At 57.5% G+C, this 57,671-nt stretch carries 49 protein-coding genes and 7 pseudogenes (2 of these 56 cut by a window edge); 32 read left to right on the top strand and 24 right to left on the bottom strand.

Features of this window, described 5'->3' with window-relative positions; genetic code table 11:
- The 4 genes from ACA052_RS18240 to ACA052_RS18225 all read left to right on the top strand — a co-directional run.
- Window positions 1-1,327 carry the 3' portion of an NAD(P)/FAD-dependent oxidoreductase gene (locus tag ACA052_RS18240; RefSeq protein ID WP_497646133.1) on the top strand. 17 nt of this gene lie to the left of the window's left edge, so only the last 1,327 of its 1,344 coding nucleotides appear in the window; its start codon lies beyond the left edge, outside the window; its stop codon occupies window positions 1,325-1,327.
- 36 nt (window positions 1,328-1,363) lie between these two features.
- Window positions 1,364-3,019: an FAD-dependent oxidoreductase gene (locus ACA052_RS18235; RefSeq protein ID WP_497646132.1), complete on the top strand. Its 1,656-nt coding sequence runs from the start codon at window positions 1,364-1,366 to the stop codon at window positions 3,017-3,019.
- Between the two features lie 4 nt (window positions 3,020-3,023).
- Window positions 3,024-4,193, top strand: a complete 1,170-nt coding sequence (locus ACA052_RS18230; RefSeq protein WP_497646131.1) for an NAD(P)/FAD-dependent oxidoreductase — start codon at window positions 3,024-3,026, stop codon at window positions 4,191-4,193.
- Between the two features lie 73 nt (window positions 4,194-4,266).
- Window positions 4,267-5,064 (top strand): transporter substrate-binding domain-containing protein, encoded by a 798-nt coding sequence (locus ACA052_RS18225; protein WP_497646130.1) that lies wholly within the window; start codon window positions 4,267-4,269, stop codon window positions 5,062-5,064.
- Between the two features lie 30 nt (window positions 5,065-5,094).
- Here ACA052_RS18225 and ACA052_RS18220 read toward each other — a convergent pair whose 3' ends face one another.
- Entirely contained in the window at window positions 5,095-5,547 is a 453-nt protein-coding gene (locus ACA052_RS18220) for a hypothetical protein (RefSeq protein ID WP_497646129.1), read from the bottom strand.
- A gap of 234 nt (window positions 5,548-5,781) precedes the next feature.
- Here ACA052_RS18220 and ACA052_RS18215 point away from each other — a divergent pair, with 234 nt between their 5' ends.
- Window positions 5,782-7,641, top strand: a complete 1,860-nt coding sequence (locus tag ACA052_RS18215) for an ABC transporter ATP-binding protein (protein WP_497646128.1) — start codon at window positions 5,782-5,784, stop codon at window positions 7,639-7,641.
- A gap of 337 nt (window positions 7,642-7,978) precedes the next feature.
- Here ACA052_RS18215 and ACA052_RS18210 read toward each other — a convergent pair whose 3' ends face one another.
- Window positions 7,979-8,911: a GGDEF domain-containing protein gene (locus ACA052_RS18210; RefSeq protein ID WP_497646127.1), complete on the bottom strand. Its 933-nt coding sequence runs from the start codon at window positions 8,909-8,911 to the stop codon at window positions 7,979-7,981.
- Window positions 8,912-9,195: 284 nt separating this feature from the next.
- Window positions 9,196-10,098 (bottom strand): LysR family transcriptional regulator, encoded by a 903-nt coding sequence (locus ACA052_RS18205; protein ID WP_497646126.1) that lies wholly within the window; start codon window positions 10,096-10,098, stop codon window positions 9,196-9,198.
- Between the two features lie 122 nt (window positions 10,099-10,220).
- Between ACA052_RS18205 and ACA052_RS18200 the strand changes: the two genes are divergently transcribed.
- On the top strand, window positions 10,221-11,651 hold the full coding sequence (locus tag ACA052_RS18200) for an aldehyde dehydrogenase family protein (protein WP_497646125.1): 1,431 nt from the start codon (window positions 10,221-10,223) through the stop codon (window positions 11,649-11,651).
- A gap of 148 nt (window positions 11,652-11,799) precedes the next feature.
- Here the strand turns inward: ACA052_RS18200 and ACA052_RS18195 are convergent, their stop codons facing one another.
- The 4 genes from ACA052_RS18195 to ACA052_RS18180 form a co-directional block, all read right to left on the bottom strand.
- Window positions 11,800-12,084, bottom strand: coding sequence for an autotransporter outer membrane beta-barrel domain-containing protein (locus tag ACA052_RS18195; protein ID WP_497650355.1), 285 nt, complete (start codon window positions 12,082-12,084; stop codon window positions 11,800-11,802).
- A 215-nt stretch (window positions 12,085-12,299) separates the two neighbouring features.
- Complete coding sequence (locus ACA052_RS18190; protein WP_497646124.1) at window positions 12,300-13,595, bottom strand: OprD family porin; 1,296 nt, start codon at window positions 13,593-13,595, stop codon at window positions 12,300-12,302.
- A gap of 130 nt (window positions 13,596-13,725) precedes the next feature.
- Window positions 13,726-14,181, bottom strand: a complete 456-nt coding sequence (locus tag ACA052_RS18185; RefSeq protein WP_497646123.1) for a type II 3-dehydroquinate dehydratase — start codon at window positions 14,179-14,181, stop codon at window positions 13,726-13,728.
- Between the two features lie 15 nt (window positions 14,182-14,196).
- Window positions 14,197-15,552 carry an MFS transporter gene (locus tag ACA052_RS18180; RefSeq protein ID WP_497646122.1) on the bottom strand — a complete coding sequence of 452 codons (1,356 nt, stop codon included), beginning with the start codon at window positions 15,550-15,552 and terminating at the stop codon, window positions 14,197-14,199.
- A gap of 163 nt (window positions 15,553-15,715) precedes the next feature.
- Between ACA052_RS18180 and ACA052_RS18175 the strand changes: the two genes are divergently transcribed.
- Window positions 15,716-16,600 carry a LysR family transcriptional regulator gene (locus tag ACA052_RS18175; RefSeq protein WP_497646121.1) on the top strand — a complete coding sequence of 295 codons (885 nt, stop codon included), beginning with the start codon at window positions 15,716-15,718 and terminating at the stop codon, window positions 16,598-16,600.
- A 76-nt stretch (window positions 16,601-16,676) separates the two neighbouring features.
- On the opposite strand, the pseudogene ACA052_RS18170 reads toward ACA052_RS18175, so the two are convergent.
- A pseudogene (locus ACA052_RS18170) lies at window positions 16,677-16,904 on the bottom strand (cupin domain-containing protein); the annotation flags it as partial.
- Window positions 16,905-17,015: 111 nt separating this feature from the next.
- Here ACA052_RS18170 and ACA052_RS18165 point away from each other — a divergent pair.
- Window positions 17,016-17,142, top strand: a pseudogene (locus ACA052_RS18165) (helix-turn-helix domain-containing protein); the annotation flags it as partial.
- Window positions 17,143-17,250: 108 nt separating this feature from the next.
- On the opposite strand, the gene ACA052_RS18160 reads toward ACA052_RS18165, so the two are convergent.
- Window positions 17,251-18,081: a type 1 glutamine amidotransferase domain-containing protein gene (locus tag ACA052_RS18160; RefSeq protein WP_497646120.1), complete on the bottom strand. Its 831-nt coding sequence runs from the start codon at window positions 18,079-18,081 to the stop codon at window positions 17,251-17,253.
- A gap of 323 nt (window positions 18,082-18,404) precedes the next feature.
- Complete coding sequence (locus ACA052_RS18155; protein ID WP_497646119.1) at window positions 18,405-19,298, bottom strand: LysR family transcriptional regulator; 894 nt, start codon at window positions 19,296-19,298, stop codon at window positions 18,405-18,407.
- 96 nt (window positions 19,299-19,394) lie between these two features.
- Between ACA052_RS18155 and ACA052_RS18150 the strand changes: the two genes are divergently transcribed.
- Window positions 19,395-20,540, top strand: a complete 1,146-nt coding sequence (locus ACA052_RS18150) for an alpha/beta hydrolase (protein ID WP_497646118.1) — start codon at window positions 19,395-19,397, stop codon at window positions 20,538-20,540.
- Between the two features lie 45 nt (window positions 20,541-20,585).
- A complete protein-coding gene (locus tag ACA052_RS18145; protein ID WP_497646117.1) occupies window positions 20,586-21,797 on the top strand; it encodes an MFS transporter in 1,212 nt (403 codons plus the stop codon).
- Between the two features lie 250 nt (window positions 21,798-22,047).
- Here ACA052_RS18145 and ACA052_RS18140 read toward each other — a convergent pair whose 3' ends face one another.
- From ACA052_RS18140 to ACA052_RS18120, 5 genes are all read right to left on the bottom strand, one after another.
- Window positions 22,048-25,143, bottom strand: coding sequence for an efflux RND transporter permease subunit (locus ACA052_RS18140; RefSeq protein WP_497646116.1), 3,096 nt, complete (start codon window positions 25,141-25,143; stop codon window positions 22,048-22,050).
- The gene (locus tag ACA052_RS18135; RefSeq protein ID WP_497646115.1) at window positions 25,140-26,252 is read right to left on the bottom strand and encodes an efflux RND transporter periplasmic adaptor subunit; all 1,113 of its coding nucleotides are present in this window, start codon (window positions 26,250-26,252) and stop codon (window positions 25,140-25,142) included. Before ACA052_RS18135 ends, ACA052_RS18140 begins: the two co-directional genes overlap by 4 nt.
- A 30-nt stretch (window positions 26,253-26,282) precedes the next feature.
- Window positions 26,283-27,746 carry an efflux transporter outer membrane subunit gene (locus ACA052_RS18130; RefSeq protein ID WP_497646114.1) on the bottom strand — a complete coding sequence of 488 codons (1,464 nt, stop codon included), beginning with the start codon at window positions 27,744-27,746 and terminating at the stop codon, window positions 26,283-26,285.
- A 173-nt stretch (window positions 27,747-27,919) separates the two neighbouring features.
- Complete coding sequence (locus tag ACA052_RS18125) at window positions 27,920-28,135, bottom strand: hypothetical protein (RefSeq protein WP_497646113.1); 216 nt, start codon at window positions 28,133-28,135, stop codon at window positions 27,920-27,922.
- 160 nt (window positions 28,136-28,295) lie between these two features.
- Window positions 28,296-31,193, bottom strand: a complete 2,898-nt coding sequence (locus ACA052_RS18120; protein WP_497646112.1) for a winged helix-turn-helix domain-containing protein — start codon at window positions 31,191-31,193, stop codon at window positions 28,296-28,298.
- 450 nt (window positions 31,194-31,643) lie between these two features.
- Between ACA052_RS18120 and mhpA the strand changes: the two genes are divergently transcribed.
- Both mhpA and ACA052_RS18110 read left to right on the top strand, forming a co-directional pair.
- On the top strand, window positions 31,644-33,302 hold the full coding sequence (gene mhpA, locus ACA052_RS18115) for a bifunctional 3-(3-hydroxy-phenyl)propionate/3-hydroxycinnamic acid hydroxylase MhpA (protein ID WP_497646111.1): 1,659 nt from the start codon (window positions 31,644-31,646) through the stop codon (window positions 33,300-33,302).
- A gap of 2 nt (window positions 33,303-33,304) precedes the next feature.
- Window positions 33,305-33,952, top strand: a complete 648-nt coding sequence (locus ACA052_RS18110) for a TetR/AcrR family transcriptional regulator (RefSeq protein WP_497646110.1) — start codon at window positions 33,305-33,307, stop codon at window positions 33,950-33,952.
- A 152-nt stretch (window positions 33,953-34,104) separates the two neighbouring features.
- Here the strand turns inward: ACA052_RS18110 and ACA052_RS18105 are convergent.
- Window positions 34,105-34,206 (bottom strand): annotated as a pseudogene (locus ACA052_RS18105) (hypothetical protein); the annotation flags it as partial.
- A gap of 261 nt (window positions 34,207-34,467) precedes the next feature.
- On the opposite strand from ACA052_RS18105, the gene ACA052_RS18100 reads away from it, so the two are divergent.
- The 6 genes from ACA052_RS18100 to ACA052_RS18075 all read left to right on the top strand — a co-directional run bounded on the left by ACA052_RS18100 (window position 34,468) and on the right by ACA052_RS18075 (window position 41,936).
- Window positions 34,468-35,082 (top strand): TetR/AcrR family transcriptional regulator, encoded by a 615-nt coding sequence (locus tag ACA052_RS18100; RefSeq protein WP_497646109.1) that lies wholly within the window; start codon window positions 34,468-34,470, stop codon window positions 35,080-35,082.
- 84 nt (window positions 35,083-35,166) lie between these two features.
- The gene (locus ACA052_RS18095; protein WP_497646108.1) at window positions 35,167-36,258 is read left to right on the top strand and encodes a VOC family protein; all 1,092 of its coding nucleotides are present in this window, start codon (window positions 35,167-35,169) and stop codon (window positions 36,256-36,258) included.
- Between the two features lie 175 nt (window positions 36,259-36,433).
- Window positions 36,434-37,390 carry a fumarylacetoacetate hydrolase family protein gene (locus ACA052_RS18090; protein ID WP_497650354.1) on the top strand — a complete coding sequence of 319 codons (957 nt, stop codon included), beginning with the start codon at window positions 36,434-36,436 and terminating at the stop codon, window positions 37,388-37,390.
- A gap of 2 nt (window positions 37,391-37,392) precedes the next feature.
- On the top strand, window positions 37,393-39,294 hold the full coding sequence (locus ACA052_RS18085; protein WP_497646107.1) for an acyl-CoA synthetase: 1,902 nt from the start codon (window positions 37,393-37,395) through the stop codon (window positions 39,292-39,294).
- Between the two features lie 152 nt (window positions 39,295-39,446).
- Window positions 39,447-40,766, top strand: a complete 1,320-nt coding sequence (locus ACA052_RS18080) for an outer membrane protein transport protein (protein WP_497646106.1) — start codon at window positions 39,447-39,449, stop codon at window positions 40,764-40,766.
- Window positions 40,767-41,063: 297 nt separating this feature from the next.
- A complete protein-coding gene (locus ACA052_RS18075) occupies window positions 41,064-41,936 on the top strand; it encodes a DNA/RNA non-specific endonuclease (RefSeq protein WP_497646105.1) in 873 nt (290 codons plus the stop codon).
- A gap of 109 nt (window positions 41,937-42,045) precedes the next feature.
- Here the strand turns inward: ACA052_RS18075 and tspO are convergent, their stop codons facing one another.
- Window positions 42,046-42,486, bottom strand: coding sequence for a tryptophan-rich sensory protein TspO (tspO, locus tag ACA052_RS18070; protein ID WP_497646104.1), 441 nt, complete (start codon window positions 42,484-42,486; stop codon window positions 42,046-42,048).
- A 195-nt stretch (window positions 42,487-42,681) separates the two neighbouring features.
- Complete coding sequence (locus ACA052_RS18065; protein ID WP_497650353.1) at window positions 42,682-43,176, bottom strand: NAD(P)/FAD-dependent oxidoreductase; 495 nt, start codon at window positions 43,174-43,176, stop codon at window positions 42,682-42,684.
- 39 nt (window positions 43,177-43,215) lie between these two features.
- Here ACA052_RS18065 and ACA052_RS18060 point away from each other — a divergent pair.
- From ACA052_RS18060 to ACA052_RS18045, 4 genes and pseudogenes are all read left to right on the top strand, one after another.
- A pseudogene (locus tag ACA052_RS18060) lies at window positions 43,216-43,530 on the top strand (PepSY domain-containing protein); the annotation flags it as partial.
- A pseudogene (locus ACA052_RS18055) lies at window positions 43,527-43,717 on the top strand (hypothetical protein). The pseudogenes ACA052_RS18060 and ACA052_RS18055, both read left to right, overlap by 4 nt.
- 147 nt (window positions 43,718-43,864) lie before the next feature.
- Window positions 43,865-44,776: a LysR family transcriptional regulator gene (locus ACA052_RS18050; protein ID WP_497646103.1), complete on the top strand. Its 912-nt coding sequence runs from the start codon at window positions 43,865-43,867 to the stop codon at window positions 44,774-44,776.
- A 105-nt stretch (window positions 44,777-44,881) separates the two neighbouring features.
- The gene (locus tag ACA052_RS18045) at window positions 44,882-45,904 is read left to right on the top strand and encodes an LLM class oxidoreductase (protein WP_497646102.1); all 1,023 of its coding nucleotides are present in this window, start codon (window positions 44,882-44,884) and stop codon (window positions 45,902-45,904) included.
- An 84-nt stretch (window positions 45,905-45,988) separates the two neighbouring features.
- On the opposite strand, the gene ACA052_RS18040 is transcribed toward ACA052_RS18045, so the two are convergent.
- From ACA052_RS18040 to yghU, 3 genes are all read right to left on the bottom strand, one after another.
- Window positions 45,989-46,483, bottom strand: a complete 495-nt coding sequence (locus tag ACA052_RS18040; RefSeq protein WP_497646101.1) for a cupin domain-containing protein — start codon at window positions 46,481-46,483, stop codon at window positions 45,989-45,991.
- Between the two features lie 413 nt (window positions 46,484-46,896).
- Complete coding sequence (locus ACA052_RS18035; protein ID WP_497646100.1) at window positions 46,897-47,823, bottom strand: enoyl-CoA hydratase/isomerase family protein; 927 nt, start codon at window positions 47,821-47,823, stop codon at window positions 46,897-46,899.
- Between the two features lie 582 nt (window positions 47,824-48,405).
- On the bottom strand, window positions 48,406-49,245 hold the full coding sequence (gene yghU / locus ACA052_RS18030) for a glutathione-dependent disulfide-bond oxidoreductase (RefSeq protein WP_497646099.1): 840 nt from the start codon (window positions 49,243-49,245) through the stop codon (window positions 48,406-48,408).
- A gap of 215 nt (window positions 49,246-49,460) precedes the next feature.
- Between yghU and ACA052_RS18025 the strand changes: the two genes are divergently transcribed.
- Together ACA052_RS18025 and ACA052_RS18020 are read left to right on the top strand one after the other, a co-directional pair.
- Entirely contained in the window at window positions 49,461-50,156 is a 696-nt protein-coding gene (locus ACA052_RS18025; RefSeq protein ID WP_497650352.1) for a tRNA (adenine(22)-N(1))-methyltransferase, read from the top strand.
- A 91-nt stretch (window positions 50,157-50,247) separates the two neighbouring features.
- The gene (locus ACA052_RS18020) at window positions 50,248-50,409 is read left to right on the top strand and encodes a DUF2986 domain-containing protein (RefSeq protein ID WP_497646098.1); all 162 of its coding nucleotides are present in this window, start codon (window positions 50,248-50,250) and stop codon (window positions 50,407-50,409) included.
- A 68-nt stretch (window positions 50,410-50,477) separates the two neighbouring features.
- Here ACA052_RS18020 and ACA052_RS18015 read toward each other — a convergent pair.
- Window positions 50,478-50,992, bottom strand: a pseudogene (locus ACA052_RS18015) (NADPH-dependent FMN reductase family protein).
- Window positions 50,890-51,807, bottom strand: coding sequence for a LysR substrate-binding domain-containing protein (locus ACA052_RS18010; protein ID WP_497646097.1), 918 nt, complete (start codon window positions 51,805-51,807; stop codon window positions 50,890-50,892). Before ACA052_RS18010 ends, ACA052_RS18015 begins: the two are co-directional and overlap by 103 nt.
- Before the next feature lie 387 nt (window positions 51,808-52,194).
- Between ACA052_RS18010 and ACA052_RS18005 the strand changes: the two genes are divergently transcribed.
- The 5 genes from ACA052_RS18005 (at window position 52,195) to ACA052_RS17985 (ending at window position 56,174) form a co-directional block, all read left to right on the top strand.
- Entirely contained in the window at window positions 52,195-52,647 is a 453-nt protein-coding gene (locus ACA052_RS18005) for an Ohr family peroxiredoxin (protein WP_497646096.1), read from the top strand.
- Between the two features lie 309 nt (window positions 52,648-52,956).
- Window positions 52,957-54,162, top strand: coding sequence for an epoxide hydrolase family protein (locus ACA052_RS18000; protein ID WP_497646095.1), 1,206 nt, complete (start codon window positions 52,957-52,959; stop codon window positions 54,160-54,162).
- Between the two features lie 425 nt (window positions 54,163-54,587).
- A complete protein-coding gene (locus tag ACA052_RS17995; protein WP_497646094.1) occupies window positions 54,588-55,025 on the top strand; it encodes an Ohr family peroxiredoxin in 438 nt (145 codons plus the stop codon).
- Between the two features lie 73 nt (window positions 55,026-55,098).
- Window positions 55,099-55,551, top strand: a complete 453-nt coding sequence (locus ACA052_RS17990) for an Ohr family peroxiredoxin (protein WP_497646093.1) — start codon at window positions 55,099-55,101, stop codon at window positions 55,549-55,551.
- Between the two features lie 164 nt (window positions 55,552-55,715).
- Window positions 55,716-56,174, top strand: a complete 459-nt coding sequence (locus ACA052_RS17985; RefSeq protein ID WP_497646092.1) for a MarR family winged helix-turn-helix transcriptional regulator — start codon at window positions 55,716-55,718, stop codon at window positions 56,172-56,174.
- Between the two features lie 99 nt (window positions 56,175-56,273).
- Here the strand turns inward: ACA052_RS17985 and ACA052_RS17980 are convergent.
- Window positions 56,274-56,435: pseudogene (locus tag ACA052_RS17980) on the bottom strand (alkene reductase); the annotation flags it as partial.
- Between the two features lie 79 nt (window positions 56,436-56,514).
- Here ACA052_RS17980 and ACA052_RS17975 point away from each other — a divergent pair.
- The 3 genes from ACA052_RS17975 to ACA052_RS17965 all read left to right on the top strand — a co-directional run.
- Entirely contained in the window at window positions 56,515-56,667 is a 153-nt protein-coding gene (locus ACA052_RS17975) for a winged helix-turn-helix transcriptional regulator (protein ID WP_497646091.1), read from the top strand.
- Between the two features lie 102 nt (window positions 56,668-56,769).
- On the top strand, window positions 56,770-57,117 hold the full coding sequence (locus ACA052_RS17970) for a metalloregulator ArsR/SmtB family transcription factor (RefSeq protein ID WP_497646090.1): 348 nt from the start codon (window positions 56,770-56,772) through the stop codon (window positions 57,115-57,117).
- 22 nt (window positions 57,118-57,139) lie between these two features.
- Window positions 57,140-57,671, top strand: the start of a protein-coding gene (locus ACA052_RS17965; RefSeq protein ID WP_497646089.1) for an arsenic transporter. Its footprint extends 752 nt past the window's final position; 532 of the gene's 1,284 nt are visible here — the first part of the coding sequence; it begins with the start codon at window positions 57,140-57,142; its stop codon lies off the right edge, out of view.

The raw sequence follows: 57,671 nt of genomic DNA, 5'->3' as shown, positions 1-57,671 counted from the left end.
GGCATTTGCCACGGCGTCGACGCCCCGGGACCTCCTGCCTCGTGAAGTTGACGTGGTGATCATCGGCGGTGGCCTGATGGGGTGTGCGTGCGCTTACTACCTTAGCAAAGCGGGGGCCAAGGTTCTTGTCCTCGAAAAAAGCGTCATTGCCGGGCAGCAATCGTCGCGGGCGTGGGGCTTTGTTCGCCAGCAATCCCGTGACGAGGCGGAAGTGCCGCTGATGCAGGCCAGCATCGAGATCTGGCGCTCGCTGGAACACGAACTCCAGACCGACCTGGGATGGCGCAACGACGGCTGTCTGTTCGTCGCGGGCAATGAGGCCGAACGTGACGGCTATGAATCGTGGCTGAGTGTCGCGCGCAGCTTTTCGGTGGATACCGTGATGCTTTCGCCGCGCGAGGTGGAAAAGAAACTGCCGGGTTACGCCGTCCCGCAACTCGGTGGCTTGTTTACCGCCAGCGACGGTCAAGCCGAGCCCACGCTGGTGGCGCGTGCCTTCGCGATGCGCGCCCGTGAATTGGGCGCACAGATCGTCGAACAGTGTGGTGCCAAGGGCATCGACGTCGCCGCCGGCCAGGTCGTGGGCGTTGAAACCGAGCGGGGCTACGTGAAGGCGAAAACCGTGGTGTGTGCCGCTGGCGTCACGACGTTCCGCTTGCTGAAGTCGCTCGGCATTGCCTTGCCGCAGCAGCTGGTCAGGGGCACGGTGGCGCGGACCACATCGGGGCCAACGCTGAGTGGCATTTCCACGATTGCCAACGGCGTAGGCTTCCGGCAACGGCGGGACGGCAGCTTCAACATCGCCGACGACGCGCATGTCGACGTCGATATGACGCTCGGCCATCTGCGCGCCCTCCATTGGTACGCGCCGTCGTTGTGGGCGCACCGTAAATCGTTTCGCTTCAACCTGAACGGCGCGTGCCTGACGGACCTGCGCCAGCGCATGCCGTGGTCGCAAGCGTCACGGCTAGGCGCGGGGATTCACGAGCGCAATCCGCTGACTCCACCGAATGACCACGGGCTGGTAACGGCGATGCGCGCACTCAAGGCCGCGTTCCCCGGGCAGGTGAGTACACAGATCGTCGACCGATGGGCGGGCGGTATCGATGTCTTGCCGGACGGCATTCCTGTCATCGACGCGCATACCTCGCCGCGTGGTTTGGCCGTCGCCACCGGGTTTTGCGGCCACGGCTTTGCCATGGGCCCCATCGTCGGCAAAACCCTGGCGAACTGGATCGACTCAGGCGATCCGGGACTGGACATGCACCAACTGCGTCTGTCGCGATTCGCCGAGGGCGACGTCAAGCCGCCGTCTTCGCTGTTCTAGTCGATATCCACACGTCTATCTCCCGAGGGAAACACGGTGACAAGACCTCTCGAACCAAACATCTACTACGATCCCGCGTCAGTGGCCGGTAAAGCACCGCCCATCAGCGACGAGACCGACATTCTCATCGTCGGCGCCGGCCCCGCAGGCCTCGCTGCCGCGTTGACCGCCGCTGGCCATGGCCTTCGCGTCACGCTGGTGGACGAAAATCCCGTCCCCCTCGACACCATGGGCGAGGAGGTGCCGCTGCATTTCGGTGGCCGCATGGGCGCTGCGGTCGCTAACCGCAACAGTGTGCTGCAAACCCTTCTCGACGCTCGCCCGGAGATCGCCGAGGCGCTAGAAGCGGGGGTCGATGTGCGGCTCGGCACGGCGGTCTGGGGCCTGTTTCCTCAACAACGCACCACGGCGTGGATCGAGGGTGCCGTCGCCGGCCTCGCCGATGACGAAAACGCCTGGCTGCTGCGCTTCAAGCAGGTGATCGTCGCCGCTGGAAGACGTGACATGGGCCTAGCCTTTGACGGTTGGCATCGCCCGGGCGTCATGGGTGTCAGCGCCGCGCATCGGCTGGCGACGGTGTACGAGGCGCTGGACTGCAAGCGTGCTGTGCTGGTCGGTAGCGACACGCAAGCACTCGCCACGGCCCATGCGCTGGTCAACCAGGGCGTGCACATTGCGGCAGTCATTGAGCAGGCCGCACAGGTCGGCGGCGATCCCGCGCTGCTCGCACGGCTGGTCGAGCAGGGCGCTCAGGTGTTGACCGGGCATGTGGTTCGCGAGGCGGCCGGGGATGCCTTCGGCGTCAAGCGCGTGATCTGCGCCGCTGTCGACACGGCGGGTCGCCCCGCTAGCCAGGCGTTGATCGAGATTGAATGCGACACCGTGCTGCTGGGCGTGGCGGCCATTCCCGCGATCGAACTGGTCGAGGCCGCAGGCTGCCGCACGTCATTCCAGGCCGACCGCGGCGGCCACGTCGCCGACGCGGACCTTGCGCAGCGCACGTCGTTGCCGTTCGTTCTGGTGGCGGGCGATTGCGCTGGCATCTGGGCCTCGAAAAGCCTCGATGACAGCATTTCCCGGCGCGAAGGGCGGATCGCCGCACACACCGCGCTTGCCGCGTTGGGTGTCGATATTGCTCAGGACGACACCGCGCCGATGCCCGACGCGCCTGTCTGCGATGTGGCCGCCAACCGTACGGCATGGGTGCGAGCGTCCACTGTCCACGCACAGAACGCACCCTTCGTTTGCCTGTGTGAAGAGGTGACGGCCAACGAAATCATGGCCCAACAGCCACCGCGTTATCTGGACTGGACACCCGCCAATGCCGCGCTGGAAAACGCGATGATTTCGTCGCAGCCCAACCCGGATGTCACGAAGCGCCTGACCCGGGCGTGCATGGGCCCGTGCCAGGGACGTCGTTGCCGCGAGCAGGTGGCTACTTTGCTGGGCATTAGCGCTGACGTGAGTGTCGACGCCATCGCGCTGGCCTCGTTTCGTCCGCCGGTCCGCCCGCTGTCACTGCGACAGATTGGACAGATCGAGGAAACGCCGCACATGCAAAACCGGTGGGATGCGTGGTTTGACATGCCGTCGCAATGGACGCCGTTCTGGCTGTGCACCGGGCAGCAAACCGTCGCCCAGCGCCCCAAAGACATCGCCGGTTGCACCAACCCGCCGCATAACGAGGGCTGACACCATGCAGGCAGTTACGAAATCGTCCAACCGTGCGTCCGTCGTCATCGTCGGTGGCGGCGTGACCGGATTGAGCGCCGCCTGGTGGCTGGCACGCGATGGCGTCGATGTGCTGGTCCTCGAAGCCAGCCTGATTGGTTGGGGCGCCTCGGGCCGTAACGGCGGCGGGTGCTCGCACCACCACAGTCCACTGTTTGTCGAAGAACAGCGGCTCTGGCCGATGATGGATGAATTACTCGGTTATCCGACCGAGTACCGCCCGGACCGCATCAGTATCGATCTCACCGAACACCAGGTTTCGCTCGACCAAAAAGTCGTGGACGAAGCCGCGCATTACGGATTGCGTGTCGACCTGCTCGACCCTCAGCAGGTTCGCGAAATCGTGCCCTTTGCAGGCGATAATGTGCTGGCGGGCTTCTACTACCATTTCGGCGGCCACGCCAATCCGCATCGCACCCTGCAGGCTTATGCGTGGGCGCTGCAAAATCTCGGCGGCCGCGTGCGCGAGCACACGCCCGTCGTCGGAATCGAACGCCAGGGCGGTCGCGTGACGGGCGTGCGCACGGCGCAAGGCCTGATCGCCTGCGACCACCTGGTGCTTGCCGCAGGCCCGCATACCGGTGAATTGGCGGCCCAGCTCGGCGTCGACATCCCGCTCGTTACCGCGCGCGCCGAGATGATCGTCACTGAACCGCTGCCGTTGATGGAAGTTGGCGGTGTGGATGGCAATGGGTTGTATGGCCGGCAAACCCTGCGCGGCAACCTGGCGTATGGCGGCGGCCCGCACGAATGGGTCGACCTCGCCGATCTGCACGACACCCGTGCGCAGTCGACACCGTTGCAATGCAATATCGCCAAACGGCTCGGCGAACTGTTCCCCAAAATCGCTCACAAACGGGTGATTCGCAGTTGGGCCGGGTTCATCGAAAACACCCCGGACGGTCGTCCCGTCATCGACCGTCCGGCCGAGCTGGATAACGTCACCGTCGCGACGATGTCCGGTGTCGGCTTCGGACTTTCGCCGGCGAGTGGTCATGCCATTCGCGATCTCGTCGTCGACGGCACGTGCAGTTTCGCCGACCTCTCGACCTTCTCGCTGTCCCGTTTTTCGGCACTCGAGACGGACTGGCAAGCGATCCAGGGATGGCTGCCATTGCCCGTCACCGGGGTGTAAAAAGACGATATTGAATCGATGCACGTAACAACTGTTCTGTTCGCAACCATCCTCCTGAAAAAAGGGATCGACCATGAAACGAATGCTCCGCAATTTGACTTTGCTGGCCTCTCTCGGCATGACGTTGTGTTCCTTCACGGCTCCGGCCAGCGCAGCGGCGGAAACGCTGCGCTTTGGTGTGGCCGCGGAGCCCTATCCGCCGTTTCTGGTCAAGACCCCCACCGGGCAATTCACCGGCTTCGAGCCTGACCTGATCCGGGCGCTCTGCGAGCAGCTGAAAGCCGAGTGCGAGATCAAGGAAGTGGCTTGGGACGGTATTATCCCAGCGCTGCTTTCCAACAAGTTCGACGTGCTCTTCAACTCAATGGGGATCAGCCCGGAACGGCAGAAAGTGATTGCCTTCTCGCGTCCCTACTATGAAACGACGGGGATTTTCGTTGCCGCGAAGGACGAGAAGCTGACACTGACCCCCGAGGGCCTGGCCGGTAAATCCATCGGTGTGCAGGGCTCGACCACCAATGCCGAGTTCATCCAGAGCGCTTACGGCAAGTCGTCGACCATTCGTATCTACACCACGCAGGACGACTGCAATGCCGATTTGCTGGCTGGCCGGATCGACGTCATGTTCCTCGACAAGCTCGGCGACATCGATTTCTTGAAGTCCCAGGACGGGTTGGCGTACGAGGAGAAAGGGATCGGCAGCGTTAAAATGGACCCCTTGCAATATGGTCTGGGCATAGGCGCGGGCCTGCGCAAGAGTGACACCGCACTCAAGGCGCGAATCGACCAGGCGCTCACGCAACTGCATGATTCGGGCAAGTACACGCAAATCTCGGAAAAGTACTTCCCGGTCGATCTCTGGCCACAATGAAACCTGGACCGCAGTGAACAGCACGGGAGGCTATTTCACCGAGCCTCCCTGCTTGATATCGCCGCAAAAAATATCGGCGTTGCCACTGTCCGGCGCACTGCGCACGACGATGGAGTACTCGCCGGCAAGCAGTTCCGGCAATGCCACAGGAGCGCTTCTTGAGAACGACCAGCCGCGTACGGCCTGGCGTTCGGTGGTGACGTGATCATTCATCGCAAAGGCAACTGGCCCGGGTTTCTCGCAACTGCCTTTGTTGATGAAGGAGTAGAGGCGCAAGGGCAGGGATGACCCGGCTGGAGCGCCACTGATGAAGAAGCTGAGCCCGGTTTGTTTGCCCCAGTCGGACAGCGCGACGTTGCCGATCTGGCCGGTGTTTTGTCGGGTGGCAACCAAAGTAACGTTCACGCCATGGTCTGATGAAGTGGTGCAGCCGAAGAGGCTTGCGCTGACCATTAGCGCGGTCATTGAATTTTTGAGGTTCATTGCCAAACTCCTGCGTTAAAGAACTGCAATGGGAGATTAGCGGGTATAGCTCATTAATCGCCGCTCTGGCGGTGCGTGTGCGAAATTCCATTGGTGCACGCAAAATTTTCAATATTGGCACTGTGTTCCTGCCCGAGCGACCTGCCAACAGCGCCATACCTCTAACTTCGCAAAACCCTCAAAGCAACCGTTCAATGGCAGAATCTCCTTCACTTGATCGTTTTGGAGACCACCATGCTTCGTGCATTTGAACGAAGGCTCGACCCCTTTCCTCCTGACGAGGTACCACCGCCACCCGATGGCTTGGCCCGGTTCCTGTGGGCCTGCACGCGCGGCGCCCGGGGTTACATCCTTTTGTTTGCGCTGCTCAGTGCCGGTGTGTCGATTTACGAAGCCTGGCTGTTTTCCTTCCTCGGGCAGGTCGTGGACCTGCTCTCGACGTGGCAGGCAGGCGGTGAGGCGGCTGTGCAGGAAAGTCGCGTGTTGTGGGGCATGGGCATTGTTATGGTGACCAGCGTCGGGCTGGTGGCTTTGCGCACCATGGTGCAGCACCAGATATTGGCGATCAATCTGCCATTGCGGCTGCGCTGGGACTTTCATCGCCTGATGCTGCGGCAAAGCCTTTCGTTTTTTTCCGATGAGTTTTCCGGTCGGGTCACTACCAAGGTGATGCAGACTGCGCTAGCCGTGCGCGACGTGCTATTCACCCTGATCGAGATCGCACCCGGGATCGGGGTGTACTTCATCGCGATCATCGCGCTGGCCGGCGGCTTCGCACTGAAACTGATGCTGCCTTTTGTTGGCTGGGTCGTGTTGTTCGGGCTGGCCATGCTGTACTTCGTGCCCCGCTTGGGGAAAGTCGGGCAGGAGCAGGCCAATGCGCGGTCGATGATGACCGGGCGTATCTCAGACGCCTACACCAACATCACGACGGTGAAGCTGTTCTCCCACTCCAATCGTGAAGCGCATTTCGCGCGTGCAGCGATGGAGGATTTCAAGCAAACCGGCTTTCGCCAGATGCGCCTGGTCAGCCAATTCGAGATCGTCAACCAGGCATTGGTGGTGGCGTTGATCATGGCCGCAGGTGGTTATGCCCTGTGGCTATGGCACCAGGGTGAGGTCGGCGCAGGTGCCGTGGCGGCAATCACCGCCATGGCGTTGCGTATCAATGGCATGTCGCACTGGATCATGTGGCAAATGACCTCGCTGTTCGAGAGCATCGGCACCGTACAGGATGGCATGGCGACGCTGACCCTGGGCGCCAAGGTGCAGGATGCGCCGGGTGCTGGCGCGCTGGTGACTTCCGGCGGCGCGGTAACCTTCGATAAGGTGAGCTTCAACTACAATGGCGAACGCCAGGTACTCGATGGCCTGAGCCTGAGCATCCGCCCGGGCGAAAAAATCGGCCTGGTTGGCCGCTCTGGCGCCGGAAAATCCACGCTGATCAACCTCCTGCTGCGCTTCTATGACGTCGACAGCGGGGTGATTTCTATCGACGGCCAAAACATCGCCCATGTGACGCAAGAAAGCTTGCGCGGCTCCATCGGCATGGTCACCCAGGATACCTCGCTGCTGCACCGTTCGATTCGCGATAACATCGCCTATGGCCGCCCCGATGCGACCGAAGCGCAAATCCGCAGCGCCGCGGCCAATGCCCAGGCCGATGAGTTCATCAGCCAACTGAGCGACCGGCAAGGGCATACTGGCTACGACACCCTTGTGGGTGAGCGTGGCATCAAGCTGTCGGGCGGCCAACGCCAACGCGTCGCGATTGCCCGGGTGATGCTCAAGAACGCCCCGATCCTGCTGCTTGACGAGGCCACCAGCGCTCTGGACTCGGAAGTCGAAGTGGCCATCCAGGAAAGCCTCGATGAAATGATGCAGGGAAAGACAGTGATTGCCATCGCCCATCGGCTGTCCACGATTGCGGCCATGGACCGGCTCATCGTCATGGATGACGGACGCATCATCGAACAGGGCACCCACACCGAATTGCTCGCCAGGAACGGCATCTATGCGCGGCTGTGGCAGCATCAAAGCGGCGGGTTCCTGGGTGAGGATAAGGGAGTGCTCGAGGCTTTGGATGAGGTGTGAGGGTGAAGGGTTCGCAGCAGGGGGGCTTTGAGCGGTGCAGTGGGGCGAGAGGGAAAAGTCACGATCGTAGTCAGTCGTCAAGGCTGCTCTGACCCCACGACACCGGAGCCGGGCACACGAAAATATCTGCGTAGATCAAAGGCATGTTTTTGGGTGGAGCGTACTCCGGGACTTTAGTAGTGCGAATGTATCTGTATAGTTTTTTTGGCGGTGCCGACTGGGCGCTTCTGGCCGATTGCTGCCTGTCGCAAACGGACCTAGGCGACCCACAAACAGACCTTTAGGGCGCTAGATGATGTTGAACAAAAGCTATTTTCTCCAGAATGTCGTACAGAACCTAAAGATTAAAAAACTGGTTTCTACCCCGTTCTTTAGCTATGTAGAGAGCTTTATCGGCTCGCGCCAGTAGTACGTTGTACGGGTGCAGTGGACCAAATGTATGTACTGAAAAACCAACGCTGATAGATAAGTAGCCTGTGCTGGAAGCGGAGTGCGGTATTCTCAAGTCTCGCACTAGTTGGCATAGAGTTCCGACGTGCCGAGCTGATTGGTCTTTCGTCATGCCGTTGGAAAGAACTACAAATTCTTCACCGCCATACCTGGCTGCAAAATCAGAACCTCGCTGAAAAGACTTATTCAAACTATCTGCGACACGTATTAATGCTTCGTCGCCAGCTTGATGTCCATAAATATCATTGAACGACTTGAAATTATCAACATCAATCATGGCAAGCGTCAATGAGTCGCTATTGCGGCATGCAATTTTACATTGAATTTCGAACTGTGTATCAAAAAAACGACGATTGAAAATGCCTGTCAGTCCATCTTTTATGGATAATTGTTCGAAGTGTGCTTTCATTTCCTCGAGGGACTGATGCTCGTCGCGAAGTTGCTGCTGTATTAACATGCGAGATGTTACATCTTTTTGTATGCCTAAAAAATTGGTTACGACACCATCTCCATCATGTATTGGGGATATGCTTAGCTCATTCCAAAACATCGTTCCATCCTTGCGGTAGTTGCGCAAGGTTACGAGGCAGTACTCACCTTTTTTAACGGCTTTGTGAATAATTTCAAGTTCAGGCTGTTCTTGATCGTTTTTTTGTAGGTATCGGCAGTTGATGTTAGTGATTTCTTCAAACGAGTAACCGGTCATGCGCTCAAAAGCAGGATTTACAAAAATCAGCGGATTGTCGTCAATACAATTATCGGAGATGGTGATGCCATCTCGCGAATCCATAACTGCCTGTTTAAGAATTTCAATCTTCATGCAAATTCCGTTAGGAGGGTTGAATGGAGGAGCGCTGTTTTAAAGCGTGTAACATCTAAATAGCACAGTTAATTAATATTGCTTGATGTATGAGTGTAGTCGTTGGAAAAATACAATGTTTGTATTTTATGCTTTAGATAGCCGTTGCGATTGATTTCGGTCAAAAGCGCCGCAGAAATGGTCCTGGCTGGCTAATTGCGTCAGAAATGTCGAAAGCGCCCTGTGCATGACCGCCGTAAAACCGAGACGAATGAACGCCGCAACGGTGTGCTGTCGCCCTTTTTTCAAAGCAGATTGGGCCGCAACTCGTGCACCAGATCAATCAGTGCGCGCAATCGTGCCGGCACGAAGCGATGGCCCGAGTAATAGAGCCTCAACCCGCCAAACGACGGGCACCACGGCCTCAACACCGGCACCAGGGCGCCGCTTGCCAATTCTTCCTGGATGAACCACTCGGAAATGAAACCGATGCCAAGGCCCAACAATACGGCCTGTTTGATGGCCAGCAATTCGTTGGAGGCGAAGCGCACCGGCAGATCCATCTGCACCTTCTGGCCATCGCGCTCCAATTCCCACTGGTAGAGGCCACCATGGGCCATGCGCATGCCGATGCTCCGGTGGGTGAGTAGATCTCGCGGATGCTCGGGCACGCCGTGGCGTTCGAGGTACTCGGGCGTTGCCACCACGAGCATCCGGATGTCACCTGACAGTGCCACGGCAATCATGTCTTGCGGCACAGACTCTGCCAGGCGAATCCCGGCGTCGAAGCCACCGGCGATGATGTCGACCATGCTTGATTCGCTGACGATGTCGATGCGCACTTCGGGATAGCGCTGAGCGTACTGCTTCAATAGTGGCTCCAGCAGCAGGTAGGCCGCGCCATGCGGTGCATTGATGCGCAATGTGCCGCTGGGTTCGTCGGGGCCGACGCTGGCCTCTTCGCCGGCACTTTGGATCTGTGCCAACGCAGGTGCGATGCGTGCCACATAGCGTTGCCCGATGTCGGTGAGGGCAACGCTGCGCGTGGAGCGATTGAACAGGCGCACTTTCAGGCGCGCTTCCAGGCCGGCCACCGCGCTGCTCACGGCGGTAGTGGACATGCCCAATTCCTGTGCCGCGCCGCGAAAACTGCTGCGGCGCGCAACGGCCAGAACCACTTCCAGCTCGGTCATTCCTGTTCGGTGCATGGTTTGTCCTGAATATAAGGATGCTTCATAAGCCAAAGGATGGCTTATCGGATTAATGAATCATTCTTAGACTTCATCACAGAGGCTCGATTCAGGCGAGTCATTTTGAACGAGGAATCGTCATGCAGCGCATTGAACACATCTACATCAACGGCGAGTTCGTCATTCCGCACGGTCAGGAATGGTTCGACCTCCATAACCCGAGCACCGAGGAAGTCATCGGTCAGGTTCGGCTAGGCGATGCACTGGACGCACAGCGTGCCATCGCCGCCGCCAAGGCTGCGTTCCCGGCCTGGGCTCGTACCAGTCGGGAGGAGCGCATTGCGGCACTGCAACGCATGCACAAGGCCATGGCGGCAAGGGAGGAAGAACTGCTCGAAGCCATCCTCGTGGAATATGGCGCGCCTGCGGTTCGCGGGCGCTGGATGGCGACTTTTCCGGTTGATGTGATTGCGCAAGCGATCGATGCACTGGAGGCGTTCGATTTCGAGGAACAGGTCGGCATGGCCAGGGTCATTCTGACACCCGTAGGCGTTACCGGTCTGATCACGCCCTGGAACAGCAATGCGGGCTTCATCTGCAACAAACTGGCCACCGCGCTGGCGGCAGGCTGCACCGCCGTCATCAAGCCCAGCGAGATGAGCGCGCTGCAGACGCAGGTCGTGGTCAGGGCGTTGCACGAAGCGGGGCTGCCACCGGGGGTATTCAATATCGTCAACGGAAGGGGCGATGTGGTTGGCGAGGAAATCGCCCGTCATCCCGATGTTGCCAAGATCTCGTTCACGGGGTCGTCCGCTGTCGGTCAGCATCTGGTAAGAACCGGCGCCGACACCATGAAGCGCGTGACGCTCGAACTGGGCGGCAAGTCGCCCACCGTGGTGCTTGACGATGCGGATTTCCAGGCAGTCATGCCGCTGGTGCTGCAAGCCGGATTTCTCAACAGCGGCCAGGCTTGCATCGCGGGCACTCGCATCCTCGTGCCGCGCAGCCGGCTGGCAGAGTTCGAGCGGATTGCGAAGGAGGGTGTCTCAAAGATCCAATCGGGCGATCCACGCAACGCCGACACCGACATCGGTCCGATGGTGAGCCAGAAACAATGGGAACGGGTGCAGCGCTACATCCGTATCGGCCAGGAAGAAGGTGCGAGGTTGTTGGCCGGTGGCGAAGGTCGCCCGGAAGGTTTACATGCCGGATGGTTCGTGAAGCCCACGATCTTTACTGATGCCAACAACCGGATGCGCATCGCGCGTGAGGAAATCTTCGGCCCCGTGCTGACGATCATCCCCTACGAGGATGACGCTGATGCGATCAGTATTGCCAACGATACGGACTATGGGCTGAGCGCCCTGGTGTTGGGAAAGAGCCACGAACGCTGTGTGAATATCGCTCTTCAGATCGATTCGGGACGTGTGGTCATCAACACCCTGGCCCACGAACCGCGTGCCCCCTTCGGTGGATTCAAGCATTCAGGCCTTGGGCGCGAAATGGGCAGGTGGGGGATGAGCGCGTATCTGGAGCCAAAGACATTGGTCACGTATGACCCGTTGAAATGACCAGGTCGGGTTCAGCAATCGACCGAGCTTTCAACCGGTCGATGCAACAGATTGGCTAAATCGTTCAGCGGGCCTTTGTCATTTTCAGATTCCATTCAGGGACGAGTTGCTACTCAGTCACTGAGAGGTCCGAAAAAGAGCATGGAGATTACCAACTCATCCTGATGCCTAGGTTACCGCTGAGTCCGTCCAGTTCGTTACTGTCCAGATTGGTGTTGTAGTCAGTTGCGAAATAGACACTGACGGTTGGGGATAATTTTGCGACCACGCCAACACCAAGATCCGCGGTGGAGGACTTGTGTTGGCTTTTGATCCTGTCGACACCGTTGTAGGTGACGGTGTCATAGCCGCCGAACGTATGCCAGGTGTTGGCCCGCAGAATATCGCTGCTTGTCGGGCGGAAAGATAACCAAGTCCTACTATAAGAAGGCAAAAGAAACCAAAGCAGAATGCGGAACGAGGGGCAAGGCTCAATTTGCGAAGCAACATGATTTGTCCAGTCATTATTTTTATGGGGAAACACCCGCATTCGGGCAGTCGTGACGCCGAGTCAACTGTAGGAGCGTTCGCGTGCAAAATAACAAAAGGGTACGCCACGACCCACCTACATTGCGGCAGATGAGTCGCAGCTTGTTCAAATAAGCAACCTTACAACAGCGATATCGGGTAGCTGATGAAGAGCCGGTTTTCGTCAAACTCGTTGGTGCTGAAGTTCTTCCGGATACTGGCGTTTCTCCATTTGACGCTCAGGTTTTTCAGGGCGCCAGACTGAACTACATAGGCCAGCTCCGATTCGCGACCCCATTCCTTGCCATCGGTGATAGCACCGGTGTGCACATTATCGCCACTGATGTAGCGGTTCATCATGGTCAGCCCCGGCACACCCAGTGCGACGAAGTTATAGTCATGGCGAACCTGCCAGGAATGTTCCTGCGCATTGTCGTAGCTGGAGTTGTAGCTGTCGTTCGCCAAGGTGCCGCCACTGGCACCGTTGACGCGCATCCACGCGGTATCGCCGGTGAGCTTTTGCAGGCCCACATAGAACGTGTTTCCCCCCAGTTTGGCGGAGAACAGGCCGAAGGCGGTCTTGTTGTCCAGGTCGCCGGCCAGGCTGGCGCCGTTTTCCTTACCGGTGAAAAAGCCCATGTTGGCGCCAAGTGTCCAGTCGCCCACGGGTTGGCTGTGGCTCAAGCTGAAGTATTGTTGCTGATAGATGTCCTTGAGCTCGTCGTACCAGGCACCCACCGTCGTGTGCTTGTCGTTGAAGGTGTATTCACCGCCACCAAAGTTGAATCGATCGGACGTGAACGCCGCTTTGCCGTTCATGGACATGTCTTCCATGCTGGCGTCATTGCGCGGGCTGTTCTGCCGGATTTGACCGCCGTACAACGTCAGCCCGCCGATTTCCTGGGAGGTGATCTGCGCACCTTGAAATGTCTGCGGCAGCGAGCGACCGTCATCCGAACGCAGAATCGGCAGGGTACTGACCCATTCGCCGACTTTCACCACCGTTTTCGAAACCTTGGCCTTGGCGGCAACCCCTAGTCGTCCAAAGTTGTCAGCAGGACGGCCATCATCGTGGATAGGTAGCAACTGCGTACCGCCAGTGCCTTTGCCGCCGTCGAGCTTTTGCGAGTAAAGCCCTAGGACATCAACGCCGAAACCTATCGGCCCTTGGGTGTAACCGGAGCGGGTATCAAGGATGAAATTTTGCGTCCATTCCTCGGCTTTGTTCTGTGGTGCGGCAGCATTAGGGTAGGCGGGATTGACGAAATTTCGATTGATGTAGGCGTTGCGCAGATTGAGTGTGGAGGTCGCACCCTCGATAAAACCGCTATTTTCATCGGCATTAGCGACGCTTGCCCAGGCGGCACTGAGCGCCAGGGTCAGGCCGATTAATTTGTAATGTGTGGGAACGTTACGGCGAAAATAGGTGTGGCGCATGGTGCTTTTCTCTCGGTGAATTATTGTTTTTTTCGGGAGTTTTCGAAGCCGGCACTGAATTTGAGGTGCAGGCGGCCCGGGCAACTATCTGCCGGCAGACCGCCGTGTCAGCGTCTGGTGAAAAGGGGTGTCAGGTGTTGGATGCCTCGCGACGCAACAGGTCGTCAATGGCCCTGATGGCCAGCGGATAACCGTCGGCGCCCATGCCGCAGATCACCGCATTGACCACGCTCGACATGATCGAGTGGCGATGCAGTTCGTCCCGTGCATGGATGTTCGACAGGTGCAGTTCAATCAGCGGTGCGTCGATCAGCTTCAGCGCATCCAGGACCGGAATCGAGTGAAACGAAAGGCCGGCCGGGTTGATGATCACTGCTGCGCCTTGCTCGAAGGCCTCTTGAATCCAGTCGACCATCACGCCTTCGTGGTTGGTCTGGCGAAAATCGCAGACCAGGTCAAGTTCCTCTGCCAGCCTTTCAGTGCGTTGCCGGATTTGTTCGAGCGTGGTGTGGCCGTAAATGTGCGGCTCACGACGACCCAGCAGGTTCAGGTTAGGGCCGTTGAGGATGAAGACGGTGCGGTTCATGGTCGTCCTGCTGCGTTATTTGGAAAGAAGGGCTGAAGCGCGAGTGTCGACTGCGTCGTCTTTGGCGACAGTATTGAGGTCGATACCACGGGTTTCCGGGCCGATGACGATCATTGCCAGCGAGATCAGGTTGATCACCGCGCACAGCGTCACCAGAGGCCACGGGGAGTTGTTCGACTGGCTCATCATCCACACGGCGATCATCGGCATAGGGCCGCCGATCACCAGGTTGGCACCGGTGTAGGCCAGTGCCGAGCCGGAGTAACGAACCTGGGTCGGGAATGATTCGGCGAAGGCTACCGGCTGAATGCCGCTCTGGAACTGGGTGAAGCCCAGGAACAGCCCCATGATTGCCATGATGGCGGGGACGTTCAGCGTGTTGAGGATCGGGAAGTAGACGAACAGGATCAGCAACGTCATGCATGAGCCCAGAGCCAGCGCCTTCTTGCGGCCCCAGCGATCCGACAGATAACCACCGGCCAGCGCACCGAAAATGGCGCAGACGTTAGCCACCATCAGCGACATGAAGCCGGTCGACTGGCTAAAGCCCAAGTGCTTGGTCAGGTAGCTGAGGGAGAAAATCACGATCAGGTAGAACAGCGCAGCGGGCGAGCAGAAAAACAGCATCAGGCGCAGGATGGTCTTGTAGTGGCTGCCGACAGCGGATTTGAGCGGGCTCTTTTCCTGCTTGACCGGGTTCTTTTTCAAGGCGACGAAGGCTGGGGTTTCATCGACTTTGAGGCGGATGAAGATCGCGACCACCACCAGTACGAAGCTCATGAGGAAAGGAATTCGCCAGCCAAAGCTTTCGAATTGCTCACTTGAAAGCGTCGCTGCCAAGCCCATCAGCACGCCGTTGGCCAATATCTGACTGAGCGGTGAGCACAAGCCGAGCATGCCGGAATACCGTCCGCGGCGATCGGGAGACGCGTGTTCCAGCGCCATCAGTTGTGCCCCGGTGGACTCACCGCCCAGCGCGAAGCCTTGAATGATCCGCAGCAACACCAGAAGGATCGGCGCCCAGATCCCCACCTGGCCGTAGGTGGGCAACAAACCCATCAATACCGAAGCCAGGCCCATCATGGTCACGGTGGCCAACATCAGGTTGCGCCGTCCAAGCTTGTCACCGAGGTAGCCACAGGTAATGGCGCCCAATGGACGCGCGGCCAGGCCAACGCCGAAAGTCGCCAGCGAAGCGAGCAGGCCGGCAGTGGGTTCCATCGCCGGGAAAAACAGCTTGGGCAAAATAGTCGCCGATACCGCGCCGTAGAGCGTGAAGTCGAACCATTCCAGGGCGGTGCCTATGGTTGCGGCGGTCACTGCTTTGCGAGGCATGCGCAAATCATGAGTCTCTTGACTGGTTGTGCTCATAGAGGTGCTCGTCTTTTTTTATGGTTATGGGGTACCCCTACGATCCAGCCCGGGCGATGGCGCCAGCAAAAACGTCGAAGTGAGTAGACGTTAACGCATCCTGCTTGCAGAATAATTATCGAAATCCAGATAAATAGATAAGCCAGCCTTATGAGTAGCCGTTATGGAACTGCGTCACCTGAAAGCCTTTGTAGTCGCCGCCGACCTGCAACACTTCAGCCGGGCCGCCGAGCAATTGGGCATTGCGCAACCGGCACTGAGCCAATTGATGCGAACCCTTGAGTCCGAATTGGGGTTGGCGCTGTTCCGGCGGGAAAACCGTGGGGTGGCGTTGACCGCTGCTGGCGAGGCATTTCTGCCCCATGCGCGGCAATCCATCGAGTCCAGCGAACTGGCGACTGCCGCTGCGCGGCGTGCCCGGCGTGGTGAAGTTGGCGAGATCAACATCGGCTATCACTCGGCGTTGTTCGAAGCCAATCTGCCGCAATTGCTGCGCCATTACTTCAGCACGTTTCCCGAGGTGAAAGTGTCGCTGGTGGATGCGGGTATCCGTACTCAGTTCGACATGTTGCTCGACCATAAGCTCGACCTGGCGTTTGCCCGGGTGTTCAAGGATCACTTGCCCGACCGCTTGCGCACCCATCATTTCAGCCAGTCCAAACTCGTCCTGCTGATTCCGGACAATCATGAGCTGGCGCAGAATTTCACCGGCGAGTTGGCAATGCTTCGGCACGAGAAGTTCGTTTTTTTACAGGACCCGACGGGTATAGGTTTGACATCGCATACGCTCCAGGCGTGTCGACAAAATCAGTTGCACCCACAGAACATCATGTACGTACCGTCGCTGATGAGCATTCCCGGATTGGTTGCAGCAGGAATCGGACTGAGCATCGTGCCTGAAACGATGACCCGGCTAACCATGCCAGGGATACGGATTGTACCGCTGGCTCAGCCGGAAATGGTCAGTGAGCTGTCGCTGATCTCAAGGATTGATGAGCGTTCAAGCGCGGTGTTGCACTTTATCGAAGAGGCTCAGGGTTGGGGATGATCTGAAGCGACGAAATGCAGTAGCAGATACTTAGTTGTGGTTCTGCACGTCGATTGGCGCCGGCGTGCCGAAATTGAGGTTCGCCTTCACACTGCGTCCAGCCACAGCCTGCGGTGACAATCAGCGTCTGGCCCAGCGGATGGGTATGCCAGGCGCTACGAGCACCGGGTTCAAAGGTGACGCTGACGATGGACGCTCGGGCGGGTTCAGGAGGGGTGTTGAGTGGGTCCATACGGACGGTGCCCGTGAAGTACGCTTCAGGGGCTTTTATCGATGGCTGCGAGCCTATGCGCTTGAGGATCATGATCCAGTCCTATTGATAAATGAACAGGAAAACGTGGGGCTTAATGCTCCGCATACACTCGATGCATGTCCTGGAGTAAAGCTACCCAGGGAAGCCAACCGATTTGGTGACATCGCTGCATTTGTCTGCGCCGTGAAGGCTGGAAGCTTCACCACAGCAGCGAGCTCTCTCGGTCTGACCCGATCGGCAGTGGGGAAGTATAGTTCGCCTGGAAAGCCGGATGGGCGCGCGGCTTCTTCGCATTCGTGGAAGGTCTTCCGACACACAAGCTTGCAGCGTGTCGGGATAGACGGTGGTGCTGGAGCCAAAGCAGATCGACTCGCAGCACCTAAACGACCGCCCAGGATTACTTCATTTTCGCCAGCATGGCCACGGCGACTGCCTTGGCCGACTGTGGGTTCTGGCCGGAAATGACTTCGCGGTCCTCGATCACGTTCTCGCTCCATGGCTTGGCTTCGGAGAAGTTAGCACCGGCTGCCGTCAGGCCATCCTGCGGGAACAGCTTCATCTGGCCGCCGCCGAGGAAACCTTTGGCCTGCTCCTCTTCCGCGTCGGTGAAGGCGGTGACTTTGTAGCCTTTGTAAATCCAATTGGCTGGCGCTGCCGGCTGTTTGCCCGATTCCAGCGCGGAGACAAAACCGTGCGCGTCGGGGATCGCCGACAACATGGCTATGGTGCCATGGCAGGTGAAGCCGGTGATCTTGCCTTTTTCATGGAAGTTGGTCAGTAGTTGGCCCAGTTGCTTGTCCTTCAGCAGATCCTGCATCGGGATATGGCCGCCAGGCACGAATACGGCATCGAACTTGTCGTAGCCGATTTTCTGAACCTGCGCGAAGCTGATTGCCGGCGAGCCGCTCTTCGAGGTCAGCTTCAGCGTGGCCAGCAGCGCGAGACTTTCCTGACGGGCCTTTTCATCGCCGCCCCAGAAGCTCACATCATTGGATTTCTGGTCCGCGGTTGGCGCCTTGCCGCTAGGGGTGGCAAATATGACGGTTTGACCCGCCGCGATGAAGGTCTGCACCGGTTGCATTAATTCGTTCAGGAAGAAACCTGTTTGCATGACCTTGCCGTCTTTCAGGTCCAGTTGAGCCTGATCCGACAGTACAACCAATACCGTGCCGGCGTTGGCATAGTTAGCGGCAGCGGCTAGCAGGGCGGCAATAATGGTTTTTTTCACGCGATTCTCCAGTAGGAATGGTTTGATGGAGCCATCTTATTACTAGAGCGGACGGCGATAGAGCCCCAGAATTGATTTTCACTTATTACATTGAGTAATCAAAAGTCGGGGATTGTATTGAGCGAAAGACCCAGCGCAACGTCGAGCCAATGGAGCGTTCTGAGCCGTAAAGTGAACCGTCCCCGATTTCCCGAACACAACTGAATGACGAGTTTGGCCAGTCGCTGCCTTTCGCGAAGGGCTGCAATCGAAAGCAGCTGTTGCGTTCACCGGTTGAATCCACAACCCATAGCAGACGTTGCCGCGCGTCGAATGCAGAAGGCTCAGCTTCTATATTTCAGCGCCTCCACCAATGCAGAAAAGGCGGGAGACGCCTGGCGTCTGTTGGGGTAATACAAATGGTAACCCTGAAACTCAGGGCACCAGTCGCCCAAGACTTCTTTGAGTCGGCCGTCGGCCAGATAGGGTGCTACCAATTCCTCTGGTACGTAGGCCAAGCCAACGCCATCAACGGCGGCATTGAGTACATGCATGATGCTGTTGAAAACAAGTTGTCCCTCTGCCTTGACGGTAAAAGCCTGGCCATTCCTTTCAAATTCCCATGCGTAGATCGCTCCTGATGGTCTGTGCCGGATATTCACGCAGTCATGCCCGGTCAACTCATGGGGGGTTGTTGGTGCCGGGTTGCGTTCGAAATATTCTGGAGAGCCCACCACCGCCAACCGCCAATCCGGCCCTATGCGAACGGCGATCATGTCTTTGCTGATCGATTCGCCCATGCGAATGCCAGCATCAAATCGCTCCTCGACCACATTGGTGAATCCATAGTCGACGTAGAACTCCAGTGTGATATCCGGGTAGCTCTTCAGGAAGCTTGCAAGCATCGGCCTAATGCACAACTCAATCTGATCATCAGTACAGGAAATACGAATCGTGCCACTGGGCTTGTCCCGCAGCTCGCCCAGCGCTTCAAGCTCGGCGGTGATCTGATCAAAAAGCGGGGCGATCGAGCGCATCAATCTCTCTCCGGCCTCTGTCGGCGACACATTACGTGTCGTGCGGGCCAGCAGTCGTATCCCCAGTCTTTGCTCAAGTGCCCGGATCGTATGACTCAGCGCAGAAGGAGTAATGCCCAGTTTGGCGGCGGCTTTCGTAAAGCTTTGATCGCGCGCCACCGCCAGAAAAGCTTGGAGATCGTTGACTTTGGTATGGGCCATTGCTGAGTTTTTCTCAAAACCACATGAAGATTACGCCTACTAATCAAGATATCTCTAATCCGTCAAGCTCTGTCACCTATCTGGAACGGAGTACTGATGATGAGCGAGACACCTGTAACTCTTCTTGAAGCTACAGAAGCCTTGGACTCTCCAGGGATTGATCGGCGCGCATTCGTAAAGGCCACCGGCGTCAGCATTGCGGCTTGGGGCGTCCTTTCAGTCGCAGGCGGTTCTGCCTTGGCAGCTGACTCGAAAAGCGCTGTCAGCCCACCGGAGGGCGCCGACAATTTTTACAAAAGCGACAAGGTCACCGTGCAAAAGGTGACCTTCAAGAACACATGCAATCTTCAAATTGTGGGCAATCTTGTAACGCCCAAAAATCTGGCTGGAAACGCTAAAGCGCCTGCAATTATCGTCGGTCATCCCATGGGAGCAGTCAAAGAGCAAAGCTCCATGCTCTATGCACAAAAGTTGGCGGAGCAAGGCTTCATCACGCTGGCGATTGACTTGCCTTTCTGGGGAGAGAGTGAGGGCCTGCCTCGTAACCAGGTTGCCCCCGAAATGTATGCCGACGCATTCAGTGCCGCCGTTGACTACCTTGGCACGCGGGACTTTATCGATCGCAACCGTATCGGCGTACTGGGTATCTGTGGCAGCGGTGGCTTTGCCATCAGTGCGGCCAAGATGGATCTGCGTTTGAAAGCCGTGGCCACCGTCAGCATGTACGACATGGGCGCCGTCACCCGTCATGGTCTGAGGCACTCAGTGACTGTGGAGCAACGCCAGGCCATGCTCGCCAAAGCCGCCGAGCAACGCTATGACGAGTTCTCTACCGGAACATTGCAATTTCTGAACTATCTGCCTGCGCAACCTGGCAAGGAAACCGACCCGGTAACTCGCGAGTTTTGGGACTTCTATCGCACGCCACGCGGCATCCACATCCCTCATGGCAGTACGTTGGAAACGACGCAAAACCGCGCCTTGACCAGTGAAGTCAGGTTCGTGAATTTCTATCCATTCAACGATATCGAAACGATTTCCCCGCGCCCGCTGCTGTTCATATCTGGCGATCAAGCGCACTCCAAAGAGTTCAGCGAGGACGCCTACCAACGCGCCGCCGAACCTAAGGAACTGGCCTGGGTTCCCGGCGCGGGTCACGTGGATCTGTACGACCGCGTGAACTTGATTCCCTGGACCAACCTCACCGCCTTTTTTACCCGGCACCTGACGGTGGTTGGCTAAAAGGCCAGTGCTTCAGCCAACAACTATTTGATGAGAGGTTTTTGAATGACGGCTCAAGTATTCGACACCCCGGCAGGTGAGGCCCTCGGCACGCCGGGGACTGAGGAACTGCCGGCTTACTGGAGTGGCATCTTTGCGATGACACTGTGCGTATTCGCGCTGATCGCCTCGGAGTTCATGCCTGTCAGTTTGCTCACGCCGATTGCATCGGATCTGCAAATCAGTGAAGGACTGGCCGGGTATGGGATCGCCATCTCCGGCGCCTTCGCGGTGCTGACAAGCCTTTCGATTTCCAGGCTAGCGGGTTCAATGGACCGCAAGACGTTGTTGCTTCTACTGACCGGGATTATGTGTGTGTCAGGGCTGGTGGTCGGTCTGGCGCCCAACTATACGGTGTACATGATTGGTCGTGCGCTGATCGGCGTGGTGATCGGCGGATTCTGGTCGATGTCGGCGGCACTGGCCATGCGCCTGGTACCTGCGCAGAGCGTGCCGAAGGCTCTGGCAATCTTCAACGGCGGCAATGCTTTGGCAACCGTAGTGGCCGCACCACTGGGAAGCTATCTGGGGAGTGTCATCGGTTGGCGGGGTGCTTTTTTGTGCCTTATTCCGGTAGCGATCATCGCGTTGATCTGGCAGTGGATCAGCCTGCCAGCCATGACGCCGGCACCGCGCAAACCGGGCGCTGGCAATGTCTTCCGATTGTTTAAGAGCCCATTGGTCAGTTTCGGCATGTTGAGTGTGGGCATTTTCTTCATGGGGCAGTTTGTATTGTTCACCTATCTGCGCCCATTCCTGGAAACCGTCACTGGTGTAGATGTCTCCATGTTGTCGATGATCCTGCTGGTCATCGGCGTGGCGGGTTTTGTCGGAACCATTCTGATCGGCACTTTCCTGAAAACCGGAATGTACCGCGTCCTGGTCTGCATTCCACTCTTGATGGCCGCCATTGCACTTTCCTTGATTGTCCTTGGCGGTGGAGTCGTGGGAGCTTTTGTACTGCTTGGGCTATGGGGCCTGATCGCGACGGCGGCACCTGTGGGGTGGTGGTCGTGGTTAGCCAGGGCTTTGCCCAACGATGCTGAAGCCGGTGGCGGCCTGATGGTTGCAGTCATTCAGCTATCCATTGCGCTGGGCTCTACACTCGGCGGGCTGCTGTTTGACGGGAGCGGCTATCGCATGACATTTCTCGCAAGTTCTATCTTGCTGGTACTCGCGGCAGTGACGACCTTTTTCACATCGCGAAACCAGGCTTAATAGAAGGCAGATTGAGTAAGGCAGGCAACTGTCCGCAATTTGTCAAATTGGATTTGAACCAGCGTCTGCTATTAGCCGATAGCAGCCTGTCGTCATCAGCTATTTATGGCCAGCCATTCCTGTGAGCCGCGAGGAGCGAAAGACATTAACGTTCGCAGTACCTCACGGCTGACCTAGGTTGTTTTCAGAAACGGTGCTTAACAGACTCCTCTAATAGCGGTGAGGTCGGGGGCAAAAGTCACGGCGCTCATCACTTGGCAGCAAGCGCAGTGTTCCCCCGTACCTGTTGGGTATCCGTCGCCGTCTGGCGACCCACTTTGAACCACGCGGCGTATAACGCCGGGACGAAAAAAATCGTCAGCAGCGTCGCCACAGTGAGGCCACCCATGATTGCAATCGCCATCGGCCCCCAAAACACACTACGTGTGAGCGGGACCATTGCGAGTACGGTGGCAAGGGCCGTCAGCATCACCGGACGCGCTCTGTGAATGGCGGCATCCAGCACAGCATTCCACGGGTCGCGCCCCTCGGCGATCTCGATTTGCACTTGATCGATCAGGATCACCGCGTTCCGCATGATCATGCCACCCAGAGCGATGATGCCCAGGATCGCGACGAAGCCTAGCGGCGACTGAAACACCAGAAGCGCCGGCACCACACCGATCAAGCCCAGCGGTGCTGTCAACATCACCATCCACATGCGGGAGAAGTTCTGAAGTTGCAGCATGAGTAACAGCAGTATGGTGATCAACATAAAAGGGGCCACCGCGAGCAGCGCCTTATTGGCCTTGTCACTTTCCTCAACTGCTCCGCCCACATCGATGCGGTAACCAGTCGGCAGCTTGGCTTCGATATCCTTGAGCAACGGCTGGATTTCCTGCGTCACCGAGACACCCTGTTCTCCATCCTTCACGTCGGCACGCACAGTGATCGCCATGTCGCGGTTGCGGCGCCACAGTACCGGCTCTTCCAGTTCAGCGCGAACCTGTGCGACTTGCGACAGCGGCACCACCGTGCCTTGGCGCGTGTAGAGGTTGATGTCTTTCAGTGTGCCGAGGTTTAAGCGTTCCTCTGGCACGGCACGGGCCACGATGTCGATCAGGTCCTCGCGCTCACGCAGCTGCGACAGGGTTGCGCCGTTCATCACGGTCTGGGTAGCCAATGACACGTCGGCTGGTGTGAGGCCAAGCGCGCTCGCCTTGTCCTGATCAAGCTCCACTTTCAGCGTACGCACCGGGTCGTTCCAGTCGAGCTGGAGGTCGCGCACCTTCGGGTTGGACGCAACCACCTTCTCCACGTCTCGGGCGATCTGGCGCACCTTCTGGGTATCAGGCCCTACGACGCGGAACTGCACCGGGTAGCCGACAGGTGGCCCCAATTCGAGCCGAGTCACGCGTATCCATGCCTGTGGGAATTGTTGATCAGCTGAATCAACCAACCGCGCACGTACACGCTCGCGTGCATCCAGATCTTTGGTCATCACAACGAACTGGGCAAAACCCGGATTGGGCAGCTCGGGGTTGAGCGAGAGATAGAAACGCGGTGCCCCGGCGCCGGTGTAGGCGGTATAGAAACGCACGTCCTCGTCTTTCGCCAGGATCTCCTCCATGTGTTTGACCTGCTCGGTCGTCGCGGCGAACGAGGAGCCTTCCTTGACGCGCAGGTCAATGACCAGTTCAGGACGCGAACTGTTGGGGAAGAATTGCTGCGGCACCAGCTTGATACAGGCAAGAGCAAGCACCAGAGCGCCAACCGTCGCACCGATGACCATCCAGCGGCGCTCGATGGCGGTGTCGATCAGACGGCGCAGGCTGCGGTAGAACTTGGTGTCGTGCGGATCGGCGTGCTTGTGCGTGCCCAAGTCGTTTGGCAGCATCTTGACCGCTAGGTACGGTGTGAAGATGCCGGAACAGATCCACGAGAACAGCACCGCAGCGCCAACGATCCAGAAAATGCCACCCGCATACTCGCCGGTGGTGGACTTCGAGAGGCCGATCGGCAAAAAGCCTACGACGGTGATGAGTGCGCCGGTCAGTCTCGGCATGGCGGTGGACTGATAGGAGAATGCGGCCGCTTTCACGCGGTCCATGCCAGTTTCCATCTTCGCCACCATCATTTCGATGGCGATGATGGCGTCATCTACTAGCAGTCCCAACGCGATAATCAGTGAGCCGAGCGAGATGCGCTCGAGGTTCCAGCCCATCGCCAACATCACCAGCGCCACGCCGCCCAGCACCAGCGGCACCGTGGCCGCAACCACGAGGCCTGCACGCCAGCCCAGGCTGGCCAGGCTCACTGCAATCACAATAATTAGCGCCTCGGCCAGCGCACGCCCGAAGTCCAGGATGGCGTCCTTCACCGTGGTTGGCTGGTCAGCTACCAGCTCAAGCTCCACGCCGTGCGGAAGTTCTGACTGGATCTTGGCGACTGCCGTGTCCATCGCCTTGCCAAGGTCCACGATGTTGCCGTCGCTGGTCATCGTGATGCCGAGCATCAGCACTGGCTGGCCGTTGTGGCGTACCGTGTAGGTCGGCGGATCCTCGAAGCCACGTGTAACGGTCGCGATGTCGCCGAGCTTAATCAGCCGGCCGCCCGCGGAGATCGGCACGTTGCGGATTGCCTCTTCGCTGGTGAATTGGCCACTCACGCGCACCATGACACGGTCGCCTCGGGTATCAATCTGGCCTGCGGGCAACATCGCGTTCTGGCTCTTGAGGCTTTCAGCGATGGCCAGCGGTGTAACGCCCAGCGCTGCCAGGCGCTCGTGGGAGAACTCGACGTAGACACGCTTGGCCTGCTTGCCGATGAGATCGATCTTCTTGACCATCGGCACCTTCAGCATCTGGCGCTTGATGTCCTCCGCTGCGTCCGATAGGTTGGCGTGGCCAACACCGTCGCCCTTGATGGCGTACATCAGGCCATACACGTCGCCGTACTCGTCGTTCAGGATCGGCCCGATTACGCCGTCAGGCATCTCCAGGCTCAGGTCGTTGAGTTTTTTGCGCGCCTGGTACCAGGCCTCGCGCTGGTCAGCCTTGGAAGTGCCGCCGCGCACGGTGAGCGTCATGCCTGCGTAGCCTTGCCGCGCGTAGGTGACCACTTTCTCGAAGTTGTCGATCTGCTCGAATTTTTTCTCCATTCGGTTGAGGACCTCGTCCTGCAACTGCTGGGCGGTGGCGCCCGGCCAGATAACCATGGCGGTCATGGAGGGCACGGAAAAATTCGGATCTTCGAGCTGACCGAGCCGCGTGAAGCTGAAGGCACCGGCCACCGCGACAATGAGGAGCATGAACAGAACGATGGCGCGATGGCGTAGCGCCCAGTCGGTGAGGTTGAAAGTGTTCATCGGACGGCCTGCTGCGTAGTTTTCGTGTCAGTTATCGCAGCACCGGGGAGCGCGACCTTCAGTCCGGATGCCATCTTCGGTACCCCAGCGGTGACGACCAATACTCCGGCCTGCGGCCCGGAGACGAGCACCTCATCGTTGCGATAGCCCATTACCGCCACAGGCACCAGTTCGACAATGCCTACCGGATCCTTGCCTACGGGCGTGACCACCCACAGCGCGGGCTGGCCGCCTGTTTGCGTCAATGCCGTCGCCGGCAACGCTGCCACCGCGACACTGGTGATAACGCGCTCTGCCGTTACCGTAGCGGTGGCACCCAGTGGCAGTGCCTTAGCTGGCTTAAGCCGAGCCCGGTAGGTACGCGTTTGCGCCGCAGCCTGCGGTGACAGTTCGCGCAAGGTGACCTCAAAGTTCTCGTTTGGCGCACTGGCCAGCGAGGCCTTGAAACGCGCCTCATTGAAGGCGGACAGCTGGTCCTCGGGTACATCGATGACGATCTCGGCTTCATCCGGGTTAGCGATCGATACAATCGGTTGACCCTCCGGCACGACCTGCCCAGCCTCAAAGCGCACAGCTGTGACGACGCCGCTACGTGAGGCGCGCAGCACGGTGTACTTGAGCCGGTTGCGTGCGAGTTCGAGTTTTCGCGCCTCGGCCTCGGCAGTTGCATGCGCGGTTTGGGCATTGGTATGCGCACGCTCGGCGTCGGCCGCACTGACCGAGCCGTCAGTCTTCAGGTCAGTCAGGCGCTGGCGGTCCGAGTCGGCTTGGCGCGCCTGTTCGACAGCAAACGACCACTGTTGTCGTGACGTTTCTTCAGCGAGGCGGTAGTCGCTGTCATCCAGCACAGCCAGGATGTCGCCTTCACGCACAAATTGGCCTACCTCGACCTTGCGCTGGACGACCTTGCCACCCACGCGGAAGGCCTGGTCGACTTCATGTCGTGACTGTACGGTGCCCACATAGCGACTGATGTCGCGGGCATTGTCATAGCTGATTGCAGCGGTGCGCACCGGTCGTGGTGCCTGTACGGTGGGCTGGTCGGGGCTACACGCGGACAGCATGACGGCGACGGCCAAAACACCGGCCGCAGTAAGGGAATTCTTCAAGACGGTTCCTCTTTGGAAAACGACAAATACTTAGGAAAGTGGTGGTCGATCGGCTTTAGCGGACGCGGTTGAGTTGGAGGGTTGTTCGAACACCTGCCAGCCCCCGCCCAGCGCCTTGTAGAGCTGCACGCTGTCGAGCAGCAGGCGGGTGTTGCTTTCGTTGGCGCTCAGGCGTGCACTGAGGCGCGCACGCTGCGAATCCAGCAGAGGCAACAGGTCGATCTGCCCACGGTTATAGAGCGACTGGGCGCGATTCTGTGCCGTCTCCGCTGACGCGGCGGCCAATTGGAGCGAACCTGAGCGGCGGCGTTCCTGCGCAAGGGTGACAAGGGCGTTTTCCACATCCTCGAGCGCTCGCACGATGCCGTCTTCGGCGCGTAGTACTGCTTCTTGTTGAGCGCTTTCGGCCGCTTCGTTGATTGCTTGCGTGCGTCCGGCGTTGAAGAGCGGCATTGCCAGCAGACCCGCGACATTGGTGAAGCGCGCAGCCCCAAGATCGGCTCCATTCAGGTTCAGGCCCTGGCGGCCGAAGGACGCACCGAGAAAGAGTTGGGGGAACCACTCAGCTTTCGCTTGCTGACGACGCGCATTGGCGGCATCGAGCTGGGCCATCAACACCAGTACGTCAGGTCGACGTTGCAACAATTCGGCTGGCTGCCCGGGCTTGGCCTCAGGCACATCCGCCATGTCGCTGCTCGACGGCTGAATGTTGGTGGTGTTGAAAGACTGGTCGGCGATCAGCACCGCGATACGGTGGCGTGCCACCGCCGCTTGGGTTTCCAGTGGCGGTATCTGCGCCCGCGCCGACAAGGCGTCGGTCTGTGCGCGCTCGACGTCGAATGCGGACGCCAGCCCCACCTGTTGACGCGCAGTGACCAGTCGCAGCGTCTCGTCCTGCATCGCCGAGATAGCGCGCAATGTTGCAACCTGGCGCTGGGCCCCGACCAAGGTGAAATAGTTGCTGACGACATCGCTCATCACCAGCAGACGCACGCCGCGCATGCTGTGTTCCGCGGCTAGCGCATCGGCATCCGCCGCCGCTGCACCGGCTCGCAGGCGGCCACTCAGGTCGAGTTCCCACGAGACGTCCAGGCCCACACTGGCGGTCTTGGTATCCGGATACCCCTGTTTTACTGCCGAATTGAAGCCGGTGCTGCGGTCACTGCCGGAGACAGACGCACCAACGCTCGGAAGCAGCCAGGACTGGCTGACCGTTTCTCCTGCACGCGCGGCACGCAGTCGCTCGGCGGCAATCTTGACATCGCGGTTCTCCCGCGCGGCTCGACGCACCAGGTCCGTCAGCAATGGATCGTGGTAGACCTCCCACCAGGCCGCCTCGGGCTCCATCTCGGACGCCGTACTCGCGGCGAAGTTGCTCGGCACGTCGACCGAAGGTTTGGCAACCGGTGTGGAGCAGCCAGAAAGGGCGAAGGCGATCGACGTGGCCAAGGCTGCTGCCATGGCAAACGCGGTCGGGCACTTGGTACGTTGCAAGGTTGTACCACCGGCATTGCAAGGCAGCGGATGGGGGGTGGAAAGTCGCGGCATTAGAAATGGATTCGTGTAGTTCGAGGTGGCTTCAGCGTAGGGGGACGGTGTAGGCAAAGTCGTCAGCGAACCGTCAGCGTTCGGTCGCGATACGCTTTGTCTGTCGATGCTGGAAAGGATCATTCACCGTCGCTTTCTATCGCCTGCTCACCGGCTGCTGGCGCCAGATCCGCGCCAATCGACTCCAGTAACTCTTCGGCGGACGAGAACTCGCGCTGACGCCCGGTGACCAGGTTTTCCAAGCGACCCACCAGGGTGCCCGGTCCGGCATCACTGCGCAGCTTGAGGACGTATGCACGGCGGCTTGGGTATTTGGATTCAGGGTTAAGGCTCATCGCAGACCTGGTAATCAAGAAGGTTCGATGCCAGCGTAAGCGGTCCCCTAGGGTCGAGTCGTAAGCAAAAGGTCAGACTTCAGTCGTATTACCTCGGGTCCCACAACCGCTATCACCTGTCGAACCAAGAGCGCAATGGCTTCGGGCTCGCCTTGCCGCTTCAAGCCCGCTTGGCAGCCTCTATCAACGAGCGCGCACGTTTTACCAATTCAGTCCCATGCGTTTCGGGCAATTGGTCAATTAGCATTTCCAATGCCTGGTGATCCTCTGGCGTGGCGTCAGGTTGCTCACTCATCTCGACCATTGCGAGCAACTCCAGCCACGATGCTTCCTGAGCGCGAGCTTCCTTAATCGCACGTCGCTTCGCCGCGGTACTGGCGTCTAACCGACCCTGATCTCGCGCGATCGCAGCCTCGAGCAGCCACAACTGCGGCAGGTATACGCGTTCGCCGAGTTCCTCTCCCACCCGGAAGGCCTCCTGCAATTCAACGTGCGCTGCGTCGTAATCGCCTGCCAGTAGCAGCGCTTCGGCGGCATAGCCGAGTACTTCACTGGCACCGGAGCGCATGCCGAGCCCGGTATGTTCTTTGTAGGCCTCACGAATCTCTCGGTAGCCTTCGTGGGGGGCTCCGTTGCGCGCGTCGGCCCAGCCGCGCCACCAGCGACAAGCGGTGCGTCCGAGCGCGAGCGAATATTCGTCGACGAGCTTCTGCATGTTGTCAGCCAGAGCGGCCACCCGCGCTGGGTTTCCCAGTCGCACCTCGATCAATACCTCCTGCCACGTAGCGACAAGCCATGTCATAGGTTGTCGAAGCGAATGCGCGCGAGTTCGTGCCCGCTGCATATGGGTTCGCCCTTGCTCAATCAGGCCAGATCGCACCAGCTCGATGGCCAGCATACCGTGCAGCATGACCTGGGGATCAGCCGCAAAGATCTCGTTTGTCTTGATGTCCAGCAGTTCGGCGATCGCGAGGGCGCGCTCTAACCAGCTGCGAGTGGTTTTCGTGCGGCCTTGGAGGTGATGTACTTCGCCCTGAACGATGTACGCTGCCAGCATAAGCGCTTGATCGTTTGCGTTTAGGGAGAGAGCTTCAGCACGCTCTGCCACTTCCAAAGCCTGCGAATAGTCACCGCGCAGACCGAGCAGATAGCCGAATCCGTGCAGAAGGCGACCGCGCATAGGGTGCTCGGGAACATCCGTTAGCAGCGTGTATGCACGGTCGAAAGCACCCTTGGCTTCTCTGCCGACACCGAACATGTGGAAGGCCGAAACCCCCTGCAACGTGGCCAAGGTAATTTCGAGAGTATTGCGCTCCGTCCCTTCGGGTGCCTGCATAAGTAGGAGTAGGCCGCGCTCAGTGAGGCCGATGCACAAGTCCGGGCTGAAGTGCTGTAGCGCGGCCTCTGCGGCCTCGGCGTAATAGCGCAGCGCGATCATCGGCAGCCGAGCACGATCGAAGTGCATTGCCAGTTCTGAGGCAGCAATCGGCATACCGGCTGTGCGCTCGTGTTCGAGGGCAGTACCAACCTGGCGATGGAGATTGATGCGCAACGAACGCGGCGTGCGGTCGTACAGCACCTGGCGAAAAAGAGCGTGGCGGAACGAGTAAGACAGCTCTACCGCTTGGTCAACATCGGCAGCCCGCGATTGTGTGAGCCATACCTGCTCATGCATCAATTCCTCACAGGCGTCGATCACCGTAGAGAGATTGCGCTCGAGCGCCAGGGAAACCGTCTCAACCCGGAAATCGGAACCGCACACCGCAGCCGCGCAGAGGAGTGTTCGTTGCTCGGGAGCCAGTCTGGCAATGTAATGATCGATGATGGCCGCAAGGTTCTCAGGAACCGCCAGATCCGCCAGCCGAGCTTCGATAGTGGTTTCGTCCTCTTTTGCATCCATCACTTCACTGATGATTGAGGAAACGAACAACGGCACGCCGTCGGTCCGGTCGTGCAGGGCGCGCACGAAGGCTTCATCGCGTGCTAGCGAGGCTGAGCGCAGCGCCACATAGCCGGCGACCTCGGTTTCGGAAAACGGGTCGAGCACCAGTTCCTCACACAAGCGTTGCAGACGCAGTTCGTGACGTAATGAGTTGAGCGGATGTTCGAGCGCCACCACTTCGGCAAGACGGAAGCTCGACAGCCACATGAACCGCGTGGAGCTACGTCGGCGGGCCATGTAGTTGATGAGCTGGACCGTCGCCCGATCACTCCAGTGCAGGTCTTCGGTCACCAGCAACAGCGGGCGCACCACTGTGTAGCGATCCAGCAACTCACCAAATTCCCTCAGCATGCGTTCCGGGCCGACGCCGGCCAGCTCACGTCGCAATGCGTCACGTTCCTCCATGGTACTCAACCACGGCAATTGCAGCAGCCAGGTGGGTGCCACTTCGCGCAACAAGGCCGGTAGGGTCGGATCGCTGCGGCACAGATCGGCCAACGCCTCTAGTACCGGCAGGTACGGTTCGCCGGTTCCGAAGTGCTCCATGCAATGGCCGCGTGCGCAGGCGATGTCGCCAAGGCCGGCAAGGAAATGTTCGATCAACGTGGTCTTGCCGATCCCCGGTTCTCCTGCAAGCCAGACCACGGCCCGCTGGCAACCACTAGCCCGTTCCCACGCTCGTTGGAGCCTGACGACCTCGTCAATACGACCGATGAATGACGGCAACTGAGGTGTGTCGGTCGCCGTAACCGCCGTGGGTGTAGGAGGTATCGAAGCAACAAGGGGCGACACGGCGATGAAGCGATAGCCGCGCCGCGACACCGTCTCAATAAAACGAGGATGCTTGGGGTCATCGCTCAACGCCTTGCGCAGATCGCTGATGGCCGTCTTGAGAACCGAATCGCTTACAAATCGATGCCCCCACACGGCATCCAGCAAATCGTCTTTGGATATCAACGACCCCGGCTGGCGTGCGAGTACGCATAACAACAGGAAAGGGGTGGGCGCTAACGCCACCGCTTCCCCATCACGCGATAAGCAAGCGTTGGCCTCATCGAGATAGAACTCGCTGAAGTTAAGCAGGACGGGGTTTGGATGGGGCTGCGGGCGCGCCACGGTTGATTCCTAAAGACTAAAAACATAGTGGTGCGCTGAAGATTCGCACGTGATTTAGTGTTGAAAAAACAATGTTCCTGCCGACCTGGTCTTGCCGGCACGTCTTCTTCTAGCGACTGTTCTCCAACCTCGGCTGGGGGCCTAGCAGCCACACACTTCAGTCCTGGGCCATTGCTCCCATGACAACCCTGATCGGCTCTGAAGCCAAGCGTCGCCGGTCGGAAACTAACAAACGAGCAACTTTACGTTACGAGCCTTCTTCGCCTTAACGCGGCCAGTTACGCCTGGCGTCTCAGCTCATCCGTTTGGTCACTTCCCGGCTTTTCAATGATCTCAAAAATTTATGACAAAAACATCAATATTGAAATATCTCTCAATTTTGAATACCTTGATTCTGCCTGACGATGAGACCTGCGGGCCTCACGACTTCAATCACAACAAGGGCTCGAAATGAACAACAACAAAAAAGATTCCGAATTGCCTCCTTCCGCCGTCGACGTGCTGGTCGTCGGTAACGGTCCGGTAGGTGCGACAATCGCGGCGCTGCTCGGCCGTTACGGGGTGACGACCCTGGTGCTGGATAAGCTCCATGAAATCGTATTGATGCCTCGTGCCATTGCTCTGGACAACGAAGCCCTGCGCATCCTGCAACTGGCCGGATTGTCGGAGGATGCTTTCGAGAAGATCGTGATTCCGGAAGTGAAGATGCACTCTCCGGTGCTCGGGCAATTCGGTCGAGCCAATACTGAAGGGTGTATCGACGGCCATCCCAAACTTGTGACGTTCTATCAACCCGACCTCGAACGAGCGATGCGTGGCCAGGTTTCCCGACTGCAATCAGTGACCAGCCTGGGTGGTTTCGAGCTGGAGAGTCTGGTTGAGGAAGCGAATTGCGTGGTCGCCACCGTGCGGGATAAAGATGGGCACTCGCATTCTATTCGCGCCCGATACCTGATCGGTGCGGACGGCGCCAGCTCCAAGGTTAGGGGGCTGATCGGGCAGGAGTTCGAAGGTCAAACCTATGCAGAGGATTGGCTGATTGTCGACGCCAAGAACCGGCATCACTCAGCCATTGATCATATTGAGTTTATCTGTGATCCGCGGCGGCCAACGCCCCACATGCCGGCCCCCGGTGGAAGGGAACGCTGGGAATTCATGCTGCAACCCGGTGAGTCCCGGGACGAGCTGGAAAGCCCGGAAAGCATCGCCCGGCTCATTGCGCCATGGGTCAATCCGCTGGAGTTGGAAATCGAACGCAAGGCGGTGTATCGATTCCACGCGCGTTGCTGCAACCGATTTAGCAAGGGACGTACTTTCCTCGTCGGCGACGCGGCACACGTCACCCCGCCCTTTGTCGGGCAAGGTCTCGTCGCGGGCCTTCGTGATGGTGCCAATCTTGCCTGGAAGCTGGCGTGGGTCCTTCGTGGCCATGCCGCGCCTGCGATACTCGATACCTATGATGTAGAGCGCCGCCCGCATGCTCAGGCGATGATCAATCTGGCAAAACTCATGGGCCGCCTGGTAATGCCCAAGAGCAAGGTCGCGGCTTTCTTCATCCATGGCCTAATGCGCATGCTGGCGTTGACTCCAGCTACCAGAAGGTACTTCGAGCAGTTGGACATAAAACCGAAGAACACTTTCATGCACGGCCTGTTCGTGCAGCATCGTCGTGGTGACAAGCTGGTACGTGGCAGCCTGTTTCCCCAAGCTTGGATTCGTACCCTGCAAAAGCAGATCAAGCTGAGCGACGATGCACTGGGAGACAACCTGACCTTGGTTGGATTTGGTGTTGACCCGTTGTCCTTGCTCACCACTGATCAGATCGTTGCCTGGGAAAAGATGGGCGGTCACTTCTTAGAGGTCAGGCCCCGCGGCCAACGCTCCGGTGGCAGCTGTGACTTCATCGAAGACATGAACCATGAGATCTTGCCACTGGCTGCCAAAGGAACGCTTGTTGCCGTTCGCCCTGACCGGATCATCATGCACCACGCCCCTGGCACAGAGGCCAGCAAACTCCTTCGAGACTGCCGGGGTCTGCTGATGAGTGATGACGCCACTCCTGAGGGCGTTTCCATTACTATCAACGAGCCGATTAGATTAAGAGCTTGATCATGCATTCCCTCACACCTCCTTTAGAAGCTGCTGTGCCAGAACCTCTCACCAGGGGGCACAAGAAGCGCGAGCGCACCCGTCGCGGTCTGGTCGACGCGGCATTGCGACTTGTCGCACGTAAGGAGGTGGGGGATATCGGATTGTTCGAAGTCGCCGCCGAGGCGGCGGTATCCAACGGCACCATCTACAACTATTTCCGAACGCGTGACGAAGTACTCGAAGCGGTGGGCGTTGCCATGGCCGCCGAGTTCTCTGACGCCATTTCTGTCCTGAACGCGGACGTGCAGTGCGGAGCACTGCGGCTTTCGATTGGCGTACGCATGTTTGTGTGTCGTGCTGCGGCTGACCACCAATGGGCGAATGCTCTATTGCGCATCATCCATTTCGACCAGGCCATGCGCTCGCGATTGGCTACTCATGTCATGGGTGATCTGCGTGAGGGGCTGCGTGCAGGAACTTTGGCTTATGAGGACGAGGGGGTCGCCCTGGATTTGGTCTTGTCGTGCACCACCGGTGCGATGCGCTCAGTTGTCGAGGGACGTGCGGTGGCGGAGCACGATGTACGGGTCGCCGAAATGATTCTCCAGGCTCTGGGCGTAACGCCTGCCAGAGCCAGGAAAATCGCCGGCAAGCCGCTACCGGCCTGAACTGATGTCATCCTTGATTTGTCAGGCTTGATCGATCCATCGCCGATAGCTCTTCACCTGGCGACGAGCCTTCAACTGATTGCCGATCGATGCCATGAGTGGCGACGTCCCGGGTTTTGTCCTTTTTTTTTCCTTGGCTCAGCAAACCGAGCTGCTTCTTGAAGGTTCTCCTCCATGGCAGCCTTGGCGATTCGGTTCGGAATCACCGTACCGTTGGGTAATCGAAGCGGTTTGAAGAGATTTGAGCCGGTCATGTTGTGTCCTGGTTTTCATCGATGGGCAGAGCCAGGTGCTTGCCGAGAAGACGAGCCTGAGCCACAACATAATTGAACATACGTGTTCAATTATGTCAATTTTCAGGACTGTTATTGATCCGGCGACATCGATTGTGGCGTCCAAGTTCTTAGGTTTCTCGCCGTTTTTAGGAAAAACATCCAAAAGGCTAAAAAATATGGTTGACGCAAAGTGAACACGAGTGTTCAATCGGTCTATGAGGTAATCCTGGAGAGAGAACCGTGGAATCCCTGAATCCGACACAGCGCCGTATACATCAAGCTGCCTTTCGCCTGTTCGCTGAGAGAGGCACCTCACAAGTGAACATCCTTGACCTCGCGCAAGAGGCAGGCGTCGCGCGCGGAACGGTTTATAGCAACATAGACAGCATGGAAAGCCTGTTCGAGGCGGTCGCCAGTCATCTCGCGAGGGAGATGCATGAGCGCGTCAACAAGAGTTTCGACTCCCTCTCGGATCCCGCTCATCGCCTTGCAAATGGCATTCGATTCTTCATTCGCCGAGCGCACGAAGACTCCCAGTGGGGCGCGTTCATCCATAAATTCGCCATGAGCAATTCGGCGTTGCGCGAAATGTTCAGCAGCCAAGCGACCCAGGATCTACTGAGCGGGCTTGCCACTAGGCGCTACACGTTTCAGCAGGAGCAATTGCTCTCGGTACTGACGTTGATATCGAGCAGCGTGCTTGGCTCGATTTTCCTGGTACTGGAGGGTCACCGAACGTGGCGCGAATCGGGCTCTGATACCGCGGAGCTGGTACTGCGGGCATTGGGTGTGCCATCAGAGGAGGCTCGTGCGTTGGCGACAAAAGAGTTGCCGGCACTTCCATCTCTCGACTGAGTTCGTAACTGACTTAATGGCTAAACCCCTGGATTTTCAGGGGTTCGGGACAGCTTTGCCCAAAAAAACCGGAAAACAACAACAATGAACAACAAAATCGAATTGCACCGGTTGGCGACGCAACAGCCCGCCCGGCACCCGCAGCCAACGGTAAAGGCCCAGGATCTGACTCACCTGATTTTCCAACGGCCGGACTTGAATGAGGCGGCGCGTTTCCTGACTGACTTCGGCCTGACGGTAAGTCGGCAGGACGCCGATACTCTCTATATGCGGGCTACCGACGCCACTGCCTATTGTTACCGTGTCCAACGGGCTGAACGTGCACGTTTTCTCGGGTTCGGACTTGCCGTGCAGTCCCTGGAAGATCTGGAAAAGCTCACTCGAATCCCGGGTGCGTCATCGGTCGAGAAATCGGATCATCCTGGTAAAGGGTATTACGTCAGACTGACGGATCCTTCCGGTTTCATTGTGGAAGCCGTCTGCGACCAGACGCCAGGCAAGCCTCTGGCACATAGAGCTCCTTTGAACTGGAATCTGGCGCACGAGCAACCCCGAATCAACGCCACGCAGCGCCCGCCGATTGCTCCCCCTGAAGTCCTCAAGCTTGGCCACATCGTCATTGAAGTGGCTGACTATCAGGCGACCTGTGCCTGGTACACGCAGCATTTCGGGTTTATTCCCAGCGATGTCCAAGTACTCCCTGACGGCACGCCTATCGTCACTTTCATGCGCCTTGATCTCGGTGACATTCCCGCGGATCACCATACGCTCGCGATTGCGCAAGGGTTCATGGCCACCTACAGCCATAGCGCCTATGAAGTCGTCGATGCAGATGCGGTGGGTATGGGGCAGCGCGTCCTGCGGGAGCGGGGCTGGGCGCACTCATGGGGCATCGGGCGGCACATTCTGGGCAGTCAGATTTTCGATTACTGGCAAGACCCTTGGGGTGACAAGCACGAGCATTACTGCGACGGGGATCTTTTCACGGCCGCTCGGCCTTCGGGCGTTCATCCGGTGAGCCCCGAGGCTATGGCGCAGTGGGGGCAGCGCATGCCCAAGAGTTTTACGAAACCCAAGATGAGCCTGGCCAATCTGCTTCTGCTGATTCGCAACCTGCGACGCAGCCCGGACCTGACCATTCGCAAGCTGATAACACTTATGCGGATGTTCGGGTAGAGCTGCCGCCATGTCGGACAACTCGATCCGGTTTGGCCGGCGGGACGTGCTTAAAGCCGGCGCTTTGATTGCTGGCGGCGCGTTGGTCTACAACGTTGCCAGCCCCGTTTCAGAACAACACCACAGTTCTCGCGCCACCGAACGCGGGACAAACGCCGCTCCAGGAGTACCTTCAATGTCTGCTGTACACGTAGTCCGCTTTGAATTTCAGAACGGTATCCACTGGGGCGTGCTTCGCCAGGGCCGTATCACGGTTGTCCCCGGTGTTTTTGAAACGACCGGTGACTTCATTAGCCAGAACAGTCTCGATGACCTCGCTCAACTGAAAGGTTCGGAGTTGGAAGAGGGCGACGTAAAACTGCTGTCGCCGGTGACCCGTAACCAGCAGTTTGTCTGCCAGGGTGCCAATTACCGTCAGCACATGATCGAGTCAGGCATGGACCCTGATGCGAAGAAATTCAACATGATCTTCACCAAGGCGACGAGTTGCCTGGTGGCGGCTGACAGCGACCTGATCAAGCCGCGCCACGTGCGCTTCCTTGACTACGAGATCGAACTTGGCCTTGTGATGAAGCGCTCGATCACCGGCGCTATAGGTGTCACCGACTCCAATCTGCATGAATTCATTGCAGGCGTCGTCATTGTCAATGACTACTCGGCTCGTGACATTCAGATTCCCCAGATGCAGTTCTACAAGGGCAAAAGCTACCGCACTTTCGGTCCGGTCGGCCCATACCTGTGCCTTCTGGATGCCAAGAATATGCATTACCTGAAAGAACTGCAGCTGCGCCTGACAGTCAACGACCAGGTACGACAGAACGACAGCACGGCCAATCTGGTTTACGGCCCCGCTGAAACCCTGACCGAACTCTGCGCCTTGCAAGATCTTGCCGTTGGGGACTTGATCGCCACTGGTACGCCTGCCGGCTGCGCTCTAACGATCCCTTCGCCCGGCAAAATGCGCATTGCAGCCCTTTTGCCAGAAGCCACCAAGTGGAAGCTTTTCCTCAAGGCACAAGAGAGCCGGACGCAGTACCTCAAGGCCGGTGACGTGGTCGAGGCGCGCATTCGCAGCACGGATGGCGTGATCGACCTGGGCGTGCAACGCAACCGAGTCGTAGAGGAAGCCTGACAATGATGGTGCGATCTTTGAACGACATTGAAAGTATCGAGCAGGTCCCGTTGGCGGAACATGGCTTGGCTTCCAGCACCTATGAAGCGCTGAAACGGACAACCGAGCTTAGCCCCAACGCGCCTGCACTGAGTTTTTTCGCCGACGCTGCCAGCTTCAGGAACACCCACCACTGGAGCTATGCCGAACTCGTCGGAGATATCACTCGCGCGGCGAATGCCTTCCACGACCTGGGCATTACCCCGGGTGAAGTGCTGGCCTTCATCCTGCCCAACCTGCCGGAAACCCACTTCACCATCTGGGGGGGGGAGGCGGCGGGTGTCGTCATGGCGATCAATCCGCTGCAAGAGGCCAAACAGATAGCTGCCTTGCTACGGGCTGCCAAGGCCGGCGTGGTGGTAACGCTCGCACCGACGCCGGGCAGTGACCTGTGGCCTAAGCTGGCCTCGCAGCTGGATCAACTCCCCGAGATCAAACACGTCGTTTGGGTTGGCATGGGACCCTATGTTGATGTAGCTAACCGTGCATCCCTTGAATCCCTGGCAGAGAAGGAACGTGAGTTGCACAGGGGTGCCACGATTCACGATTTACGAACGTTAATGGATGCTCAGCCAGGCACGCATCTGAAGAGCGACCGGCAATTCCGCCCTGGGGAGCGTTCTTCTTACTTCTGCACCGGTGGCACCACCGGGCTGCCCAAGATCGCGATGCGTACGCATGGGGCGGAAGTATTCAACGCGTGGGCGGTGACTGCACACTTGCAGCCACGTAGTGGTGGCCAAGTCATTTTCTGTGGGTTGCCGCTGTTTCATGTAAACGCGCAACTGGTGACAGGCTTGATGCCTTGGACCCAAGGTGATCATGTCATCCTCGGCACGCCGCAGGGCTATCGTGGTGAGGGTGTTATCCCACGTTTCTGGGAGATGGTTGAACACTTCGGTATCAATCTATTCTCTGGCGTTCCAACCGTCTATTCCGCACTTTTGCAAAATGAACTGGAAGGTCGCGACCTCTCTAGCCTTCGTTATGCCATGTGTGGCGCCGCACCGATGCCGGTTGAGCTCTTCCGAGAGTTCGAATGCCGGACCGGAGTGAAGATCCTCGAAGGCTACGGCCTAACGGAAGGCGCGTGCGTCTCCTCAATTAATCCGCCCAATGGCGAGCGCTTTATCGGCTCCATCGGCATACGGATTGCCTATCAGGACATGCGCGCAGTCATGCTAGATGACGCTGGATTGTATCTGCGCGACGCCGACATCGACGAAATTGGCCTGATCACCATCACGGGTCCGAACCTGTTCGAGGGTTACGTTGAGGAAAGTCATAACCGGGGCCTGTGGATAGAGATCAATGGTCAGCGCTGGCTGAATACGGGCGATCTGGGGCGCCAGGATGAAAATGGCTACTTCTGGCTGACCGGGCGCAAAAAGGAGCTGATTATCCGCGGCGGCCACAATATCGATCCCAAACAAATCGAGGAGGCTTTGCAGGCCCACCCAGCGGTGGCGTTGGCGGCTGCCATCGGCAGCCCCGACGCCTATTCGGGTGAAGTGCCGGTCGCTTACGTGCAACTGCGGCCAGGCCACGCCTGCAACATTGAAGAACTTGAGCAATTTGCGCAGCGCCACATCAGTGAGCGGGCGGCCATTCCCAAGCGGATCGAAATCCTCGAAGCACTGCCGTTGACTGCGGTGGGCAAGATATTCAAGCCCGCGTTGCAGCAACGCGAAGTTGCCAGGGTAGTCCGGCAGGATGTGGATCGCATGTGTATGACGGACATTGCGGTCGAGGTGATTCAGCATGAACAACGTGGATTGGTCGCCTGCATCCGGGCTGGGGGACATCAAGAGTCCCTGGCCCTTCTTCTAGGTCGCTATAGCTTTCAGGTGGAGTGGCTCAAATGATCCTGACTTCGTAAGTTCGGCACCCCGGCCTTGGTGATAGTCAGCCAAGGCCTGTTTCACAACTTCGATCAACGCCAACCGGCACTGCCAAGTGCACCGGAAGGCGAAGCCTTGCCTGCGCACCAATCAATAAAAACAATACGAGGTGGGAAATGAAACCGAGCAACCGTGCAATCTCGTGTCTCTCAGCTGTTCGAGAAGTGTCTTCCTGGATTAAATTCACAGGCGCTGCGGCAATACTCAGCGCTTGTACAAGCGCGGGCGCCAATGGCATTGCCTTGAACGAGCAAAGTGCAAGCAGTGCGGGAACTGCTTATGCGGGGAGGTCGTCTTCTGCGCTGGACGCCAGCACTATCTTTGGAAATCCTGCAGGTTTGACCAAATTGAAACGTGCTGAGATTTCCGGTGGAGCTGCGGTCGTCTCAGTGAGCGATGACATCAGTGATGCGCAGAGCAGCGCCTCAGGAACGAATAAAGGGGACTCGGTACCGTTGGGGGTTGTGCCCTTTGCTTATATGTCGACGCCACTTGATGATCGTTTTTCGGTTGGCCTGGGTCTCTATGCTCCGAGTGGTCTGATCAATGATTACGAGAGCACTTTTCAGGGTCGCTACCATGGCTCCTATAGCACGACCAAGGAAATAACCCTTCAGCCCACCATTGCCTATCGAATCAATGATTACGTGTCCATTGGTGGCGGCCCGACCATAAACCGTTTCAATGCAAAGCTTCAGAATTACCTGGCCACCGGTGCCCTCAACAACGGCGAGGACACACTAGTCACCATCAAAGGCGATGACACCGCACTTGGCTTCAACGTCGGCATCTTGGTTGACTTTACTGAGGCTACCAGTTGGGGGATTAACTATCACTCGAAGGTGGACTATGAACTCAAAGGGCATACCGAGGTTTCCGGCTCCCCGAGCGTTATCCCGCTGGACGGGAAGTATGACAACAAGATAGACCTCACGATGCCCGAATCCGTGGACACGTCTATCACCCATCATTTCAATAGTCGCTGGACGGGATATCTAGGGACCACCTGGAAACGTTGGAGCCGGATTCAGAAGGTCGAGGCAGTGAACAGCGGCCTTTCCCCTGTGGGCCAGGCGGCTGGACTGGGAAATGTGACCGAGGAAATGAACTGGCGTGACACATGGGCCACCGCGGTTGGCGCATCCTATCAATTGAACCAGCAATGGCTGTTGCGCGCAGGTTACGCCTATGATCCGTCGCCCATCAGAAATGCCGATCGCAGCGTGCGCATTCCGGTTGGCAATCGCCAAGCCGTGACCTTGGGTGGTGCTTATTCGCCGAATTCCGATCTGACTATAGACTTTGCTTATGGTTATCTCTGGGATTCCAAAGTCTCGATAAAGCAATCGAACAACTCCGGTCTTCAACCGGAATACAGGGCCAACTACGACAATAGTGCGAATGGAGTTTCAGTGCAGGCAACCTATCGGTATTAATCGACCCGACCCAAAGCATTTCCGAATGGCAGCTTTTGGCCGTACTCTGCCGATCGTTCATTTGACGAGCATTGGCGAGTAGAACGCAAACGCTGCCCAGCACTAATGTGACTTGTCATGGTCAATTAATCCCGCACGACCATTAGCGGTCGTACTGCTCGGACCCGCATCGGTACTTTGATCAAGGACAGAGAAAGCATGCTCGCCGCAACATAATCAGCATCTACCTCCACTTGGCTCCGTGAATCGGACCTCGCCGTACGTTTACCCCTCAATCCAATTCGAAGAATTTAAAGCATGAACCTACGCAAAATTGCAGTTGGGCTGTCGGCCTTTGTTTTGTTCTCGACCGGGGCAGAAGCCCGCGGTCTGCTGGATCTCATCAAGCTGCCCACCGAGCATCAAGAACAAGTGCACCGCTCGGGCTCGATCAGCCAGGGCGCAGCCCTCGACCTTTATTCAAATAAGCAGAAACAGGCATCGTTCGACGGCTGCGCAGATCTGTTCCCGGCCGCGAAGCCGATCAACATGGCCACTGTGCCTGCAACAATGAAACCCCTGGCGCTGTGTTCCGACAACTTCGCGGTGCTGTACTCGCAAACCAGCAAGACGCCTTTACTAGTGGTCGAACGCCTTAACGCCGCTCAGCTGCAGGATGCCAAAGGGGAGGAGCGCACCAATCAGTTCTACCCGGACCCACGCATCCCCAAGAGCGGGCGGGCAGAGTTGAGCGACTACCGTAGCCAACATCCGGCGGTGGACCGTGGCCATCAATCCCCTGCAGCCGATGCGCCGAGCCCCAATGCCATGGCCCAATCCTTTGCGCTGTCGAATATGGTGCCGCAAGACCCCACCAACAACCGAAAAATCTGGAGTAAGGTCGAGGCTGATGTCAGAAAGTTTGCCAAGCGAGCCGGTGGCAATGTTTTTGTCTTTACCGGTCCGATCTTTGACGCAGGCCACACCACCATTGGCGACAACAAGGTCTGGGTGCCGACCCGCCTATTCAAACTGGTTTACGACGCCTCGTCCAAGCGTGCCTGGGCCTACGTACTACCCAACGCTGAAACCCGTATCGAAAGACCGATGGACTATGACGCGTTCGTCAAGAGTACCGGGCTTAACGTGCTTGGGAATTTACCGGTCACAGGTTCCGTAGGGCGCAGTTGATGTGCGTGATGAGCGCCAATACAGCTTGATGTTCCCAGCATCGAATTCGTCATTGCGTGCTCGGTGCCTACCGCGAGTTCAAGGCAGGGAAGCCGACTCGGAATCATCATCAGCGGTTATTGAGCAAGATGGAGAAATTCAACGCGGCGGCTACACAGAGCCACACAAGGTAAGGAAACAGGATCAAGCCAGTGATCACGTCAAGCTGCAAAGCCATCATTACCATTGCAGCGACCACAAGCCAGAGCAGCGTCAGGATCACCATGCCGGCGAAAACATGGTGTGCACCGAAGAACACCGGTGTCCACAGCGTATTAAGAGCAATCTGCGCCGCCCATAAAGCCAGCACTGCCTGACTTCCAGGTATCAGCGTCAACCGGTACCCGGCCCAAGCGAGCAACAGATAGATAATCGACCAGGCCACCGGAAACAGCCAGTTGGGTGGCGTGAAGCTGGGTTTAGCGAGAGATTCGTACCACTGGCCCGGTTTGAATAGGATGCCGGTGCTCGCGGCAGCACCGCAGGCTAGAAGAAAAACAAGAAAAGTCATCACTTGTCCTTAGCTGAAGTCAGCTGACTGGGATTGCGAAGCCATGTCGGCAGTATTTAAGAAAGGACGCCCAGTGAAGCGAAAAGTTTAGATTGAAGGATGACTCGAATAGCTATTCAGGCATGGTGCAGGAGGCGCACCTGAAGTACGCCTTCGTTTATATAGGTTCCTCTTCCAAGATCCCCCCGGAACGATTCAACGCCGATATCGGTCCTGCAAGATCCCCAGCGGAAGCAACATTTGAGGCAGGTATTGCATTACGCCGTGTAGAGGAATCGGTCGGGTGCCGCTTATCGGCAATGGAAGGCGATCGGGATCTCCTTCATCCAGATATTCCGCCAGTCGCAGCCCCAGAGAGGTCGAGAGTGCAATGCCTCGGCCGTTGCATCCCAAAGGTGCCAGCCAACCATCACCCAAGGAGAACAGGCGAGGTAAAAAGTCCGGTGTCAATGCGGCGGTACCACGCCAGATATAGTCGAAGCGCACTTCGCCCAACTGCGGAAATATCCGCTCCATTCGTTCTGCTAATGCACGTTTCAAACGCTGCTCTGCAGCCAGATGAGTGACAGCAACCATGCCCCCGGTGACCAGGCGACCATTGGCTGTGTAACGACAGGCGAAAAGATTATTGCGGGTATCCGACAATGATTCGTTGCCGGGCAGAACCGTTGAGCGCGCCGTTTCTGCAATGGGAGCAGTCGCCAGCTGATAGACCTTGAGTGAGGCGAAGCTGTGCGAAAGCGTTGGACCACGCCGCTTACAGCGCGACTGCTCAAGCCGGCCCTGGTGGATGCGAGTACCGGCGAGCTGACCGACATGCGTGAGATGCCGTTGTACGTGAAAACTTTGCTGGTCTCGCAACCGCTGCACTTTGGCAACTATGGCGGCTTGCCGTTGAAGATCATCTGGACACTGCTCGACCTCATCAGCATCGTTGTCTTGGGCAGTGGCCTGTACCTCTGGCTGCGTCGACGCAAGTTACCGTTGCAAAAACGTCTGGGCGTATTGAATGCCAGTGGTCCGGAAATGGAGGGCAGGGCATGAGGCGCGGACTTTGGATGATCTTCCGCTGGCCGCTGTTGCTAGCGGTTTTAAGTCTGTTCGGCTTGCTGTCGGCACTGATCGGGGATGGGTTCTATGACCTTCTGTCGTGGCTAGCCTAGGCGTTCCATTAGTGCTACTCGGGGTGGTTTGGATACGTTTGCGCCATGCGAGCCGGTTGAATTCGTGATCACATTCCACCTGCTACCGGGCACCTCATTGAGCCTTTTGATAGCGCGGACAGGCGATAATTTTTACCCCGAGTCAACGGCAAAAACTACTCTGAAGGCTTCATGCCCCGCATACAAGCTATGCATGTCCTGGAGTAAAGCTGCCCATGGAAGCCAACCGACTTGGTGACATCGCTGCATTTGTCAGCGCCGTGAAGGCTGGAAGCTTTACCGCAGCGGCGGCCTCACTCGGTCTGACGCGATCGGCAGTGGGAAAAAGCATAGTTCGCCTGGAAACCCGGATGGGAGCACGGCTTCTCAATCGCACGACGCGCAAACTGAGTCTGACTGACGAGGGACAGGTTGCCTATGAGCGCTGGCGCCAGATTCTCGAAGATCTGGATGAAGTGGAAGCGACCATGGCCTTGCGCCGTGGGCGGCCAACCGGCACCTTCAAACTCACTGCACCACTGTCCTTTGGTCAACGCCACATCCTGCCGATTCTGGATGCTTATCTGAAACAGTGGCCTGAACTACGGGCGGATGTCTGGTTTACCGATCGCTTTGTTGATCTGGTCGAAGAGGGCATCGACATCGCCGTACGAATCGGAACGCCAAAAGATGACTCACAATTATTGACCCGTACCGTGGGTTGGCAACAGTTCGCGACGTGTGCATCGCCTACTTATCTGGCCCGTTGCGGTGTACCGAAATCGCCTGCTGAACTTGTCGGGCATGACACCATCGCTTTATTCAGTGGCGAGCGGACTATCGTCTGGCGTTACCAGACACCTGCCGGCCTTCATCTATTCGAACAGCCAGGGCGGCTGAATATCGACAGTTCAGAAGCCATGCGTGAGGCGGCGCTGGCAGGCATCGGCCTGATTCACCTGCCGACCTACATTACGGGTAACGACCTGCGCGACGGCACGTTAGTGGAAGTACTGAAACCCTATCGCGCACCTCCCGACCCCATCAGAGTCGTCTACACAAGCAAGCGTCACCTGTCCCCGCGCGTTCGCCGATTTATTGATCTGTTGATTGAGCGTTGGGAAACGGGAGTGCCTTGGGAACGATAGCGATATTGGGGACTCAGTGGACCGTGTAATGGTCACAAATAGCTGTTTATCCAGCCTGAGGATTCAATAAATATGTCAGTCATCGTCACTCACGGGACTGCCATCATGACTATCGCCACACACATATCGCCGCAGGCGCAACCCGCCAGCTTACCGACCGCCCATCCCTCGCTTGTGCGTCACCCTGGCTTTCAACGCTTGTTTCAACCAGAGGCGCTCACGATTGGCCTGATTTTACCCCTCGAAACCCACGCGGGCCGACCGGCTCCGACCATGCGCGGTCATGTGGAGATGGCGCAGCGTGCCGAGGCGCTTCACTTTGGTGCCTTATGGATGCGTGACATACCTTTCTACGACCCAGGTTATGGCGATGTGGCGCAGATCTTTGAACCACTGGTCTACATCGGCTACCTGGCCGCCGCCACCCGCAGCATCGTCCTGGGAACCACGGGTATTGTGCTGCCTACCCGTGACCCCATGTATCTGGCCAAGCAAGCGACGTCCCTTGATCAACTCAGTGAAGGTCGCCTGGTGTTAGGACTTTCCTCGGGCGATCGATTCAGCGATTACCCGATGCTGGGTATCGATTATGAATCCCGTGGCGATCGCTACCGTGATGCCTTCTCGGTGTTTAGAACCTTGATCGAGCAGAGCTTTCCCCATTTCCGGTCCGAGCGATTCGGTGGCTCATCCGGACACCTGGATCTGGTACCCAAAGCGCCGTATGGCCGCGTCCCCTCAATTGCTGTCGGTCAGGCGCAACAGAGCATTGAATGGTTGGCTCAGCACCTTGATGGCTATCTTGCCGGTGTTCAAAGTCCAGAGCGGTTGGCATCGTTTGGCGAGAGCTGGCACGCCACCGTGCATGAGGCAGAAAATCGCAACGCCTTCAAACCGTTGGGCCTGGGTGGGTACTTCGATCTCAGCGACAACCCGGATCAGCCATTCCAGCGCATCCAGGGTGGCTTCCGGGCGGGGCGCAACGGCCTGCGCAATTACCTTGAGCAAGCGCAATCTGCCGGTGTCTCACATATCGCGCTCAACCCCAAGGTCAGCCGTCAACCCTATGGCGAAATCCTCGACGAACTCGGCGAGTACGTTCTGCCGCACTTCCCGTCACATTCCTGAGGTCACGCGGAGGAACCACCGGGCTTGCCCGGCGCTTACGTGTCTCAGGATAAATAAAGCCTGAAAACAACTGTTAAAGGTACTTTACTTTGACGAATTACGCGGGTCGTCATGACTGTCAATATACTCAAGACCTAGCGGACCTATTCCGTAAACCTGAGAGATATACTCCCCCGACTTGGCCCAATGAAAATGCGGAGTATTAGCTGGGAGTACTACAACACTGCCCGGGCCGTAAGCAACCAACTTGTCCGGATCAAATACAGACCCGAAACCAATATAAAATACACCGGATATCACGGTGTATATACGGTCTTCAGGATGTGTGTGGGGCATTAATTTAGTGCCGTTCGGCACTTTGACTCGAACAACGTATGGGGCTGCCTTACTAGGGTCACCGACCAGAACAGCCAGCTTTACTTCTTTCGGAAACGCTGGAAAGTTACGCCACTCCACGTCTTCATTGTACAAAACACCGGGTTTGCCGAGCAGTAATGGTTGCGCGTGAACGAGCGACATTGTTGTGCATGCGACAAGAAGGCTTGTCAGGCAAGCAGTTTTCATAATGTTCTGAATCATGAAAGGCACCTCAACTGCGCATTAAATAAATCGGCATCGTGACCTGGCCCTCTGACAAACAAGCCAAGGTCAGTCGCCGCTGACGATAGAGATATCCTGTCTAATGTATGTGTAGAGCACCCTTGTGATAATGCCGTTGATGAGCAATTCAGTTGATCCGTAATGTAATCAATTCAATTACCGATATCCTACCTCTGTTGGAATCCCGCGACCGTTCAACTTAGGACCGGAGATGCCACCGGGCTCGCTGCTGATCAGCATCAAAGGTGATGATGTTGATCGAAAACAGTGAGCCAGGTGGAACAAGCTGTCACCGCGCTCAAGTCACACGCGAAAGTCTCCGCGCCCGCCAAGCCATCATCCATCGGGTTGGCGGGCCAAAACGCATCGTCTGAAAGATACGGGATGCAGGATTATTTCGACTCCTCACCCAAGGTGCCGGTGTAATGGGCCAACCGTTTCTCGACATCCGCTTTTTTTTGCAGACCAAGTTCCATCAGCTGTTTGATCCGTGCCTGTGCCGCCGGGCGTTTCACCGAGCCGATGAAACCTTCCCATTCGGCGGCAATGGCTTCATTGGGTGGCAGACTGGCCGCGTCGACCAGGTGCTTGATGTCGGAAATTGACTGTTTGTCGAACCGAGCGATGCGGCGTGCCATGGTGTCGACGAACTTGTCGAGTTCGGCGTCGGGTAGTGCGCGATTGACGTAGCCATAGCGTTCGGCGAGTTCGCCGTTGATATCGTTGCCGGTCAGCAGCACTTCCAGCGCACGCCCACGACCCATCAGACGAGGCAGGCGCGCCATAGGACCACCTCCGGGCACCAGGGCGGCGCCGATTTCCCATTGCGACAAGATGGCTTTTTCACGGCTGGCAAAGCGCATGTCGCTGGCCAAGGCAAGCTCGCTGCCGACACCGGTGGCACGACCGCGAATCGACACAATCGAGACCACGGGTGCCTTGCTCAATCGCACCAGCATGTCGGGCAGCGGTGGCAGGCCAGTCGGGCCGTTGGGCAGGCTGGTGGTGTCGGTCAGCGGGGGAACGAAGTCATAGTGGGTCAGGAAGAAATCCGGAACGTCGCTGTCGAACACCACAACGACCAGTTTCGGATCGGACTCAATGGCGGTGACCACTTCGTTCAATTGCGGCATGGTTTCCGGGCCATAGATGTTGTACGGCGGGTTATGGAACGTGACCCGCCAGTATTCGGGCGTGACGCGTGTAAGCTTGATTTCCTGCTTGTCCGCGCTGGTGGGGGAAGCTTCACCAGCGAGCGCCGCACCCGTCGTCGCCATGCTGGCGAAGATCAATGCAGCCGTGAGCAAATGAAGTCTCATGAGAACATCTCCAGGTGGTTGCCTGATAGCATGTGAGTTCCCGTTTGAGCAGCCGTTGCGGTCTGCTTAATAATCGGCGCGCACTACAAATCCCCGCTTTGCTCGGATTCTTCGCGGGTACACACATGGCCGTGATTTTCGTGCGTATCGCCGGGAGGCGGCTTGGCACGATCGGCGGTAGGGACAGGAGGCGACAGTATGCGTGGCGGTAGGTGATTTGATCTATTGCGAGTCACTCGAGATCAATAGCTGGCCTGAACATGTCGTCTTTCGTCGGTAACTCCGACCCTTCAAGCATAGCAGCGCATCTCCACTTGACCATTCACATAAGCTGATAGGAACGGCCCGATTGAAAAGTCCTTAGCGGTTATAACAAAGAGCCTTTTTTGTACCGCGGCTCAGATTATTGTAAACGCCTTAATTGCCCGATTTTGACCTGTCGCGAGGGCCTCAATCGATACAAAACGAACAAGTATTCAGCAGGCCGAACGCGGCCCAGTCGACTCTTCTGCCAACTGACCGCGCAGCTTTTTCAGGGTGTAACTACCCGACACCTGATCGGGGCAGGGCATACCACGGCCTTCAGTCCAAATCATCCGCCCGATGCCGTTCGTGCACCTGGCTCTCCTCATCCCCCCACGTCCGGTTGACTCGCTGCCCCCGGATAACCGCAGGCCGGTTGGCAATTTCCTCTGCCCAGCGCTGCAGGTGGGTGTATTCGTGGGCAGATAGAAACTCGGCAGCCGAGTACACGTTGTCGCGCACCAACTGGCCGTACCAGGGCCAGACCGCGATATCGGCGATGGTATAGCGCTCGCCGGCCAGGTAGGGGCTTTCGCCAAGGCGACGGTCGAGGACATCCAGCTGACGCTTGGTTTCCATGGTGAAGCGGTTGATCGGGTATTCGAGCTTATCCGGCGCGTAGGCGTAGAAATGTCCGAAGCCGCCGCCCAGGTAGGGCGCAGCGCCCATCTGCCAGAACAGCCAGTTCAAGGTTTCGGTGCGCCCGGCGGGATCGGTGGGCAGGAAGGTGCCAAATTTTTCCGCGAGGTAAAGAAGGATCGAACCGGACTCGAAGACGCGAATCGGCGGCTCCACGCTACGGTCCAGCAGCGCCGGGATTTTTGAATTCGGGTTGATCTCGACAAACCCGCTGGAGAACTGGTCGCCGTCATTGATGCGGATCAGCCAAGCGTCGTACTCGGCGCCGGCATGCCCCAACGCGAGCAGCTCCTCCAGCAGGATGGTCACCTTCACGCCATTGGGCGTGGCCAGCGAATAAAGCTGCAAAGGATGCTTGCCTGTCGGCAGCACCTTGTCATGGGTCGGGCCAGCAGTCGGGCGGTTGATGCTGGCGAACTGGCCGCCGGACGGGGCGTTATTTTTCCAGACCTTGGGAGGAACATAAGACGCTTTGCTCACGAGATGGACCTCATAGTGTGTTGGCCGGGATTACCTTAAGCCTTTTTGGTTGAACGTTCTCGCTGCGAATGAGGTGGATCGAGCAAATCGACCAACCGTTGGACAATTTCACACAACCCGTGCGCGCGCTTTACCCGGCTTCCCTCACCAAGCATTATGGGCCGCTGGCACTCATGCCAAAGGTGCCGGACATCCGTGGTGAAAAGGAACTGCAGTTGAACGAACAGACATTGTCCATGCGCCTTGAGCGCGTGGCGGCGCATGTGCCAGCCGATGCGCGCCTGGCCGATATCGGCTCGGATCACGGCTACCTGCCGGTGGCGTTGATGCTCCGTGGCGTCATCGCGGTGGCGGTGGCCGGCGAGGTGGCATTGACGCCGTTCCGCTCGGCCGAACGTACGGTGCGCGAGAACGGCCTGGAGCAGCGAATCACCGTGCGCCTGGCCAGTGGCCTGGCGGCGATCGAGCCGGGAGACGGGATCACGGCGATCAGCATCTGCGGCATGGGTGGCGAGACGATCCGCGACATCCTTGACAGCGGCAAGGCGCGCCTAAGTGGCCAGGAGCGACTGATCCTGCAGCCCAACGGCGGCGAGCAACCACTGCGCCAATGGCTGATGGAAAATGGCTACCGCATCCTCTGTGAGGAAATGCTGCGGGAGAACCGCTTCGACTATGAAATTATCGTCGCCGAGCCTGACGGGCCGGTGATCTACACCGCCGAGGAACTGTACTTCGGCCCGTTGCAGATGCAGGCACGCACCCCGGCATTCCTGGTCAAGTGGCAGCGCCTTTTGCGCCAGAAGCAAAAGACGCTGACCCACCTCGCGCGGGCGCGGCAGGCGGTGCCCGAGGAGAAGGTGCAAGACATCGCCCGGCAGGCCCGGTGGATCACCGAACTGCTGGCTTGATTTCTTTCGCGCGGCTCAACCCCTGGCCCTGACATCAATGCGCTAGAACACCAGCCACACAATTAAGCATTTACAAACCGGGTAGAAAAAGATGAATCGTCGTAAAAAAATAAAGCAGTTATTAAAGGCCCACGCCAAAAAGGCCAGTGCCAAATTGGCACCGCCAAGCAAGTCCAAATACATTAGTAAAGCTGACCGATTGAAGTTAGCTGCTGAGTCCAGTGAAGACTCGATCAGTTCCTCTGAGGGTTGATCCTTGCGACCTCAAAGTGCGCGCTGGTTTACACGGGTGGTGAACTGCTCGGCAGTCTCCTTGCGTTCTCAGTAGCGATCCACCAGAAACTCCTGGCGGTCGCGCAGCAGCACGGTGAACTTCACCAGTTCTTCCATCACATCGACGACTCGGTCGTAATACGCCGACGGCTTCATTTGGCCTGCTTCGTCGAACGCCATGTAGGCCTTTGGCACCGAGGATTGATTGGGGACGGTGAACATCCGCATCCAGCGCCCCAACACACGGAGCTGGTTGACCACGTTGAAAGACTGCGAGCCGCCACAGACTTGCATCACCGCCAGCGTCTTGCCTTGGGTGGCTGCACCTTCGGATGCTCTGCTGGAACATCGTCGGGCAGTGGCAATTCGGTCGGATTGAAGATGCGGGTCTCTGCACCAAAGTGCTCGAGAAGACGAGCGGCCTCTTCTACTAACAGACGACTGAATGAGCGCTCGCGGCTCACCCCTTGGCTCGCTGGCGCAAGCGCGAGTAAGAAATCAGCATGCTGGTCAGTTCCTGTGTGGCTTGGGTGAAGGGTGACACTCGACGGCTGATCAAGCACACCTCACGCGATTCCAACGGCTCCCGAATCGAAATGCTGATTAACGATGTGGAAAACAGCTTCATGCCGGGAAGCAAGCTGGGCTCAACGGTCAAGTAATCCGTCTCGGAAATGATGTGCAGGATTTCCAGCAGTGATTCGGTGGTAATTGCGATCTTCGGAGGTGGTAAGCCTTGGGCTCTGAACAACTCGATCAAATGGTTCTCCGCGCTACCGACAACCCCACCCGGCCGAACGCTGATCCACTGGCAATCGGCCAGGTCCTGCACTGAGCGAGCATCCGCCAAGGGATGCCCCTTGCGCGCAATGACGCTGGCCTTCGAGCTGTAAAGTCGCTCAATGTGCAGGTCGATATCGCAAACGCCAGGACTCAGGGGGCACATCACGAAGTCGAGCCGGCCAGCGCGGATCATCTCGATCAGCATCTTCGTCTTTCCACTGGCGACGTGTAACTGCACGTGTGGAAATCGACGGGTAAAACTGCTGAAGACCGGCATCAAGCATGCAGCCAATGGCTCCGCCGTGACACCTAATGCGATCTGGCCTCCAGGCATGCCATTCCATTGTCGGACGTCTTGTACCGCGCGATCGCAATCCACAATGATCGAGCGTGCCCGGGTCAGGAAAACCTTACCGGCCAGGGTCAGACTGATGCCTTGGTTGGAGCGCACCAACAAGGTGACCCCTAGTTCTCTTTCCAGCGTTTGAATCGACTCTGTCAACGTACTCTGGGCAGAGTCCAGTAATCGTGCCGCCGAACGAAAGCTGCCCATGTCGACCACAGAGCAGAAGGCTCGAAGCTGATTTAGCTTCACGAAGCGGTGATCCAGTTGTTGCCGTTGTGGCCAAGGAAAGCGCAATCGGCAGGGGTATACAGGTTGTGGCTGCTTGCGGTGTTCATGGCTGATGCTCCAAGCGGCAAGGGTGTAGTGGCTGCTTATCGATATCGATTAGATCGCATGCGATTTATAAATATTCAACCAAAGATCCATTGATGTCAAAGCTCGCGTTGCGTTTGGGCGACGAGCGGTGATGTGATTTATTTCAATTCGCGAATGGCAGTGGGGTGGACGGAATAGTCGAAGGTGATCGGTTTTTCCGGCATTCCCGGCACTTTTTACATGCCTATAAAATGAGCCCCGTCAGATAGTTACGTGTCTGTTGTGCTGTTTGACGCCTCATTAGAATTACAAGGATCACCAATGAGCAAAATCGAAAAAGTCTTGGTAACCGGCAAATCTCACACCACGCTGAGCAGGTCCGGCACGACTTCGCGCGGGCATAACGGCCAACTCGACATCGAACTGTCAACGCCCGGTGCCGCCCAGCCGGCCCATGTATTCGCCGCCACCCAACCGCATCCGACTGCTGAGCAGTTGTTTGCCGGCGCATGGTCTGCCTGCTACATCGCCGCCGTTGGCCTTGCGGCCAAAGAGTTAAAGGTGACACTTCCAACCGACATATCCGTCGATATCGAGATTGATCTCGGTCAAACCGGGGACGGTTATCTCCTGCAGGCTGGTTTGAACTTACATCTGCCAGGCCTGACTCATGAGGTCGCTACAGCTATCGCACATGCTGCAGATCAAATTTGCCCGTACTCGAAGGCTACGCGGGGAAACATCGACGTTTATTTGAACGTCCAGACGTCGTAATCGAACGTGCTGCGTTGTCACCCGGCAGACTATAAAAGTCCATAAGCGGCGCCTGCGATATAGTCACGAACTGATATAAAAACCGCTTATACAACGCTTGATACAACGCTCGCTATAAATCCCTGTTGTCGTTATTTCCGCGTGCTCAATAAAAATGGGCGCTATGTGTGACTTCGCGCCTTGGGAATCTGTATGCCAAGACACATCAAACAACTTTCTCTGACCAGACGTAAGTTTTGCGGTGCTGCTGCAGTGACATGTGCTGCTGTCCCGCTAGGTTTACTCGGGTTCTCAATCAGGACTGACGCTATGACCAATACTTCAACAAAAACAAATAGTGCTGGGGCTGAAATACGGCCATTTCATTTCAGTGCCAAAGAGACAGCACTTTCAGAGTTGCGTCGACGTATAGAAGCAACAAGATGGCCGGACAAGGAAATAGTCAATGACTCCTCTCAAGGTGTACAACTGGCGACGATCCAGAAACTGGCCAAACACTGGGCGACAAAATATGACTGGCGAGTAATTGAGTCCAAGATAAACGCGGTTCCAAACTTCATCACTCATATTGATGGCTTGGATATACATTTCATTCATGTCCGCTCAAAACACGAGAATGCGTTACCGCTGCTTATGGCGCACGGATGGCCTGGATCGATTATCGAGTTGATGAAAGTCATCGGGCCGCTTACCGATCCTACGGCGTACGGTGGCAGTGCTGCCGATGCGTTCAGTCTGGTGATTCCGTCAATGCCTGGTTACGGCTTCTCGGAAAAACCAACCGTGGCCGGTTGGGGCCCTGTTCGTATCGCCGACGCGTACGTTGAGCTAATGAAGCGTCTTGGATACACCCGGTATGGGGCGCAAGGGGGTGATTGGGGTTCAATCGTCGTCGACCTGATGGCGGTGAAGGCACCACCGGGCTTGATCGGCATTCATTCGAACATGCCCGGCGTGATCCCACCTGAACTCGATGCGGCTTTGTTTCGCGGCGAGCCGGTACCCGGCGGTCTGTCCGAGGAAGAGAAGCTGGCGGCTGATCAACTCGCCAACACCTACAAGCACATCGGCTACGCAATGATGATGGGGGACAGGCCTCAATCGCTGACAGGCCTTGCTGACTCACCCGTTGGTTTGGCAGCCTTCATGCTTGACCACGATCCTAAAAGCTACGAGATGATTGCACGCTCCATTGACGGACACGCGGAAGGGCTCACACCCGATGACGTCCTCGACAACATCACGCTGTTCTGGCTGACCAACACAGCCGTTTCTTCGGGGAGGCTCTATTGGGAGAACAAGTCAACATTCTTCGCTGTCAAGGGCGTCAACATCCCGGTAGCGGTCAGCGTGTTTCCTGATGAGCTGTATGCGGCTCCGAAAAGCTGGTCACAGAAGGCCTATCCCAAACTGGTGCATTACAACAAGCTTCCCAAAGGCGGGCACTTTGCTGCCTGGGAGCAGCCGGAGCTTTTCTCACAGGAAGTGCGGGCCGGGTTTAAGTCACTGAGATAGGTGACAAGTCCCAAGGCAACGAAGTCCTGATTCTGGTTGTGTAAGGATCAGGATGGCTCGGTTCGGATCGTTGAGCGCCATGCGTGAACGTGGTCCGAACCGCGCGACCAGAGGCAAATACCATTCGTCGTCGAGACCTAAAATAATCTTTGACAGCAGTGGGCGCTTTGGATCAATATTTATACATCGCGTACGATCTAATCGAAAGCGATAAACAATCACCGCAACTTGCCGTTTGGAGATTCAGCCATGAATACCGGAAGCAGCCACAAAATGTCTTTCTCTACCGATCACGCTTCCCATGGCCACAACGGCAACAACTGGATCACTGCATCAACCGATTGATAAATGTTGTTCTTTTTAAGCGTCATAAATGACGCATGCGATGTTATCGCACACATACATTAAATTCTGAGGAAGCATTCATGAGCAAGATTGAAAAAGTATTGGCTACCGGGAAAACCCATACCACGCGCAGCGGTGCCGGCAATAACGGCAACCTTGATATCGAACTGTCGTCACCCGGTTCCGCTCAACCGGCACACCTATTTGCCGCCACCCAGCCGCACCCGAAAGCCGAGCAGCTGTTCGCCGGGGCATGGTCGGCCTGCTACACCGCAGCGGTCGGCCTGGTGGCCCAGGAACGCAATATTGTGTTGCCGGCGGACCTGGCCGTCGACATCGAAGTGGACCTGGGCCAGACTGGTACGGCCTATTTCCTTCAGGCCCGACTGACCCTGCGCGTGCCGGGGCTGGCACACGATGTCGCAACCGAACTGGCGCACATCGCCGATTCCATCTGCCCATACTCCAAAGCAACACGCGGCAATATCGACGTTGTCCTGAGCGTGATTACGGCGTGATATCTGGATGTGTCATTAATATCGCATGCGATACAGTCGTGCGTAAATAGTCTACAAGTCTGAGGGAATCATCATGAGCAAGATCGAAAAAGTACTGGTCACCGGCAAAACCCACACCACTCAAAACAGCGCCGGCAACACGTCGCGCGGCCATAACGGCAGCCTCGACATCACGCTATCGTCGCCCGGTAGCGCCAAACCGGAACATGAGTTCACCGCTGTCCAGCCGCACCCGAAAGCCGAGCAGTTGTTCGCCGGGGCGTGGTCTGCCTGCTACATCGCAGCGGTGGGGCTGGCTGCCCAACAGATGAAGGTGACACTGCCGACCGACACGGCCGTCGACATCGAGGTTGATCTGGGGCAGACCGGGCCAGCCTACTTCCTCCAGGCCCGACTGACCCTGCGGGTGCCCGGTCTGGATCACGGCGTCGCGACTGAACTGGCTCATAACGCCGATCAAATCTGCCCGTACTCCAAAGCAACACGCGGCAACATTGACGTCGCTATCAACGTCCTTACCGCTTAACGCACCGCCGGCTCGCCAGGTCATCCCTGGTGAGCCGGTCGTCGACCTTCACAGACCTGACACACTTGCATAACGACCAAAGGGGTTAGCACTTCCGATACCATCGCATGCGATGTATAGTTTCTGCCATGCAATCCATCCGTCTTTGGCCACAGAGAATGCTCATGAAATCCACTGAAAAGAAATCAGCCCTCGACCTTAAGCTTTCCGATTTCCTGTGTTTTGCGGTCTATTCCACTAACCTCGCCTTCGGCAAGGCTTACAAACCCATGCTCGAACGGCTCGGGCTCACCTATACGCAATACATCACCCTGGTAGCGCTGTGGGAGGAAGACAACCAGACCGTTGGCAGCCTCGGCGAAAAGCTGTTCCTCGAATCCAACACCCTCACGCCGATCCTGAAGAAACTGGAAGCGGTGGGTTATTTGCTGCGCCAGCGCGACCCGGAAGACGAACGCCAGGTGCGGATCAGTCTCACGAAAGAGGGGCGAAAGCTGCGTGAAGGCCTCTCGGAAGACGGCTTCCCGCAAACGGGACTTGAGCCCGAAGACTTCGTGCAAATGCAGCAGGCCATCGTGAAATTACGCGGCAATCTCATCCGTACGACGAAAGACAGGGAGTAAAAAAGCGCGTGGGGTGAGCAAGTGTTAAGCATGGCGGTCAGGCCGTGAATTTTCGTTTCCCCACGTGCGTGTGAAGGCCGGCATAACCGCCTTGCCGACTTACTGGAAATAGGGGAAGTCGGTGTAGCCCTTCTCACCGTCGCGTGTATAGAAGGTGGAATGATGTGCCTCAGCCAGCGGCCAATCGTTTCTCAAACGAACCACCAAATCAGGATTAGCAATGAAAGGTCTGCCGAAAGCTATCAGATCTGCCCAACCGGCCTCCGCACTGGAGATTCAGATTAGTGAGCGCTTATTCTTCCACCTACACACCCTTTGGTATGCAAGTTGATATCGCCCCATGACCATTACGAAAATGCTTCCTCGTCTACCCATTGAGCGAACCCTTGGCGTCATTTCGGGGCGCTGGAAAGCAGTCATTATTTATGTCTTGCTGGAGGGTCCCAGGCGAACATGCGAGATCGAGGCTCTTGGCTGCTGTCTTTCGCGATGAACCGCAATCGACTGTGGATTCAACCGGTCGAAGAATTTAGGTCTTGTACTAAATATATGGCAATGCGTATATTCGATTATCCATATGTTTTGAGCGCACGACATGATTACGCCTCCCGAAGTCTTCAAGAGCCTGGCCGACGAGACTCGTGTCCGCGCCATGCTGCTTATTTCCGATCAAGGTGAGCTCTGCGTCTGCGAGCTGATGTGCGCACTCGACGACAGCCAGCCGAAAATCAGCCGCCACCTCGCTCAGCTGCGCAGCAATGGTTTGCTGCTCGATCGTCGTCAGGGCCAATGGGTCTATTACCGCCTCAGTCCGGATCTGCCCGCGTGGATTCACGAAATCCTGCAAGTGACGTCAAAAGCCAACGCCGGTTGGCTCAGGGACAACGCTGTTCGCCTGCAGAACATGGATGGACGACCTGTCCGCGAAGCAGTCTGCTGCTGAACCCTGATCGAGCGAGCCTCCAATGCTTATCGCTGTTGCAGTTTTTGTCTTCACGCTTGTTCTAGTCATCTGGCAACCCAAGGGTCTCGGCGTAGGGTGGAGCGCCACGGTCGGAGCGCTCGTTGCGCTGGCGGTTGGTGCAGTGTCGCTGCAGGACATTCCTACGGTGTGGGCCATCGTCTGGAACGCGACCGCTACGTTCATTGCCGTAATTATCATCAGTCTTTTGCTGGATGAAGCGGGCTTCTTCGAATGGGCCGCGCTTCACGTGGCACGCTGGGCGAAGGGCAGCGGTTATCGACTGTTCGCATTCTGCATATTGCTCGGGGCCGCGGTGTCTGCGGTGTTCGCCAACGATGGCGCGGCGCTGATCCTCACGCCCATCGTCATGTCGATGTTGCTGGCGCTGCGCTTTTCACCGGCCGCGACCCTGGCGTTTGTCATGGCCGCCGGGTTCATCGCCGACACCGCCAGCCTGCCGCTGGTAGTCTCCAACTTGGTGAATATCGTGTCCGCCGACTACTTCGGATTGGGCTTTGCCGAGTACGCCTCGG

This window comes from Pseudomonas sp. LBUM1644 (assembly GCF_059716195.1).
Note: the sequence above shows the minus strand (reverse complement) of the source record. Positions and strands in the feature narration are given on the sequence as shown.

Bases quoted from the DNA above. Each gene is read 5' to 3' on its own strand.
- ACA052_RS18230 (WP_497646131.1), top strand. From the start codon at position 3,024: ATGCAGGCAGTTACGAAATCGTCCAACCGTGCGTCCGTCGTCATCGTC.
- ACA052_RS18225 (WP_497646130.1), top strand. From the start codon at position 4,267: ATGAAACGAATGCTCCGCAATTTGACTTTGCTGGCCTCTCTCGGCATG.
- ACA052_RS18220 (WP_497646129.1), bottom strand. From the start codon at position 5,547: ATGAACCTCAAAAATTCAATGACCGCGCTAATGGTCAGCGCAAGCCTC.
- ACA052_RS18215 (WP_497646128.1), top strand. From the start codon at position 5,782: ATGCTTCGTGCATTTGAACGAAGGCTCGACCCCTTTCCTCCTGACGAG.
- ACA052_RS18210 (WP_497646127.1), bottom strand. From the start codon at position 8,911: ATGAAGATTGAAATTCTTAAACAGGCAGTTATGGATTCGCGAGATGGC.
- ACA052_RS18205 (WP_497646126.1), bottom strand. From the start codon at position 10,098: ATGCACCGAACAGGAATGACCGAGCTGGAAGTGGTTCTGGCCGTTGCG.
- ACA052_RS18200 (WP_497646125.1), top strand. From the start codon at position 10,221: ATGCAGCGCATTGAACACATCTACATCAACGGCGAGTTCGTCATTCCG.
- ACA052_RS18190 (WP_497646124.1), bottom strand. From the start codon at position 13,595: ATGCGCCACACCTATTTTCGCCGTAACGTTCCCACACATTACAAATTA.
- ACA052_RS18185 (WP_497646123.1), bottom strand. From the start codon at position 14,181: ATGAACCGCACCGTCTTCATCCTCAACGGCCCTAACCTGAACCTGCTG.
- ACA052_RS18180 (WP_497646122.1), bottom strand. From the start codon at position 15,552: ATGAGCACAACCAGTCAAGAGACTCATGATTTGCGCATGCCTCGCAAA.
- ACA052_RS18175 (WP_497646121.1), top strand. From the start codon at position 15,716: ATGGAACTGCGTCACCTGAAAGCCTTTGTAGTCGCCGCCGACCTGCAA.
- ACA052_RS18155 (WP_497646119.1), bottom strand. From the start codon at position 19,298: ATGGCCCATACCAAAGTCAACGATCTCCAAGCTTTTCTGGCGGTGGCG.
- ACA052_RS18150 (WP_497646118.1), top strand. From the start codon at position 19,395: ATGATGAGCGAGACACCTGTAACTCTTCTTGAAGCTACAGAAGCCTTG.
- ACA052_RS18145 (WP_497646117.1), top strand. From the start codon at position 20,586: ATGACGGCTCAAGTATTCGACACCCCGGCAGGTGAGGCCCTCGGCACG.
- ACA052_RS18140 (WP_497646116.1), bottom strand. From the start codon at position 25,143: ATGAACACTTTCAACCTCACCGACTGGGCGCTACGCCATCGCGCCATC.
- ACA052_RS18125 (WP_497646113.1), bottom strand. From the start codon at position 28,135: ATGAGCCTTAACCCTGAATCCAAATACCCAAGCCGCCGTGCATACGTC.
- mhpA (WP_497646111.1), top strand. From the start codon at position 31,644: ATGAACAACAACAAAAAAGATTCCGAATTGCCTCCTTCCGCCGTCGAC.
- ACA052_RS18110 (WP_497646110.1), top strand. From the start codon at position 33,305: ATGCATTCCCTCACACCTCCTTTAGAAGCTGCTGTGCCAGAACCTCTC.
- ACA052_RS18095 (WP_497646108.1), top strand. From the start codon at position 35,167: ATGAACAACAAAATCGAATTGCACCGGTTGGCGACGCAACAGCCCGCC.
- ACA052_RS18090 (WP_497650354.1), top strand. From the start codon at position 36,434: ATGTCTGCTGTACACGTAGTCCGCTTTGAATTTCAGAACGGTATCCAC.
- ACA052_RS18085 (WP_497646107.1), top strand. From the start codon at position 37,393: ATGATGGTGCGATCTTTGAACGACATTGAAAGTATCGAGCAGGTCCCG.
- ACA052_RS18080 (WP_497646106.1), top strand. From the start codon at position 39,447: ATGAAACCGAGCAACCGTGCAATCTCGTGTCTCTCAGCTGTTCGAGAA.
- ACA052_RS18075 (WP_497646105.1), top strand. From the start codon at position 41,064: ATGAACCTACGCAAAATTGCAGTTGGGCTGTCGGCCTTTGTTTTGTTC.
- tspO (WP_497646104.1), bottom strand. From the start codon at position 42,486: ATGACTTTTCTTGTTTTTCTTCTAGCCTGCGGTGCTGCCGCGAGCACC.
- ACA052_RS18050 (WP_497646103.1), top strand. From the start codon at position 43,865: ATGGAAGCCAACCGACTTGGTGACATCGCTGCATTTGTCAGCGCCGTG.
- ACA052_RS18045 (WP_497646102.1), top strand. From the start codon at position 44,882: ATGACTATCGCCACACACATATCGCCGCAGGCGCAACCCGCCAGCTTA.
- ACA052_RS18040 (WP_497646101.1), bottom strand. From the start codon at position 46,483: ATGATTCAGAACATTATGAAAACTGCTTGCCTGACAAGCCTTCTTGTC.
- ACA052_RS18035 (WP_497646100.1), bottom strand. From the start codon at position 47,823: ATGAGACTTCATTTGCTCACGGCTGCATTGATCTTCGCCAGCATGGCG.
- ACA052_RS18020 (WP_497646098.1), top strand. From the start codon at position 50,248: ATGAATCGTCGTAAAAAAATAAAGCAGTTATTAAAGGCCCACGCCAAA.
- ACA052_RS18005 (WP_497646096.1), top strand. From the start codon at position 52,195: ATGAGCAAAATCGAAAAAGTCTTGGTAACCGGCAAATCTCACACCACG.
- ACA052_RS18000 (WP_497646095.1), top strand. From the start codon at position 52,957: ATGACCAATACTTCAACAAAAACAAATAGTGCTGGGGCTGAAATACGG.
- ACA052_RS17995 (WP_497646094.1), top strand. From the start codon at position 54,588: ATGAGCAAGATTGAAAAAGTATTGGCTACCGGGAAAACCCATACCACG.
- ACA052_RS17990 (WP_497646093.1), top strand. From the start codon at position 55,099: ATGAGCAAGATCGAAAAAGTACTGGTCACCGGCAAAACCCACACCACT.
- ACA052_RS17985 (WP_497646092.1), top strand. From the start codon at position 55,716: ATGAAATCCACTGAAAAGAAATCAGCCCTCGACCTTAAGCTTTCCGAT.
- ACA052_RS17975 (WP_497646091.1), top strand. From the start codon at position 56,515: ATGACCATTACGAAAATGCTTCCTCGTCTACCCATTGAGCGAACCCTT.
- ACA052_RS17970 (WP_497646090.1), top strand. From the start codon at position 56,770: ATGATTACGCCTCCCGAAGTCTTCAAGAGCCTGGCCGACGAGACTCGT.